This is a genomic window from Pseudoalteromonas shioyasakiensis (assembly GCF_001550135.1).
Classification (GTDB): Bacteria; Pseudomonadota; Gammaproteobacteria; order Enterobacterales; family Alteromonadaceae; genus Pseudoalteromonas; species Pseudoalteromonas shioyasakiensis.
This window is the reverse complement of sequence record NZ_LRUE01000005.1, coordinates 57,672-115,342: the sequence shown is the minus strand read 5'-3', so window position 1 is coordinate 115,342 and position 57,671 is coordinate 57,672. Positions and strand designations below refer to the sequence as shown.

At 41.0% G+C, this 57,671-nt stretch carries 51 protein-coding genes (2 of these 51 cut by a window edge); 27 read left to right on the top strand and 24 right to left on the bottom strand.

Translation table 11 applies throughout. The annotated features are described in order from the left end of the window. Positions 1–759, top strand: partial view of an amino-acid N-acetyltransferase gene (argA, locus tag PASHI_RS02385; protein WP_054561564.1) — the 3' portion only. It extends 582 nt beyond the left edge of the window; only the last 759 of its 1,341 coding nucleotides appear in the window; its start codon lies off the left edge, out of view; it ends in the stop codon at positions 757–759. 76 nt (positions 760–835) lie between these two features. Here the strand turns inward: argA and PASHI_RS02380 are convergent, their stop codons facing one another. Further along, complete coding sequence (locus PASHI_RS02380; protein WP_062564460.1) at positions 836–1,906, bottom strand: DUF3083 family protein; 1,071 nt, start codon at positions 1,904–1,906, stop codon at positions 836–838. Positions 1,907–2,134: 228 nt separating this feature from the next. Here PASHI_RS02380 and glnS point away from each other — a divergent pair, with 228 nt between their 5' ends. Further along, positions 2,135–3,802 carry a glutamine--tRNA ligase gene (gene glnS, locus PASHI_RS02375; RefSeq protein ID WP_062564586.1) on the top strand — a complete coding sequence of 556 codons (1,668 nt, stop codon included), beginning with the start codon at positions 2,135–2,137 and terminating at the stop codon, positions 3,800–3,802. A gap of 85 nt (positions 3,803–3,887) precedes the next feature. Here the strand turns inward: glnS and PASHI_RS02370 are convergent, their stop codons facing one another. Continuing rightward, a complete protein-coding gene (locus PASHI_RS02370) occupies positions 3,888–6,299 on the bottom strand; it encodes a TonB-dependent receptor (RefSeq protein WP_062564585.1) in 2,412 nt (803 codons plus the stop codon). Between the two features lie 166 nt (positions 6,300–6,465). On the opposite strand from PASHI_RS02370, the gene PASHI_RS02365 reads away from it, so the two are divergent. After that, entirely contained in the window at positions 6,466–6,993 is a 528-nt protein-coding gene (locus PASHI_RS02365) for a YaeQ family protein (RefSeq protein WP_062564459.1), read from the top strand. Here the strand turns inward: PASHI_RS02365 and yfaE are convergent. The 5 genes from yfaE to ubiG all read right to left on the bottom strand — a co-directional run bounded on the left by yfaE (position 6,990) and on the right by ubiG (position 12,525). Then, a complete protein-coding gene (gene yfaE, locus PASHI_RS02360) occupies positions 6,990–7,262 on the bottom strand; it encodes a class I ribonucleotide reductase maintenance protein YfaE (protein ID WP_062564458.1) in 273 nt (90 codons plus the stop codon). The genes PASHI_RS02365 and yfaE overlap by 4 nt on opposite strands. Beyond that, on the bottom strand, positions 7,262–8,392 hold the full coding sequence (gene nrdB / locus PASHI_RS02355; protein ID WP_055021951.1) for a class Ia ribonucleoside-diphosphate reductase subunit beta: 1,131 nt from the start codon (positions 8,390–8,392) through the stop codon (positions 7,262–7,264). The genes yfaE and nrdB overlap by 1 nt, the downstream gene beginning before the upstream one ends. Before the next feature lie 70 nt (positions 8,393–8,462). Beyond that, on the bottom strand, positions 8,463–10,748 hold the full coding sequence (nrdA, locus tag PASHI_RS02350) for a class 1a ribonucleoside-diphosphate reductase subunit alpha (RefSeq protein ID WP_054561557.1): 2,286 nt from the start codon (positions 10,746–10,748) through the stop codon (positions 8,463–8,465). Positions 10,749–11,140: 392 nt separating this feature from the next. Next, a complete protein-coding gene (locus PASHI_RS02345) occupies positions 11,141–11,815 on the bottom strand; it encodes an HAD family hydrolase (protein WP_062564457.1) in 675 nt (224 codons plus the stop codon). Beyond that, entirely contained in the window at positions 11,815–12,525 is a 711-nt protein-coding gene (gene ubiG, locus PASHI_RS02340) for a bifunctional 2-polyprenyl-6-hydroxyphenol methylase/3-demethylubiquinol 3-O-methyltransferase UbiG (RefSeq protein WP_058585083.1), read from the bottom strand. Before ubiG ends, PASHI_RS02345 begins: the two co-directional genes overlap by 1 nt. Positions 12,526–12,701: 176 nt before the next feature. Between ubiG and gyrA the strand changes: the two genes are divergently transcribed. The 13 genes from gyrA (at position 12,702) to PASHI_RS02275 (ending at position 25,706) form a co-directional block, all read left to right on the top strand. Next, the gene (gene gyrA / locus PASHI_RS02335; protein WP_062564456.1) at positions 12,702–15,398 is read left to right on the top strand and encodes a DNA topoisomerase (ATP-hydrolyzing) subunit A; all 2,697 of its coding nucleotides are present in this window, start codon (positions 12,702–12,704) and stop codon (positions 15,396–15,398) included. Between the two features lie 69 nt (positions 15,399–15,467). Further along, positions 15,468–16,556 (top strand): 3-phosphoserine/phosphohydroxythreonine transaminase, encoded by a 1,089-nt coding sequence (serC, locus tag PASHI_RS02330; protein ID WP_058585081.1) that lies wholly within the window; start codon positions 15,468–15,470, stop codon positions 16,554–16,556. A 2-nt stretch (positions 16,557–16,558) separates the two neighbouring features. Continuing rightward, positions 16,559–17,839: a 3-phosphoshikimate 1-carboxyvinyltransferase gene (gene aroA, locus PASHI_RS02325; RefSeq protein ID WP_062564455.1), complete on the top strand. Its 1,281-nt coding sequence runs from the start codon at positions 16,559–16,561 to the stop codon at positions 17,837–17,839. Between the two features lie 104 nt (positions 17,840–17,943). Beyond that, entirely contained in the window at positions 17,944–18,651 is a 708-nt protein-coding gene (cmk, locus tag PASHI_RS02320; RefSeq protein WP_058585079.1) for a (d)CMP kinase, read from the top strand. 98 nt (positions 18,652–18,749) lie between these two features. Further along, a complete protein-coding gene (rpsA, locus tag PASHI_RS02315) occupies positions 18,750–20,417 on the top strand; it encodes a 30S ribosomal protein S1 (protein WP_054551350.1) in 1,668 nt (555 codons plus the stop codon). Positions 20,418–20,482: 65 nt separating this feature from the next. Continuing rightward, positions 20,483–20,770, top strand: a complete 288-nt coding sequence (gene ihfB / locus PASHI_RS02310) for an integration host factor subunit beta (protein WP_036968575.1) — start codon at positions 20,483–20,485, stop codon at positions 20,768–20,770. 20 nt (positions 20,771–20,790) lie between these two features. After that, on the top strand, positions 20,791–21,072 hold the full coding sequence (locus PASHI_RS02305; RefSeq protein WP_054551349.1) for a lipopolysaccharide assembly protein LapA domain-containing protein: 282 nt from the start codon (positions 20,791–20,793) through the stop codon (positions 21,070–21,072). A gap of 2 nt (positions 21,073–21,074) precedes the next feature. Beyond that, entirely contained in the window at positions 21,075–22,211 is a 1,137-nt protein-coding gene (gene lapB / locus PASHI_RS02300; RefSeq protein WP_058585078.1) for a lipopolysaccharide assembly protein LapB, read from the top strand. Between the two features lie 32 nt (positions 22,212–22,243). After that, a complete protein-coding gene (pyrF, locus tag PASHI_RS02295; protein WP_062564454.1) occupies positions 22,244–22,948 on the top strand; it encodes an orotidine-5'-phosphate decarboxylase in 705 nt (234 codons plus the stop codon). A gap of 374 nt (positions 22,949–23,322) precedes the next feature. After that, positions 23,323–23,571: a hypothetical protein gene (locus PASHI_RS02290; protein ID WP_062564453.1), complete on the top strand. Its 249-nt coding sequence runs from the start codon at positions 23,323–23,325 to the stop codon at positions 23,569–23,571. Positions 23,572–23,811: 240 nt separating this feature from the next. Further along, positions 23,812–24,807, top strand: coding sequence for a tetratricopeptide repeat protein (locus PASHI_RS02285; RefSeq protein WP_062564452.1), 996 nt, complete (start codon positions 23,812–23,814; stop codon positions 24,805–24,807). A 63-nt stretch (positions 24,808–24,870) separates the two neighbouring features. Continuing rightward, complete coding sequence (locus PASHI_RS02280) at positions 24,871–25,215, top strand: hypothetical protein (RefSeq protein WP_062564451.1); 345 nt, start codon at positions 24,871–24,873, stop codon at positions 25,213–25,215. 41 nt (positions 25,216–25,256) lie between these two features. Then, complete coding sequence (locus PASHI_RS02275; RefSeq protein ID WP_062564450.1) at positions 25,257–25,706, top strand: hypothetical protein; 450 nt, start codon at positions 25,257–25,259, stop codon at positions 25,704–25,706. A gap of 247 nt (positions 25,707–25,953) precedes the next feature. On the opposite strand, the gene PASHI_RS02270 is transcribed toward PASHI_RS02275, so the two are convergent. Next, entirely contained in the window at positions 25,954–26,784 is an 831-nt protein-coding gene (locus PASHI_RS02270) for a CvfB family protein (RefSeq protein ID WP_062564449.1), read from the bottom strand. 2 nt (positions 26,785–26,786) lie between these two features. Continuing rightward, positions 26,787–28,112 (bottom strand): DEAD/DEAH box helicase, encoded by a 1,326-nt coding sequence (locus tag PASHI_RS02265; RefSeq protein ID WP_062564584.1) that lies wholly within the window; start codon positions 28,110–28,112, stop codon positions 26,787–26,789. Positions 28,113–28,310: 198 nt separating this feature from the next. On the opposite strand from PASHI_RS02265, the gene trhO reads away from it, so the two are divergent. The 6 genes from trhO (at position 28,311) to PASHI_RS02235 (ending at position 36,827) form a co-directional block, all read left to right on the top strand. Beyond that, a complete protein-coding gene (gene trhO / locus PASHI_RS02260) occupies positions 28,311–29,318 on the top strand; it encodes an oxygen-dependent tRNA uridine(34) hydroxylase TrhO (RefSeq protein WP_062564448.1) in 1,008 nt (335 codons plus the stop codon). Between the two features lie 162 nt (positions 29,319–29,480). Next, a complete protein-coding gene (locus tag PASHI_RS02255) occupies positions 29,481–29,909 on the top strand; it encodes a hypothetical protein (protein WP_062564447.1) in 429 nt (142 codons plus the stop codon). Positions 29,910–30,040: 131 nt separating this feature from the next. Next, positions 30,041–31,057 (top strand): efflux RND transporter periplasmic adaptor subunit, encoded by a 1,017-nt coding sequence (locus PASHI_RS02250; RefSeq protein WP_082710855.1) that lies wholly within the window; start codon positions 30,041–30,043, stop codon positions 31,055–31,057. A gap of 2 nt (positions 31,058–31,059) precedes the next feature. Then, positions 31,060–34,137, top strand: coding sequence for an efflux RND transporter permease subunit (locus tag PASHI_RS02245; RefSeq protein ID WP_082710854.1), 3,078 nt, complete (start codon positions 31,060–31,062; stop codon positions 34,135–34,137). Positions 34,138–34,221: 84 nt separating this feature from the next. Next, positions 34,222–36,120, top strand: a complete 1,899-nt coding sequence (locus PASHI_RS02240; RefSeq protein WP_062564445.1) for a DUF294 nucleotidyltransferase-like domain-containing protein — start codon at positions 34,222–34,224, stop codon at positions 36,118–36,120. After that, positions 36,120–36,827 carry a 3'-5' exonuclease gene (locus PASHI_RS02235; RefSeq protein WP_062564444.1) on the top strand — a complete coding sequence of 236 codons (708 nt, stop codon included), beginning with the start codon at positions 36,120–36,122 and terminating at the stop codon, positions 36,825–36,827. Before PASHI_RS02240 ends, PASHI_RS02235 begins: the two co-directional genes overlap by 1 nt. A 99-nt stretch (positions 36,828–36,926) precedes the next feature. On the opposite strand, the gene PASHI_RS02230 is transcribed toward PASHI_RS02235, so the two are convergent. From PASHI_RS02230 to PASHI_RS02210, 5 genes are all read right to left on the bottom strand, one after another. Further along, positions 36,927–38,501, bottom strand: coding sequence for a BCCT family transporter (locus PASHI_RS02230; RefSeq protein WP_062564443.1), 1,575 nt, complete (start codon positions 38,499–38,501; stop codon positions 36,927–36,929). Between the two features lie 332 nt (positions 38,502–38,833). After that, positions 38,834–40,501, bottom strand: a complete 1,668-nt coding sequence (gene asnB / locus PASHI_RS02225; protein ID WP_062564442.1) for an asparagine synthase B — start codon at positions 40,499–40,501, stop codon at positions 38,834–38,836. A gap of 369 nt (positions 40,502–40,870) precedes the next feature. Next, positions 40,871–41,806, bottom strand: a complete 936-nt coding sequence (locus tag PASHI_RS02220) for a 5-oxoprolinase subunit C family protein (protein WP_062564441.1) — start codon at positions 41,804–41,806, stop codon at positions 40,871–40,873. Next, positions 41,803–42,471 carry a 5-oxoprolinase subunit PxpB gene (gene pxpB, locus PASHI_RS02215; RefSeq protein WP_062564440.1) on the bottom strand — a complete coding sequence of 223 codons (669 nt, stop codon included), beginning with the start codon at positions 42,469–42,471 and terminating at the stop codon, positions 41,803–41,805. The genes PASHI_RS02220 and pxpB overlap by 4 nt, the downstream gene beginning before the upstream one ends. A gap of 152 nt (positions 42,472–42,623) precedes the next feature. Beyond that, positions 42,624–44,147, bottom strand: a complete 1,524-nt coding sequence (locus tag PASHI_RS02210) for a leucyl aminopeptidase (RefSeq protein ID WP_062564439.1) — start codon at positions 44,145–44,147, stop codon at positions 42,624–42,626. A 157-nt stretch (positions 44,148–44,304) separates the two neighbouring features. Between PASHI_RS02210 and msrA the strand changes: the two genes are divergently transcribed. Beyond that, positions 44,305–45,582: a peptide-methionine (S)-S-oxide reductase MsrA gene (gene msrA, locus PASHI_RS02205; protein WP_062564438.1), complete on the top strand. Its 1,278-nt coding sequence runs from the start codon at positions 44,305–44,307 to the stop codon at positions 45,580–45,582. Between the two features lie 61 nt (positions 45,583–45,643). Here the strand turns inward: msrA and PASHI_RS02200 are convergent, their stop codons facing one another. Next, entirely contained in the window at positions 45,644–46,108 is a 465-nt protein-coding gene (locus PASHI_RS02200; RefSeq protein ID WP_062564437.1) for a tetratricopeptide repeat protein, read from the bottom strand. A 195-nt stretch (positions 46,109–46,303) separates the two neighbouring features. After that, positions 46,304–46,723, bottom strand: coding sequence for a tetratricopeptide repeat protein (locus PASHI_RS02195; protein ID WP_055197213.1), 420 nt, complete (start codon positions 46,721–46,723; stop codon positions 46,304–46,306). Between the two features lie 223 nt (positions 46,724–46,946). Between PASHI_RS02195 and PASHI_RS02190 the strand changes: the two genes are divergently transcribed. Together PASHI_RS02190 and PASHI_RS02185 are read left to right on the top strand one after the other, a co-directional pair. Further along, positions 46,947–47,240, top strand: coding sequence for a hypothetical protein (locus PASHI_RS02190; protein WP_156426445.1), 294 nt, complete (start codon positions 46,947–46,949; stop codon positions 47,238–47,240). 34 nt (positions 47,241–47,274) lie between these two features. Further along, complete coding sequence (locus PASHI_RS02185) at positions 47,275–48,192, top strand: hypothetical protein (RefSeq protein WP_062564435.1); 918 nt, start codon at positions 47,275–47,277, stop codon at positions 48,190–48,192. A 69-nt stretch (positions 48,193–48,261) separates the two neighbouring features. On the opposite strand, the gene PASHI_RS02180 is transcribed toward PASHI_RS02185, so the two are convergent. Continuing rightward, positions 48,262–48,684, bottom strand: coding sequence for a hypothetical protein (locus tag PASHI_RS02180; RefSeq protein ID WP_055197207.1), 423 nt, complete (start codon positions 48,682–48,684; stop codon positions 48,262–48,264). A gap of 386 nt (positions 48,685–49,070) precedes the next feature. Here PASHI_RS02180 and PASHI_RS02175 point away from each other — a divergent pair, with 386 nt between their 5' ends. Further along, positions 49,071–49,523 (top strand): hypothetical protein, encoded by a 453-nt coding sequence (locus PASHI_RS02175; RefSeq protein ID WP_062564434.1) that lies wholly within the window; start codon positions 49,071–49,073, stop codon positions 49,521–49,523. A 99-nt stretch (positions 49,524–49,622) separates the two neighbouring features. After that, on the top strand, positions 49,623–49,970 hold the full coding sequence (locus PASHI_RS02170; RefSeq protein WP_054553794.1) for a hypothetical protein: 348 nt from the start codon (positions 49,623–49,625) through the stop codon (positions 49,968–49,970). A gap of 45 nt (positions 49,971–50,015) precedes the next feature. Here the strand turns inward: PASHI_RS02170 and PASHI_RS02165 are convergent, their stop codons facing one another. The 7 genes from PASHI_RS02165 to PASHI_RS02135 form a co-directional block, all read right to left on the bottom strand. Then, the gene (locus PASHI_RS02165) at positions 50,016–50,894 is read right to left on the bottom strand and encodes a LysR family transcriptional regulator (RefSeq protein WP_062564433.1); all 879 of its coding nucleotides are present in this window, start codon (positions 50,892–50,894) and stop codon (positions 50,016–50,018) included. Between the two features lie 387 nt (positions 50,895–51,281). Next, positions 51,282–51,938 (bottom strand): 3-oxoacid CoA-transferase subunit B, encoded by a 657-nt coding sequence (locus tag PASHI_RS02160; RefSeq protein WP_062564432.1) that lies wholly within the window; start codon positions 51,936–51,938, stop codon positions 51,282–51,284. An 11-nt stretch (positions 51,939–51,949) separates the two neighbouring features. Beyond that, complete coding sequence (locus PASHI_RS02155) at positions 51,950–52,648, bottom strand: CoA transferase subunit A (protein WP_054553797.1); 699 nt, start codon at positions 52,646–52,648, stop codon at positions 51,950–51,952. Between the two features lie 11 nt (positions 52,649–52,659). Continuing rightward, complete coding sequence (locus PASHI_RS02150; RefSeq protein WP_062564431.1) at positions 52,660–53,565, bottom strand: hydroxymethylglutaryl-CoA lyase; 906 nt, start codon at positions 53,563–53,565, stop codon at positions 52,660–52,662. Beyond that, on the bottom strand, positions 53,565–55,529 hold the full coding sequence (locus PASHI_RS02145; RefSeq protein ID WP_062564430.1) for an acetyl/propionyl/methylcrotonyl-CoA carboxylase subunit alpha: 1,965 nt from the start codon (positions 55,527–55,529) through the stop codon (positions 53,565–53,567). Before PASHI_RS02145 ends, PASHI_RS02150 begins: the two co-directional genes overlap by 1 nt. 8 nt (positions 55,530–55,537) lie before the next feature. Then, on the bottom strand, positions 55,538–56,308 hold the full coding sequence (locus PASHI_RS02140; protein ID WP_062564429.1) for an enoyl-CoA hydratase/isomerase family protein: 771 nt from the start codon (positions 56,306–56,308) through the stop codon (positions 55,538–55,540). Between the two features lie 10 nt (positions 56,309–56,318). Next, on the bottom strand, positions 56,319–57,671 hold the 3' portion of the coding sequence (locus tag PASHI_RS02135; RefSeq protein WP_054561520.1) for a carboxyl transferase domain-containing protein. Its footprint extends 255 nt past the window's final position; only the last 1,353 of its 1,608 coding nucleotides appear in the window; the start codon falls outside the window, past its right edge — the gene reads right to left on this strand; it ends in the stop codon at positions 56,319–56,321.

The following is a 57,671-nucleotide window of genomic DNA, read 5'->3' as shown; positions in this document are numbered from 1 at the left end:
CTCAAACTACGCGCCGATAAAATGCTTGGCTTTTGTAAAGAAGCCGGTATTTTGGATGAAAATGGTGAGGCGATTGCAGAGCTAATGCCAAATGAAGCTGAGCAGCTACTAGTAAACTATCGCAAGCAACCAGATTCATGTGTAAGCGCAACTGTTTTCTTACAAGCTGCAATTGATGCTTGTCGAGGTGGTGTACATCGTTGCCATCTTGTTAGTTACAAAGAAGATGGTGCACTATTACAAGAGCTGTTCTCTTTAGATGGTATTGGTACACAAATCGCACCGCAAAGCTCTGAGCAATTACGAAGTGCAAGTATTGCTGATATTACCGGTATCATTAACCTTATTAGACCCCTTGAACAGCAAGGCTATTTAGTGCGCCGTTCACGTGAACAGCTAGAAATCGAAATTGAACAATTTACGGTTATTGAGCGTGATGGACTTATCATAGCCTGTGCGGCTTTGTATCCGTTTGCTGATGAACAAGTAGGGGAGTTTGCAAGTTTGGCTGTGCACCCTCAGTACCGAGATGCCGATCGTGGCAGTTATCTACTGAGGTTTATTATTAATAAGGCTAAACGTGCAGGTTATTCACATTTATTTGCCCTCACCACACGCAGCATTCACTGGTTTTTAGAGCAAAGTTTTGAAATAGTGACCGTTGATGAGCTACCTGCGAAGAAAAAAGCGCTTTATAACCATGAACGCCGCTCTAAAGTATTGCGTCTAGATTTAACTAAGCTAGGAAATAAGAGGTGACGCATGCGTCACCTCTTATATACCCAAACCACCTAAAGGTTTGAGTTTCAGCATCTTGAGGAGCTTGGGTATACTCTTAATATTGATAGTTAATGTGTTGATAAAAACGCACGCGTAAATCTTGGCGAGTTGGATTAAATGCCAGCTCGTCAGTAACTTCATTTATCGCACTTTGCACTTGATTCATAAACTTACCATAACCAATGTCATGCTTGTCTTTATCGGCTGCGGCAATCACAAAATGTAGTGAATCTACAAGTTGATTTGCATCCCAATACTGTTGTAATTGCACCTGCTCAGAGCTGCAATCAAAGGTTAGTTTTTGCAGTTCGCTGTTACTTTGTGCGTTATCAATATTGCTATTACGAACAATAGGGCGGGTACCGTTAGCGATGAAAGCGCCGAGTGTTAATCCGCGTTTATCACATGCTCGTTTGAATGCATCAAAGATATATTGATAAAACTGCGTGTAATTCTCTTCATTCAACATATGCTGAAATTGCGTTTTAATGGCGCGAGTTACTGGAATCGAAAACCCAGCGTATGTCATCTCACTGTGTTCATTTGGTAAATGACATTGGCGAGACTGGTAACGTGGATATAAGCTACGTAATTTATAGCCATAGCTCTCTTTGTGACCTTTTGCTTTAGCAAATAAATCATAAGTTAGATGTTGGTGGTCACGAATTTTAAGAGGTGGTTGGCCGCTTAGTAGTTTTTCTTGTAGTGAGTTGATCACTCTTTGCACATTATGATGAAAACTAGCCGCATGAGCGCGAATATCTTCACCGGTCGCTAAGAATAATAAACGAATTTTTTTGCATTTTTGCTCACCATCAGCAAATACATTATGTGCTTCATGGTATTGTGGGTTATAGAAAAACAAAATTTGCTTAGCGGTTTCTAAGCTATATGCCTCATCATGGTAACGAACCACTGGCAGTTTATCGTTGGCGATTAGGTGTACATTATGTAATTCATACTCATCACATAGTGCAAATAACTCCCTTGCAAGACGCTTATAAGCACAGCTCACATTGGTGAACTGGGCAAAAAACTCATCAGTAGGTTTAAATTCAACTAACACATACTGGTTTGCACGTGCTGAGCTTGGAATATAGACTCGATGTTGATTGAGCGAAGCCATCTTTTTTCCTTATTGGTAGTGAAACTGACGGCACTATATCGCTAGTCAATGATCATTTTATTGCGTTAGAACAATTTTTTTACCGATTTTGTCGAGTCTGTGAACTATGTATTCAACAATCGACGTAATATCTTCAATAAACATGATGCAACCACTGTATGTTAGGGTTTGTTTTTGTAATAATGCATTAGTTTTGTCACCATGCAATATTCAGAGGATTATGCTCCTATGGCGGAAATTGAGAATCGCCCAAGTAACTTTATTAGAACGCGTATCGACGAAGATCTAGCAAGCGGTAAGCATGCGACTACGCACACGCGTTTTCCACCAGAACCAAACGGTTTTTTACACATTGGTCATGCAAAGTCTATTTGTTTGAATTTTGGTATCGCCCAAGATTATCAAGGTCTTTGTAACTTACGTTTTGATGATACGAATCCAGAAAAAGAAGACATCAACTACGTAAACTCGATTAAAGAAGATGTGCAGTGGTTAGGTTTCCAGTGGGATGGTGAAATTAAATATTCATCTAACTATTTCGATGCGTTATATGGCTATGCTGTTGAGCTTATCGAAAAAGGCCTAGCATATGTGTGTTTCTTATCGCCAGATCAAGCCCGTGAATACCGTGGTACTTTAAAAGAGCCGGGTAAAAACAGCCCATACCGTGATACGCCAGTTGAAGAAAACCTAGCGTTATTCGAAAAAATGCGTAATGGTGAATTCAAAGAAGGTGAGTGTGTACTGCGTGCTAAAATTGATATGGCAAGCTCATTCATGGTACTGCGTGATCCAATTATTTACCGTGTACGTTTTGCTCATCACCACCAAACAGGTGACAAGTGGTGCATTTACCCAATGTACGACTTCACGCACTGTATTTCAGATGCGCTAGAAGGTATTACACATTCATTATGTACGCTTGAGTTCCAAGATAACCGTCGCTTATACGATTGGGTATTAGATAACATCAGCCTTGAGTGTCATCCTCAACAAATCGAGTTCTCACGATTAAATCTTGAGTACACCATTATGTCTAAGCGTAAATTAAACGACTTAGTGGTAAATGGTCATGTTGAAGGCTGGGACGACCCACGTATGCCAACGATTGCTGGTTTACGTCGTCGTGGTTATACACCTGCATCAGTACGTGAGTTCTGTTCTCGTATCGGTATCACTAAACAAGAGAACATGGTTGAAATGGGCATGCTAGAAGCCTGTATCCGTGAAGACCTAAATGAACATGCACCTCGTGCAATGGCTGTTCTTGATCCTGTGAAGATTGTTATCGAAAACTATGACGCAGATAAAGTAGAGACGTTATCTGTTGCTAATCACCCGAATAAAGAAGAGATGGGTCGCCGTGACGTACCTTTCACTCGTGAGCTTTATATCGAGCGTGAAGACTTCCGTGAGGAAGCAAACAACAAGTTTAAGCGTTTAGTTCTTGATAAAGAAGTACGTTTACGTGGTGCTTATGTAATTAAAGCTGAGCGCGTTGAAAAAGACGAAAACGGCGAAATTACGACTATCTTCTGCTCTTACGATCCTGAAACTCTGGGTAAAAACCCAAGTGATGGCCGTAAAGTTAAAGGTGTAATTCACTGGGTATCAGCAAGTGAATCTATCACAGCTGAAGTTCGTTTATACGACCGTTTATTTAACGTGCCAAACCCAGCGGCAGCAGAAGACTTTAACGCAACACTAAACCCTGAATCACTTGTGGTTCTTGAAAATGCGAAAGTTGAGCCGTCAATTGCAAATGCACAAGCAGAGCAGGGCTTCCAGTTTGAGCGTACAGGTTACTTCTGTCGTGATAGCAAAGCAGAAACATTAGTATTCAATCAAACTGTGGGTCTTCGTGATTCATGGGCGAAGATTGAACAAAAGGGCTGATAGCTAATCTATTTAGTTTCTATGCTTAATAAAAAACCCTTTCACTTTAAAAGTGAAAGGGTTTTTTTATAACTATTAAAAGCGATTAGAAATAACCGCGAATACCCAAGCTGAAATTACGACCAGGTAGTGGTGCTTTTTCTTTAATGAATGAGCTGTGTACGAAACCAAGTTCATCAGTTAAGTTGTCAACATTAATGTAAAGCTGTGTATCAACAGGACCTAAGTCAAGTTGGTAGTTAGCTGATGCATCAAATAGGGTATAGCCGTCAGTTTTTGTCTCGTAAGCAGTAATGTCAGACTGCTCAAAATAATGAGTACCTGTTAGGCTAAACTTCCAATCAGACACTGTGTACTGTAATTCAGAACCCAGTTTATTAGCAGGGATACGAGGTAAGTAACCTTCATCATCTTTTAGCTTAGCCGTTGTTGAATCACCAAACACTTTAACTAGCGCACTTGGCGTCATTTGATAGTGTACATCAAATTCAATACCGTATAATTTCGCATCTTTACTTGTGAATTGGTAAACCGCCATTGCATCTTCATCTGCATCAGCTGCTGATTCTAAGCCATGCTCTTCATCAAAAACTAAACCGGTATTTTGCTGGTAGTAATAGTTTTCAATGTCGTTATAGAAGAAGTTAACTGTGTAACCAAAGTCACCAATAAAACGACGGAAACTTAAATCAAAGTTCGTTGCAGTTTCTTGCTCGATATCTTCTGGCTCAAAATGAATTTCGCCATCTTCAATATGATAACCAAGGCCTAGCTCGTAAGTACCTGTTGAGATATGAATACCGTTTGAAAGTAATTCAGCACTTAGCGGCGCACGTTCTGAACGAGATACACTTAAAGCAACACTTTGGCCTTCTTGATATTGCCAAATTGCACCTGCAGATAAGCTTAGGTTTGTGAAATCTTCACTGTAGTTAATGATTTCAGCTTCTTCTTCGTCATGGTGCTCTTCTTCCTCTTCATGATCGTGATGATGCTCAGCCATGCTTACAGCAGAATCGATTTGATAATCTTCAAGGCGTGCACCTAGCTCAATGGTCACATCACCAAACTGGCGCTCTTCAAGAACGAATAACGCGTTTGTTTTAGTGACACTTGCTGGCGTAAAGGCTTCTTCACCATCTGCATCATAGTCAGACTCAGTGTAGTGATAACCAGCCATACCGTGCCAAAGGCCTAACTTGTGCTCAACGGTTGCCCGAGCTTCGGTTGTTTTGTTTGTAAACACGGTGCCCACTGCACCATCTTCAATTTCAGCGTGTTTGTAGTCTGTGTAGCCAACGCGTAGTGAGATATTTTCAATCCAGTTATCATGAAGTGCATAGCTCATGTAACCTTGCCAGCGGTCTTGCTCTAGCTGTGCAAATACTGATTCTTCGTGCTCTTCTTCACCTTCATGTTCATCATGATCTTCCTCTTCTTCTTCATGATGATGATGCTCATGACCAGGAATACCGTAATCTGTTTCGATGCGGCCGAATGACACACCTAGCGTTAGATGATCGCCCACGTAACTAGTACCAAAGTTAACTGTTTGGCTATCGATAAAGGTGTTTTCTACGCTGTTAGCTGTTTCGTGTTCTTCATGCTCTTCACCTTCATGTTCCTCGTGCTCTTCATGTTCTTCAGGGAGCTCAAAGTTTGGCGTGTCATAATCGTGACCTTTGCGCTTTGTACCATCAAAATGGAAGTTGAAACCATCATTACCGGTTTCAAGTTTTGCAGCATAGGTGTTGGTATTTGATACTGTATCGTGTGTGTATTGTGCAGCACCGGTTAAAGACTCGATGTTATCGGTAGGAATACGGTTATCAACAACGTTCACCACACCACCGATAGCGCCAGAGCCATAAAGTAGGGTAGCAGGGCCGCGAAGTACTTCGATTTGCTCTGCTGCTAGGCTATCATTTGATGTTGCGTGGTCAGGGCCAATACGTGATGCATCACTGCTATCAAGGCCATTTTGGGTGATCTTTACACGCGGACCATCTAAACCACGAATAATTGGACTTGATGAAACTGGGCCAAAGTAGCTTGCATTAACGCCTGGTAAACCTTTTAGTGTTTCGCCTAATGTCGGTTTTGCTTTATCTTTTAACTCATCACCGGCTAAAACATTCACTGGCGAAATCATTTCAAGACTATTTTTATGAAGTGCTGATGCATAAACAACAACAGTTTCAACTGATGTTGGTGTAAGCGTAACCACAACATTTTGGTCTTCGCCATTAATAGCAACACGCTTATCGATGAAATTGTTTTTACTGATGTGAAGCTGACCTTTATTGTCTACATCAATTTTAAACTGACCTTGTTTGTCAGTGACAACGCTTTTTGATTTGCCGTGTACATGTATTTCAGCATTGCTGATTGGTTGTTGGTTTTTATCTAATACTTGACCTGTGATCACAGCAGCCATTGTTGATTGAGAAAACAGCGCAGCGGCAACAGCACTAGAAAGAATTGAAACTTGTTTCATCATTACTACTTCTAAGTTTGTTGTTGAGTGTGGTGATATAATATAACACCGCAACTTTTTAACTGCAATAACGTTATACTATAACTTTACCTATACCTTAACCCTAAGTCGCGATTTTAACACCATACACTATACTTAGACTGTTACACTGAGATGGCCAAATCTTATGTCTGATAAAAATAGGGTATTTAAAGCAAATTTCACCATTGCTGATTTAAGAGAGCACCGCAATCACAAAGAGGTGTTTACCACTGCTTGTGATCGTCGTGAAAGCTATCAACACTTTGTACTTAAACTTTTAAGTTATTGCTTATTTTCACACAACGAAACAGCCATATTGAATGCAAGGTTCAGTCATGGTGAACCAGATGTGTCAATAAAAGCGCTTGATGATCATTATCAAACATGGCTTGTTGTTGACCAACCAGATATTTTACAGCTCAACAAAATCGCTAAGCGGGTCGATGAACTATGGGTCGTGACAACCTTAAATAACGACTGGCTTAAAGAAAATGAGCACCAGTTGGAACTTATCAATAATGGTCATTTAATTGCGTTTGATAACAGCTTTATTGAGGAATTAGCGAGTCATCTAACTAAAAACTTACAGTGGGATGTTACGATTGATCAGCAAATGGTGAGTGTGTCAGATAAAGAAAATTTCTACCAAACCAGTGAGCTTATTTGGCATTAAAGCTCAATTTTTACCTTCCCATTGGGTTTACTACAACACAGCAATACTTCGCCTGTTCGAACGAACGCAAGCGGCTCTTGATTGTAGCTCACATCACCTTCGACTAATTTTGCACGGCAGGCGCCACAATAACCTTCACGGCATTGGTAGGGGACATCTATTTTGTTTTGTTCTAGGCATTCAAGGAGAGATGAACAGCCAGAATCAAATTCAAGATTCTGGCTGTCTGTTCCTGCAAGGATAACCTCTGCAGTTTTGTTTGAGCTCATTACAGGTCGAAGTCACCAAAGTCAGATGCATCAACTTGAGAGTCAATTTGACCAACAAGGTAAGAGCTGATTTCAGCTTCTTGTGGAGCAACTTGAACGTTGTCTGATACTAACCAAGAGTTGATCCACGGAATAGGGTTACTCTTACTTTCAAACTGTGCAGGTAGGCCTACTGCAGTCATACGTGCATTAGTGATGTATTCAACGTATTGGCATAAGATATCTTTGTTAAGACCAATCATAGAACCATCTTTGAACAAGTATTCTGCCCAATCTTTCTCTTGTTCAGCTGCTTCAACAAACATCTGAATTGCTTCTTCACGACATTGTGCTGCAACGATTGCCATTTCTGGGTCGTCTTTACCTTCTTGCATAATGTTCAAGATGTGCTGTGTACCAGATAAGTGTAACGCTTCATCACGGGCGATTAGCTTGATGATTTTTGCATTACCTTCCATTAATTCACGCTCAGCGAAAGCAAATGAACAAGCAAAGCTTACATAGAAACGAATCGCTTCTAAGATGTTAACCGACATCATTGCAAGGTAAAGTTGCTTTTTAAGGTCAAATAAGCTGACTTTAACTTCTTCACCGTTGATCACATGTTTACCTTCACCGTATAGGTTGTAAACAGAAATCATGCTGATTAAATCATCGTAATACTTAGTTACCGCATCAGCACGCTCACTGATTTTCTCGTTGCTTACGATATCGTCAAAGATAAGTTCAGGAGATTGCGTAACGTTACGAATAATGTGTGTGTATGAACGGCTGTGAATGGTTTCACTAAACGCCCATGTTTCAATCCAAGTCTCTAGCTCAGGAATAGACACAATAGGTAGTAACGCAACGTTAGGTGAACGACCTTGCACACTATCAAGTAGCGTTTGATATTTTAAGTTGCTTAAAAAGATGTGCTTTTCGTGCTCTGGTAACGCTTGGAAGTCAAGACGGTCTTTACTTACATCAACTTCTTCAGGACGCCAAAAGAACGAAAGTTGCTTTTCGATTAGCTTTTCGAAGATAGGGTACTTTTGTTGGTCGTAACGTGACACGTTTACCGTTTGGCCGAAAAACATCGGTTCTTGTAATTGGTTATTATGATTTCGGCTAAAAGTTGTATATGACATAGTGATTTCTCAAAAAACAGTCAGGACAAAGCGGGCTAATGAGCCCGCTTTTGTTATGTTATTAATTTAATTAGATTTTACAAGCGCCGCCTGCACAACCGTCATCTTCTACCTCTGGTGTTAACTCATCTTGAGAGTCTGATGCACCATCACGTGTGTTGTGATAGTACAGGGTTTTAACACCAAGTTTATACGCAGTCAGTAGGTCTTTTAATAGCACCTTCATAGGTACTTTACCGCCTTCGTACTTAGATGGATCATAGTTAGTGTTTGCAGAGATCGTTTGGTCAACGAATTTTTGCATAATACCAACCAGTTGTAGGTAACCATCGTTTGAAGGAATATCCCACAGTAGCTCGTAGTTATCTTTCAGATTTTCATAATCTGGCACTACTTGCTTTAAAATACCATCTTTACTTGCTTTAACGCTGATATGACCACGTGGTGGCTCAATACCATTTGTTGCGTTAGAGATTTGCGATGATGTCTCTGAAGGCATAAGGGCAGATAGCGTTGAGTTACGCATACCGTGCTCTTTAATGCTTTCGCGTAATGAATCCCAATCTAAGTGAAGCGGCTCTTCACAGAACTGATCTAGGTCACGTTTGTAAGTATCTGTTGGCATAATGCCTTGAGAATACGTTGTCTCGTTAAATTTAGGACACGCACCACGTTCTTTCGCTAACTCATTTGATGCTTTCATTAGGTAATATTGAATTGCTTCAAATGTTTTGTGAGTTAGGGCATTTGCGCTGCCATCTGAGTAACGCTTACCATTTTTCGCTAAGTAGTATGCGTAGTTAATAACACCAATACCTAGCGTACGACGACCCATAGTCGCGTTTTTAGCCGCAGGAACAGGGTAGTCTTGGAAATCAAGTAAGTTATCAAGGGCACGTACTGCAAGTTCAGCAAGCTCTTCTAATTCATCAAGTGATTCAATTGCACCTAAGTTAAACGCCGACAGCGTACAAAGTGCAATTTCACCTTCTTCATCCATTACATTGCTAAGTGGCTTAGTTGGTAATGCAATTTCTAAACATAAGTTAGATTGACGAATAGGTGCCACAGTCGAGATGAACGGGCTGTGCGTATTACAGTGGTCAACGTTTTGTAAGTAGATACGACCTGTGCTCGCACGCTCTTGTGCAAACATTGAGAATAACTCAATCGCCTTAATACGTTTTTTACGAATTGACTCGTCTTGTTCGTATTTGATATATAGCTCATCAAACTTTGCTTGATCTTCAAAGAACGCATCGTATAGACCTGGTACATCTGAAGGGCTAAATAATGTGATGTAATCGTCTTTGATTAAACGGCTATACATTAATTTGTTGAACTGCACACCGTAGTCAAGGTGACGTACACGGTTATCATCAACACCACGGTTGTTCTTAAGAACAAGTAGGTTTTCAACTTCTAAGTGCCAAAGTGGGTAGAACAACGTTGCTGCGCCGCCACGAACACCACCTTGTGAACAGCTCTTAACTGCTGTTTGGAAGTGCTTATAAAACGGAATACAACCTGTGTGGTACGCTTCGCCGTTACGAATAGGGCTACCAAGCGCACGGATGCGACCGGCATTAATACCAATACCCGCACGTTGTGAAACGTATTTAACAATCGCAGACGATGTTGCATTAATAGAATCTAGGCTATCACCACATTCAATAAGTACACATGAGCTGAACTGACGTGTAGGGGTACGTACACCAGCCATGATAGGTGTAGGTAATGAAATTTTGAATGTAGATACTGCATCATAAAAACGCTTGATGTAATCAAGGCGTGTCTCTTTTGGATAATCAGAGAATAAGCTTGCAGCAACTAAGATATATAAAAACTGTGCACTTTCGTAGATTTCACCAGTAACACGGTTTTGAACTAAATACTTACCTTCAAGTTGCTTTACAGCAGCGTAGCTGAAGTTTAAGTCACGGTTGTGATCGATGTAAGCATCTAACTCGTCAATTTCTTGCTCGGTATAATCAACAAGTAGATGTTGATCATAACGCTTGTCTTCAACTAATTTCGTGATGTGATCGTATAAGCGTGGTGGCTCAAATTGACCGTACGCTTTTTTACGTAAATGGAATACAGCTAAGCGAGCAGCTAGGTATTGGTAATCAGGCGTATCTTTAGAGATCTGATCAGCTGCAGCTTTGATGATTGTTTCATGAATGTCATCGGTACGAATGCCGTCGTAAAATTGAATATGTGATTTTAATTCAACTTGTGAGACAGACACATTCTCTAGACCTTCTGCGGCCCAAGCGATCACGCGATGGATCTTATCTAGATCAAGTGACTCTTTACGGCCGTCACGTTTGCTTACAGATAGCTGTTGGTTCATAGTTTTGCCTGTATTCCTTGGGAAATTATAGTTGTAAAGACAAAGGTATTCTTTATGTAATTATTATTATTAAACGCCAGGGTGATCTAATTGAATAACATTTAGCCACAATATCTGGTGTTGTTTAAATTGCAGATCACAAGATAGTGTGGTCTGCGCTGTTTTGCAAGGGATAGAATTGCCCCATTTTGTGGATAACTATTGGATAAACGCATTGTGTTAGTGACCATTAACCTTTGAACATTCATAGACGACGAAATTTGTAGAAATCAACAAAAGATCCAGAAAATTTACCGTTTTTAAAAATAAATTTTGACTGATTTTTTTATCATCAATGAATGCTCAAAAGTAAATCAAATCACAATATATGGTGTTTCAGTTATCAAATAACACTATATATGGTTAAAACCATCAATCGGCGTTTGCCAATTGAAATCCGCTTGCCAGCCAAGTGCGGCATCTACACTGGGTATATAACCCCATAACGCTGTTGCGCTGTACATATTGGCCGCTTTTGCAGCTTGAATATCACGTTCAGCATCACCGATATACAAACAACGGCTCGGATCAACGTCTAAGATCTCAGCGGTGTGTAATAGTGGATCCGGTGATGGTTTTGACACTGCTAATGTATCGCCACTCACAACCGCCTTTGCATCACGCAAAGAGGGAATAGCTTGCACTAAGGGCTCAGTTAAAAAGCCGGGCTTATTAGTCATAATGCCCCACTTAATATTGTTTTGCTCAAGTGCAATTAAAAGCTGTTCTATGCCATTGAAACATTTACTGTTCACAGCAATATCTTCGGCGTAGTAGTCAAGAAGCTGCTGACGCAAGGCGAGTTGTTCAAGTTCAGGCCATTTATCACCAAAGCCCACTTCTAATAATGCATTTGCACCGTTAGAAGCTGCAGGGCGATAAACATGCTCAGCAACAGGCGCCACATTGGCATCTGCTAACACTCGGTTTAATGCACCACCTAAGTCATCCGCGGTATCGAGTAGTGTGCCATCTAAATCAAAGATAAACGCATCAAAATCGATAGAGGGTGCTTGCACACCACTCATCAGGCTAGTTTCTCAAAGTGCAGGATGTAATTAACACTTACATCATCATTTAAGCTGTACTGCTTAGAAAACGGGTTATAGTGAAGGCCGGTACTGGCGCGTACTTTTAATCCCGCTTCTTCTGCCCATGCAATAAGCTGTGCAGGTTTGATAAACTTTTTATGATCATGTGTACCTTCAGGTACCATTTTCAAAAGCTTTTCAGCACCGACAATAGCAAACAAATAAGCTTTTGGTGTTTTATTTAATGTTGAAAAGAATACATCGGCGCCCGGTTTAGCAAGCTCAGCGACAGCACGAATAATAGAAGCAGGGTCAGGAACATGCTCAAGCATTTCCATACAAGTCACTACATCAAAGCGAGCAGGGTGCTCAGCAGCAAATTGCTCTGCAGGTACTTTTATATAATCAACAGGTACGCCTGTTTCTAAACTATGTAACTTAGCAACGGTAAGTGGCTCTTGACCCATATCGATGCCGGTTACTTTAGCGCCCATACGCGCCATACTTTCACTTAAGATGCCGCCACCACAGCCAACATCTAAGGTTTCCTTATCAAATAGGCCGCCTACTTTATCAGCGACAAAATCCAAACGTAGAGGATTTATTTCATGAAGGGGTTTGAACTCTCCGTCGCGGTCCCACCAACGTTCTGCGATGGCTTCAAACTTTGCAATTTCTGCATTATCTACATTTTGATGCTCGGTCATAAAAAACTTCCTCGTTAATCTGAGGCCATTATATAGGGGGAAATTAATAAATCGCAAAGATTTAGCGCCTGTAAATCTAAATAAATTGTGATAGCATGGTCTGGAAATAATAACTAAAGCTCTTAAGACGGCGGTTTGCCTCTTAATGAGTCAATACTGAAGGAATGTGAAATCAAATGACTGATCTCGCCAATGAAATTCTGCCAGTCAATATTGAAGATGAATTAAAAAACTCCTACCTTGATTACGCAATGAGTGTAATCGTAGGACGTGCATTGCCAGACGTACGTGACGGCTTAAAGCCAGTTCACCGCCGCGTTCTGTTTGCAATGAACGAACTCAATAATGATTGGAATAAACCTTACAAGAAATCAGCACGTGTTGTTGGTGATGTAATCGGTAAGTACCACCCACATGGCGACAGCGCGGTATATGACACTATCGTTCGTATGGCGCAGCCTTTCTCATTACGCTACATGCTTGTTGATGGCCAAGGTAACTTTGGTTCTGTTGACGGTGACTCTGCGGCAGCAATGCGTTATACGGAAGTCCGTATGGCGAAAATGTCACATGAATTATTAGCTGATTTAGAAAAAGAAACGGTTGATTACGTACCTAACTACGACGGTACTGAGCAAATTCCTGACGTATTACCTACTAAAGTACCTAACTTATTAGTAAATGGTTCTTCAGGTATCGCGGTTGGTATGGCGACAAACATTCCACCTCATAACTTAACAGAAGTTATCAATGGTTGTTTAGCGCTTATTCAAAACCCTGATATGTCAATTGCTGACCTTATTGAATATATCCCAGGTCCAGATTTCCCGACTGCGGCGATTATCAATGGTAAAAAAGGCATTGAGCAAGCGTACTTAACCGGCCGTGGTAAAGTATATATCCGTGCTCGCGCTGAAATCGAAGTTGACGAAAAAACCGGTCGTGAAACAATCATCGTTCACGAAATCCCTTATCAAGTTAACAAAGCTCGCCTTATTGAAAAGATTGCAGAGCTTGTTAAAGATAAGAAGATTGAAGGTATTAGCGCACTACGTGACGAATCAGATAAAGACGGTATGCGTATCGTTATCGAAATCAAACGTGGTGATGTTGGTGAAGTAATCTTAAACAACCTATATGCACAAACTCAGTTACAAACTGTGTTTGGTATGAACATGGTTGCACTTGATAACAACCAACCTAAGTGTTTCAACTTAAAAGAAATGCTTGAAGCGTTTATCGTACACCGCCGTGAAGTTGTTACACGTCGTACCGTATTTGATTTACGTAAAGCCCGTGACCGTGCTCATACGCTTGAAGGCTTAGCGATTGCCCTTGCGAATATCGACCCAATTATCGAACTTATTCGTAAGTCACCAACACCAGCAGAAGCAAAAGCTGCACTAACAGCACGTCCTTGGGAACTAGGCACTGTTAAAGCAATGCTTGAAAAAGCAGGTGAAGATAACGTAGCACGTCCTGATTGGTTAGCGGCTGATTTAGGTATCCGTGACGGTCAGTACTATTTATCTGAGCAACAAGCACAAGCAATCCTAGACCTACGTTTACACAAACTAACAGGTCTTGAGCATGAGAAGATCTTAGACGAGTACCAAAACTTACTTGATCTAATTGCTGAGCTTTTACATATTCTTTCAAGCCCAGAGCGTCTAATGGAAGTTATCCGCGACGAGCTAGTAGAAATTAAAGAGCAATATGGTGACGAACGTCGTACTGAAATCAGTGCAGCTGCTCACGATATTAGCCTTGAAGACCTAATCAATGAAGAAGACGTTGTTGTAACGCTTTCTCATGAAGGTTACGTTAAGTATCAACCATTATCTGACTACGAAGCACAGCGTCGTGGTGGTAAAGGTAAATCAGCAACGAAGATGAAAGATGAAGACTTCATCGAACGTCTATTAGTTGCTAACACGCACGATACAATCTTATGTTTCTCAACAGCAGGTCGCTTATACTGGTTGAAAGTATATCAGTTACCATTAGCAAGCCGTGCAGCGCGTGGTAAGCCAATTGTTAACTTATTACCTCTTGAAGCTGATGAACGTATTACTGCTATCTTACCAGTACGTGAGTACGAAGAAGATAAATACATCTTCATGGCAACAGCGTTTGGTACGGTTAAGAAAACACCACTCACAGCATACAGCCGTCAACGTGCGAGCGGTATCATCGCAGTTAACCTAAATGAAGGCGATAGCCTAATTGGTGTTGATATCACTGATGGCACGAATGAAATCATGCTATTCACTGATGCTGGTAAAGTTGTTCGCTTTAAAGAAGCAGAAGAGACAGAAGTTGTTGATGAAAATGGTAACCCAGTTCTAGACGAAAACGGTAACCCAGAAATCCGCTTCAAAGGTGTACGTCCAATGGGTCGTACAGCAACAGGTGTTCGTGGTATTAAGATGGCTGACGACCAACGCGTTGTGTCGTTAATCGTACCTAAGTCAGATGGTGCAATCCTAACTGTGACAGAAAACGGTTACGGTAAGCGTACAGCACTTGAAGATTACCCATCGAAAAGCCGTGCAACACAAGGTGTTGTATCAATCAAAGTAAGCGAGCGTAATGGCGCTGTGGTTGGTGCAGTACAAGTTGACGATAACGACGAAATCATGATTATCTCGAATCGCGGTACCTTAGTACGTACCCGTGTAAACGAGGTTTCTACGGTTGGTCGTAACACTCAAGGCGTTATTTTGATACGAACTATTGACGAAGAGCAAGTAGTTGGTTTACAACGTATCGAAGAAATCGAAGTTGATGAGCTTGAAGCCATCGAAGGCGAGGCCGTTGAAGTAGTCGATACCAATACTGAAGAAACGGGTGATAACCCACCTTCAGAATAACATTGATTTAAAAAGCGGCTTCGGCCGCTTTTTTTATCCGCACTATAATTACTGGAATGAGGCAAAGTAATGACTAAGTATAATTTTTGTGCAGGACCGGCAATGCTACCGCCGGCAGTTATGCAAAAAGCACAAAAAGAATTTATAGATTGGCAAGGTTTAGGTGTCTCTGTGATGGAAATTAGCCATCGCAGCAGCGACTTTTTAGCGCTTACCACTAAATGTGAAGCAAGCCTGCGTCGTTTAATGAATATTAGCGATGAGTTTGAAGTGTTATTTATGCACGGCGGTGGCCGTGGTCAATTCAGTGCTGTACCACTGAACCTTCACCTTGATGATAAGCCAGCTGTGTACTGTGAAAACGGTGTATGGTCTAAAGGGGCTACTTCAGAAGCGGCAAAATTCACAGCAGTTGAAAGCATCAATGTACGTGATGATGAGCAGCAAAATGGCCAGTTCTCTATAAAACCAGCAAGCAGTTGGGAATTACCTGCTGATGCGTCTTACATTCACTATTGTCCGAATGAAACCGTAGATGGCATAGAAATTTTTGACGTACCATCACACCCATCAGCACCGATTGTGGCTGATATGTCATCGACTATTTTATCGCGCGAGTTTGACGTAAATCAGTTTGATCTTATTTACGCTGGCGCACAAAAGAATATTGGCCCATCTGGTTTATCGATTGTTATTGTTCGCAAAACGCTTCTTGAGCGTGAAGGTCTTGCAAAGCCAGGTATTCTTGATTACGCCTTAGAAGCAAAACAAGGCAGCATGTATAACACACCACCGACATTCGCGTGGTACTTAGCTGCTGAAGTATTTGAATGGCTTGAAGCAAACGGCGGCGTTAAAGCGATGGAAGAACAAAACATCGCAAAAGCAGAACTTCTTTACAACTACATTGATAGCTCAGATTTTTACAGCAACAAAGTTGCTAAGCATTGCCGTTCGCGTATGAACGTACCGTTTTGGCTAAACGACGAATCTCTGAATGATAAATTCATTAGTGAGTCAAAAGAAGCTGGCTTATTAGCCCTTGAAGGTCACCGTATTGTCGGTGGTATGCGCGCAAGCATTTATAATGCGATGCCACTTGAAGGTGTTCAAGCCTTGGTTAATTTTATGGAAAAATTCGCCAAGGAGAACAGCTAATTATGGAACAGCTTCGTCTTGAACCGATTACAAAGGTAAATGGTAGTGTGACACTACCTGGCTCAAAAAGCTTATCAAACCGTATCTTGTTACTAGCTGCTCTTGCTGAGGGCACAACGGTTGTTGAAAACCTACTAGATAGTGATGATATTCGTCACATGCTAGGTGCATTAAATCTTTTAGGCGTAAATGTATCGCTTAATGAAGATAAAACAGTGGCCACCGTAGAGGGTGTTGCAGGTAAATTTAAAACCCCAAGCGAGCCTTTATTTTTAGGTAATGCCGGTACAGCTTATCGTCCACTGACAGCGGTTTTAGCTGCTGTAGATGGCGAGTACCAGCTGGTGGGCGAGCCTCGTATGGAAGAGCGTCCAATCGGCCATTTGGTTGATGCACTGCAAGCTCTGGGTGGTGATGTTGAATACCTTAAGCATAAAGATTACCCACCACTGGCCATAAAAGGCGGCAAAATCAACGGTGGTAAAGTTGAAATTGATGGCAGCATTTCTAGCCAGTTCTTAACAGCGTTACTAATGGCAGCGCCATTATTTAATGGCGATACAGAAATCACCATTAAAGGCACGCTGGTATCAAAGCCATACATTGATATTACCCTAGATGTAATGAAGCGTTTTGGCGTTACAGTAAGCCATGACAATTACGAAACATTTTACGTTGAAGGCTGTCAGCAGTATCAAGCACTTGAGCGCATTATGGTTGAAGGTGATGCATCAAGCGCCTCTTATTTTGTTGCGGCGGCTGCAATAGCAGGTGGCGAAATTGAAATTAACGGGGTAGGTGCGGCATCTGTTCAAGGTGATATTGGTTTTGCCAAAGTTATGGAGCAAGTAGGCGCCAAAATCGATTGGTATGATGAAAAGCTGGTGGTTCGTAAAGGCGAACTAAACGCGGTCGATATTGATGCCAATGCAATCCCTGATGCGGCAATGACACTAGCCACTGTTGCGCTTTTTGCTAAAGGTAAAACAGCTATTCGTAATATCTATAACTGGCGTGTAAAAGAAACAGATCGCTTATATGCCATGGCGACTGAGCTTCGTAAAGTTGGTGCAGAAGTGGTTGAAGGTGAAGATTTCATCGAAATTACACCACCAGAAACATTTAACGATGTAGCGATTGATACCTATAACGATCACCGTATTGCCATGTGTTTTGCAATGGTTGCCGTTGGCGGAAAGCCGATAACCATTAACGATCCTAAGTGTACATACAAAACTTTTCCAACGTTTTTCAAAGTACTAGAGTCTGTTTCAAGTCAATAAAACAGAAGAAAATATAAAAAGTTACATTCTAAATGCGGATCTATTTCTAGAACTGGCGTATAATATCGCGGTTTTATTTTGGTGTGCATTGCAGGAGGTTATAAATGCAGGCGTTATCAATGCCCGTAATCACCATCGATGGCCCAAGTGGTTCAGGTAAAGGAACTGTTTGTCGCTTGTTAGCCGAGAAATTAGGTTGGGATGTATTAGACAGTGGAGCGATTTACCGTGTGCTGTCACTTGCAGCGCTTCATCATCAAATTGAACTAGATAATGAAGATGCACTAGTTCCGCTAGCTGCAAACTTAGATGTACAGTTTTTGGTCGATAGCCAAACGCATACTTCTAAAATTGTCTTGGAAGGCGAAGACGTCACAACCACAATTCGTAACGAAGAAGTGGGTGCTGCGGCATCAAAAATTGCTGCATTACCACGGGTGAGAGAAGCATTATTACGTCGTCAACGTGCGTTTCGTACTGAGAGCGGCTTAATTGCCGATGGTCGTGACATGGGCACAGTTGTGTTCCCAGATGCACCATTGAAGATTTATTTAACCGCATCAGCTGAAGAGCGCGCTCGTCGTCGCTTTGCTGAGTTGAACGAACGCGGTCTTGATGTTACACTAAGTGGTCTACTTGAGGACATAAAAGCTCGCGATCACCGTGATATGACGCGTGAAGTTGCGCCGCTTGTTCCTGCAGAAGACGCCATTGAGCTTGATACTAGCGAGCTTAATGCAATGCAAGTGTTTGATAAAGTAGTAACTTTACTCGACGAAGCAGTACTTGCAGGAAAGCTTCCAAAAGCTTAAAAGTAATTTATTAAGGTACCGGCAGGAAGCTAGTGCTATTTTAACAACCCCATGCAGCATGGTTGCTAATTGGTTATTTAATTATTTAGAGACGTATAATGTCAGAAAATTTTGCGCAGTTATTTGAAGAAAGCCTTAAGGGTTTTGAAGCAGAGCAAGGCTCTATCGTTAAAGGTACTGTTATCTCAATCGAGAACAACATCGTACTTGTTGATGCTGGTCTTAAATCTGAAAGTGCAATCCCTGCTGAGCAATTCAAAAATGCTGCTGGTGAACTAGAAGTTGCTGTTGGCGACGAAGTAGATGTTGCTTTAGACGCAATCGAAGACGGTTTCGGTGAAACTATCCTTTCTCGTGAGAAAGCGAAGCGTCACGAAGCGTGGATCCGCTTAGAAAAAGCATGTGAAGAGCAAGAGACTGTTACTGGTGTTATCAACGGTAAAGTTAAAGGCGGTTTCACTGTTGAAGTTGATTCAATCCGTGCCTTCCTACCTGGTTCACTTGTTGATGTTCGTCCAGTACGTGACACAACTCACCTTGAAGGTAAAGAGCTTGAGTTCAAAGTAATCAAGCTTGACCAAAAACGTAACAACGTTGTTGTTTCTCGCCGTGCAGTTATCGAATCAGAGAACTCACAAGAGCGTGAAGAACTTCTTGCTAACCTTGTTGAAGGTCAAGAAGTTAAAGGTATCGTTAAGAACCTTACTGACTACGGTGCGTTCGTTGACCTTGGTGGTGTTGACGGTCTACTACACATCACAGACATGGCGTGGAAGCGTGTTAAGCACCCTTCAGAAATCGTTAATGTTGGCGACGAAATCGCAGTTAAAGTTCTTAAATTCGACAAAGAAAAGACTCGTGTATCTCTAGGCCTTAAACAGCTTGGCGAAGATCCATGGGCAGCTATCGCTGGTCGTTACCCAGAAGGTTCTAAGCTTTCTGGTCGTGTAACTAACCTTACTGACTACGGTTGTTTCGTTGAAATCGAAGAAGGCGTAGAAGGTCTAGTACACGTTTCTGAAATGGATTGGACTAACAAGAACATCCACCCTTCAAAAGTTGTTTCACTAGGTGACACTGTTGAAGTTATGGTTCTTGAAATCGACGAAGAGCGTCGTCGTATTTCTCTTGGTCTTAAGCAATGTATTGCTAACCCATGGCAAGAATTTGCTCGTCTACAAAACAAAGGCGACCAAGTTACTGGTAAGATCAAATCAATCACTGACTTCGGTATCTTCATCGGTCTTGAAGGCGGTATTGACGGTCTTGTTCACCTTTCAGACATTTCTTGGAACACGCCAGGCGAAGAAGCTGTACGTGAATTCAAGAAAGGCGACGAAATCACTGCTATCGTATTACAAGTTGACCCAGAGCGTGAGCGTATCTCTCTAGGCGTTAAACAAATCGAAGCTGACCCATTCAATAACTACCTGGACGCAAACAAAAAAGGTGCTATTGTTAAAGGTAAAGTGACTGAAGTTGATGCGAAAGGCGCAACTGTTGAGCTAATCGAAGGCGTTGAAGGTTACATCCGTGTAGCTGATATCGCTCAAGAGCGTGTTGAAGATGCTACTACTGTAGTTTCTGCAGGCGACGAAATCGAAGCGAAATACGTTGGTGTTGATCGTAAGAACCGCACTTTAAGCTTATCTGTTAAAGCTCTTTTCGAAGCAGAAGAGAAAGAAGTACTAGAGAAGCTTAAGAAAGAAGAGCCAGCGTTCGAAAACGCTATGGCTGCAGCATTCAAAAATGCTCAAAAAGACTAATATCTAGTCTTTTAAAATTGGAAGGGCAGTTTTGCCCTTCCTTTACCACTCTTTAAGGAAACGCTATGACTAAGTCAGAATTGATAGAACAACTTGCCGAGCAACACGCACACATCCCTGTGAAAGATGTTGAAAATGCCGTTAAAGAAATTCTTGAACAAATGGCCGGCTCATTATCTAGCTCAGATCGCATCGAGATCCGTGGCTTTGGAAGTTTCTCATTGCATTATCGTTCTCCTCGCACAGGTCGTAATCCAAAGACTGGCGAAACAGTTGAGTTAGACGGTAAGCACGTACCACATTTTAAACCAGGTAAAGAATTACGTGACCGCGTAAATGCGAGTATTGCCTAGTTTTATACAGGAGTAGTTACTTGTTTAGGGTATTAAAAATTGTATTAATTGCGCTGTGTTTATTTATTGCGTTTGTACTTGGTTCACAGAATCCACAATTGGTGCAAATCAATTATTTAATCGCCAGTAATACTTTGCCCCTAGCTGTTGTAATAAGTATCTGCTTTATTTTAGGTGTCGCAATTGGTTGTTTTATAAGCTTTACACTGTTTTCTCAGTTAAAGTGGCAAAATTATCGCTTAAAGAAAAAATTAGCGCCTGAAAAAAACAATAAAAAGCTTGTTGCTAATAAAGACACCTAATCATGATTGAGCTTCTGTTTTTACTTTTACCCGTTGCAGCCGGTTACGGTTGGATAATGGGTAAAAACAGCGCTAAAAACCAAGCTCATCAGCTTAATCGCCAAATTACCTCTGAATATTCTAAAGGCCTTAAATTTCTCCTAGACAGAGAAGAAGACCAAGGCTTAGAGCACCTTATTAATCTACTCGAAGTTGCCGCTGATTCTGTTGAACACTATTCAACGCTTGCAACTATGTTCCGCCGCCGAGGCGAACTTGACCGCGCCATTAAAATTCATGAACTGCTATTAAAACATCCAAGTCTTGATGAGCAACAAGCTGCAACCAGCCGCTTAGAACTTGCTGAAGATTACATTATGGCAGGCTTGTTAGATGGTGCAGAAGAGCATTTAGTATGGCTTGTTAAGGCAGGCTATAAAGAAGCCTTAGAGCCAATTATTAATCTTTATTCACAAACCCGTGAATGGGAAAAGGGCATTAACATGTACGAGGCCCACAGTGAGTTATTCACTAAACCTCAGCATGTAAAAGCGATTGCCAATTTTTATTGTGAAGCAGCCTTACAAGACAATGATACGCAAATTATGCGTAAAGCCATTAGCTTAAACCATAAAGCCATTCGCCCGTTGTATGAGCTTGGCCATAGTGCTTTCACCAAAGAAGATTATGTAAAAGCAATTTACTACTGGCGCGAGCTTATTAGCCAATTCACGTTTTTTGCGCCGGTGTTTATTGAAGAATTAGCGCTCAGTTATCAAAAGCTAAACTTAACGCATCAGTTTTACGAATTGCTCAATGAACTGCTCGATAAAGGTGGCGTATTAATAAAAATAAAACACTGCCAAGCTTTACTTGAGCAAGGCCATATCGAGCAAGCAATCAAATTTTTAACGGATAGTTTAAAGCGTCATCCGACTATTCGTGGCTTTAGCTTCTTATTACAGCTACTAGCTAAACAAAACAACGATATTAAAGATGTACTCGATCAAATTGATAAGCTAGTAACGTCTTATATCGCAACCAAACCTGATTTTCAGTGCCAACACTGTGGCTTTACCAGTCATACCATTTATTGGGTATGTCCATCTTGTAAGCACTGGGAAACAATTGTTCCAAGCCGTGGCATAGACGGTTTTTAATTCATATTAGTCCATTAGTTTTTAGGAAAGTTATGTCTGTCGAAGATTCAAAAAAAGTATTAATTGCCCTTGATTATGATGATCAACAAACAGCTCTTGCGTTTGTAAAGCAATTATCGCCTGATACGTGTCGCCTTAAAGTAGGCAAAGAAATGTTCACGTATTTCGGTCCTAGCTTTGTTAAGGAACTAATCGACTTAGGTTTTGATGTATTCTTAGACCTAAAATTTCACGATATTCCAAACACAGTAGCTAAAGCTGTAACCGCAGCTGCAAAAATGGGTGTATGGATGGTTAACGTGCATGCCTCAGGTGGCGTTGAAATGATGACTAAAGCAAAACAAGCTTTAGAGCAGTTTGGTGATGATGCTCCATTACTGATTGCAGTAACTGTACTAACTAGTATGGATGCCGCTGAGCTTACTCGTTTAGGTGTAGATAAAACGCCAGAAGAGCAAGTCATTTATCTAGCAAAACTTGCCAAAGAGTCAGGCCTTGACGGGGTAGTGTGCTCAGCACAAGAAGCGAAAAAGCTAAAAGCAGAACTTGGCGCAGACTTTAAACTGGTTACTCCGGGTATTCGCCCTGCAGGCAGCGATGCAGGCGACCAAAAACGTATCATGACACCAAAACAAGCCGTTGAAGATGGTAGCGACTATTTAGTTGTAGGCCGCCCAATCACCCAATCGGCAGACCCAGTTGCAACACTAAAAGAAATTAATGACTCACTAAAATAACCTCGTTATTTTAAAGTAGTCTTTAAAGAGCATTGTAAGCGTGATTTATTGCGCTATATACAATGCTCTTTTTGTTTTTGGGGCAACCTCACAATACTTAATCTGGTGAATTCCCTAGAACTCTAGCGATCAAAAAGTGTTTATAAAGATTGGCTAAATATCATGTTGAAACAACTGTTAAACTGCTCTTTTCATATATATCAATGAAAGTGAACGTTGCGATCAGATTACTCATTTTAATTTGACTTTGATGTCTTAAAAAACTTCGTGGTAGTAATAACTTAGGGAATTTGTTAAAAATATAGAAACCAGATAATTGGCGTTAACTTTGCAAAGTATGCGCGATGAACGCACCATTTAAATGTTAGGTTTCTATGGATAAAGTATACCTACTAGAGCATTTGCACATAATTTCTGAAAACAATGAATGTGTAAAGACAATCGGGATTTATGCTTCTGAGCAAGAGGCCATTGCTGCTGTTGGAAGGCTAAAAGAGCAACCTGGGTTTAGAGATTTTCCAAATATTAACCCCGCTGCTTGTGACGAAAGTGGTTTCTATATATCGTGTTACCCACTTGGTAAAGATTATTGGGCTGAAGGTTTCGTAATAATCGACACTTAACACATATCAACATGCTTGGATAAAGTATGCATAACGATTCTTTTTTGCTTCTTTAAGTAGCTACTTATCAACCCAAGAAGAGAGTATTACCGAATTATAAACAATGAAAGCTGAAATATAAGAGTTCGTTAATAAAGAAGCATCAACTGATGAAGAACATGATTGGATTTTAGCGTTTGTTGGTAGGCATTGAATACTTACAAACTACATTAAACTTTATTTATTAAATTTGGATTTTGAATGATTTTTTTGATTTTGTGTGCTTTATCAATTTTATCTATGTTGATGTATTTCCATAGAAAACATAAGAATAATAAACGTAGACAATGTGCTTACGGATGTATAAAAGCTTACAACGTTTTAGATAAACCTGACCAATACAGTGACCTTAAAGAGTTATTTGAAACATTAGATAGCCATGAGGAGCGTTATTTTTATTCTGTAAGTATGTCTCGAATAATGTTTCCTCAAGCTTTAGATAAGTGGACAAATTCGCATCCAGACTCCGGGGATGCTCTACTTTGTTATGGTGCTCGTTTACTACAATGGTCTTGGTCTGCAAGGGGCTATGGTCGTGGAGCTGAAATATCAGAAGCTCAATGGAAAGAGTTTTTCAGGCGATTGGATAAAACTAGGCAAGTATTATTAGAATGTGCAGATAAAACACCAGAGGATCCTACACCATGGGCATACTTGATTATGGTAGCTACATGGTACTCAGATAGCGATGAACTTAAATTTAAATATTATGAGGAAGCAATAGCTAGAGATTCTTATAACTGGGCTGCACACATGCACATGATCATTGCTTTATCTGAAAAGTGGGGCGGTGATAACGAAGAAATGCTTGAGTTTGCAAGAAAAGCTTCTAGGAATGCCCCGACAGGTAGTGATCTTAAGCTTATTTTAGTTAAAGCTTACATCGAATATTGGAAGTATTTAGATTTGTTTGAGAATAAAATTGATGAAGCAAATGACTTCCTTATGGACAAAAATATTCAGAAAGACATAGTTGATTTATATAACGACTCGTTAAATCATGAGAGTTTTAAAGAAACGAAAGTAACTATTTTTGTGAGATATAATTTAAGTGGTTGGTTTTGGCTTACCAGAGATAGAAGCCGCTTAAAAAAAGAGTTATCAATACTAGGCAATAAGATTGAAGACATTCATTGGCGGTGGGTTTGTACAGAAGGGCAACTTGAAGACGCTAGGTTGTTTGCTAATGAAAGCTAGAGAATTACCCGTAATCAAAAACTCTTTACTGTACATTATTTACAGTTGTAGCAAGGTGTAAAATTGACATACGAGTTTCCTGATGAAGTAGAGTTTTTTGAAAAAGGATTTGGTTATTCTTGCGAATATGATCATGATGAAGGGCTATTCTCATTCATTAAGACCTATGAGAACAACGAAAAATTAATATTTACTCATTCACCATTTATGAATAACTCAGTGAGTGTAAAGTTATTTTACGGAACGGAGTTAGTATTTCATATTTATAAAGAAGAAATTACAAGAATTGCCTTTCAAGCGTGGGGCGGTGAGTTGGTTTTAAGAGTCTATTTAGCGAACGACGATAATAACTTCTTGGTTTATTTTGAACCAAAACCAAGGCTTAGATATGTTGAGCCGAATATCTAATTGCATATAAAAACCTGTTTTCGCTTAAAAGGATTGAATTAATGGAAATCATACTAGGGCATGGAATCGACACAATTCAATTTGGTCTTACAGAGACGCAAGCTGTTTCTGCGTTAGGTGTACCTGATAAAATATTTATCACCGATTCAGAAAATAAGCGATTGCAGTTTAACCAGCTTTTAATAGAGCTGACTTTTGAAATTGACAATGATAATCGTCTTGGCTGGATCGAAGTTTACAATAAAAGTGCAGCTTTGTTTGGTTATCAACTTATAGGTAAGCCAATGGCCGAAGTTATATCAATTATTAAGACTGAACTAGGCTCTGAACCTTCTGTTGATGATTATGGCTCGTTTATATCTGTAACGTTTGAAAAAGAATGGCTAGAACTTCAATTTCATTTTAATAAACTCACAAACATTAATTTTGGTGTATTGTATAGCGATAACGATCAGCCTATATGGCCAACAACATCACTAGAATGCATTTAACATCGAGTATAAAATCTCGTATGTTCAGATTAATTTAGGTTTTTTTGATAAATTTAATTAACTCAAAATGTGAATTATATAGTTATTGAAACTAAAAAAGAGTAAAGCTTTCGCTTTACTCTTTCAAACACTTCCAATATCTTGCTAACTAGCAACTAGCAACTAGCAACTAGCAACTAGCAACTAGCAACTAGCAACTAGCAACTAGCAACTAGCAACTAGCAACTAGCAACTAGCAACTAGCAACTTATTTCAATCTAATCGACGTTGCTTCAATCTCGATTAAACCTTGCTTAAACAAACCGCCAATGGCTTTTTTGTAGTTTGCTTTACTGGTTGAGAAAGTCTTTTTAATTGCTTCAGGGTCTGACTTATCACCTAGGTGAAGTACGCCGCCTTCGGCTTTTAATTTAGCTAAGATTTTTTCGCCTAAGTCGTTTACTTTACCCATACCTGGCTTTTCAAGTAATACATCGATTTTACCGTCTTCACGTACTTTTTGAATAAAGCCTTTTAAACGCTGGCCAACAAATAGTTTTTTAAATACCGTGTTGTAATAAACAACGCCAATGTGGGCTTCGTTTACGAGTACTTTGTAGCCTAAGTCTGTTTTACCGGCAACGATTAAGTCAACTTCTTCCATTACAGAGTAAGTTGGTTCTTCTTTCGATAAAAACTTATTAAAGTTGCTCGATGCACAAATACGTTGGCTGGCGTTATCTAGGTATAAGCGTACAAGGTAAGAAAAGCCGTCTTTCATTTTTGGCTTTTGTTCGTTGTATGGCGCAAGTACGTCTTTTTCGAGACCCCAATCTAAAAACGCACCAGTGCTATTAATTGCTTTAACACGTAGTAGGGCATATTCGCCCACTTCAGCTAAAGGTTTTTTAGTAGTGCCGGTTGGGTGACCTGCGTGATCTAAGTAAATGAATACTTGCACGCTGTCGCCAGCTTCTAGATCGTAATCAATTTCTTTGCTTGGTAAGAATACTTCGCCTAAATCACGGCCATCTAAATAAGCACCTTCGTTAGACATTTCGTTAACGAAAAGGGTTTGTGTGGTTCCTAAAATACTCATTGTTATTCCTGTTCTGGCTTTTTCTTACGGCGCATTGGAGCAAAACCATCTACATCAATTGGTGCTTGAATAGGGGCTTTTGGTTTTTTAGGGGCTGCTTTGCGTTTTGGTTTTGCAGGTTTTGCAGCCACTTTTTTCTCTGCTTTTTTCCAAACTGTGTTTGGTTTTTTCTCACGCAGACCTTTAAATTTACCAACAAGGCCGTCAACGGTGAAAAAGCTTAATTCATCATTTAAAAATGCTTTAATTGCTTTGTAGCTAGGCCAATCTTTAGGGCCTACTAACGAAATAGCCGTACCTTTAAAGCCTGCGCGACCAGTACGACCAATACGGTGCACATACTCTTCAGCATGTTTTGGTAGGTCAAAGTTAATTACGTGGGTCACGCTTAATAAATCAAGACCACGTGATGCAACATCGGTGGTGATTAAGATTTTAAAGTTTTCACGGCTGAAGGCATCCATGATTTCAAGGCGTTTGGCCTGTGTTAAGTCACCCGCAAGCGCTTGCGCTTTTAATCCTTTATCGTTTAACAATTGGCTTAAACGCTGAGTGTCGGCACGTGTTGCGGTGAAAATAATGCATTGTCCGACATTGTCTTGTTTTACAAAGTGCTCAAGTAGGGCTTCTTTGTGATCTAAATGATCAGCTAAATAAAGCTGCTGGGTAATGTCACTATGTTGCTCGTTAGAAGCACTTAACAGAATTTGTTTTGGCGAACGTAAAAGGTTACGTGACAGGGCATCAACTTGTGCATGGTCAAGAGTTGCAGAAAACAATAACGTTTGGCGTAAACGGTGATCAGCAAGCTCGTTGATCATTTTAACTTGATCGGTAAAGCCTAAATCTAAGATACGGTCAGCTTCATCAAAAATTAACAGCTCTAAGCCTGAAAGCTGTAATGAGCGTTGACTCAAATGGTCAGCTAAACGACCCGGTGTGCCCACTACAAAATGAGGGTCTTTACGCAGTGCTTTAATTTGGTCATTAAAGTTTTCACCACCCAGTACTTTTACAGCACTAATGTTTGTACCGGCGATTAATAGCCTTAATTGGCTGTACACTTGGGTTGCTAATTCACGGGTAGGCGCAACGATTAAAACGCGAGGGTCGCGTTTACTGAGTGCTTTTTGTTTCATTACACGCTGTACAGCAGGTAATAAAAACGCCAGCGTTTTGCCCGATCCTGTTTTTGACTGTGCAAAAATATCATGGCCTGCGATAGCTGTTGGTACCGCGTGAGCTTGAATGTCAGTGGGCTGGGTGATGCCTTGATGCGCAAGTTGTTTTTCGAGGCGTGTATCAATCCCAAGTTCAGTAAAATGCAATGCGTAATCTCCGATGAGCAAAATTTGTAAATCCTGTTCATTATAACGCACTTGCCTCACTTGGAGACAGTAAAAACACAGCTATTTCGCATCAGTTTTTGCAATTATCACTAATTCGCGTAAAATACGCGCCCTCAATGCGCCGGATTTGCGATTCGGTTAACGCCCACATGGGCATTTAAAGCAAAAGGTAAAACCATGACTGCTGTTCATAAAGACAATGTAACTAGCGAGCACTTTGTTGTTTGCGCACTTTACAAATTTGTAGCCCTTCCTGATTTTGAAGCGATCCGCCAACCACTACTTAAAGTAATGGAAGACAATGAAGTACGCGGTACTTTGTTACTTGCGGCTGAAGGTATCAACGGTACTGTTTCTGCTAAACGTGAAGGTATCGATAACCTACTTGCATGGTTAGATTCACAACCAAACCTAGACAACATTGTGACTAAAGAGTCATACGATGACGAATGCCCGTTCTACCGTACTAAGGTAAAACTGAAAAAAGAAATCGTAACTATGGGTGTTGAAGGTATCGACCCACGTGAAGTAGTGGGTACTTATGTAAAACCAGCTGAATGGAATGCATTAATTTCAGACCCTGAAGTGATTCTTATCGATACGCGTAACGATTACGAAATCGAGATCGGTACTTTCCAAAATGCGGTTGATCCAAAAACTAAAACATTCCGTGAATTCCCTGCATGGGCGAAAGAAAACCTAGACCCAGAAAAGCACAAAAAAGTTGCTATGTTCTGTACCGGTGGTATTCGCTGTGAAAAATCAACTGCGTACATGAAAGAGCAAGGCTTTGACGAAGTATTCCACCTTGAAGGCGGTATTCTTAAGTACTTAGAAGAAGTACCAAAAGAAGAAACCATGTGGGAAGGTGAGTGTTTTGTATTTGATAACCGTGTTGCGGTAAATCATGACTTACAAAAAGGTTCTTACGACCAATGTCACGCATGTCGTATGCCTATCACTGAAGAAGAAAAGCAAAAGCCTGAATACATGGAAGGTGTATCGTGTCATCACTGTCATGACAGCCTAACAGAAGAGCAACGCGCACGTTTTGCTGAGCGTCAAAAGCAAATCGAGTTAGCACAAGCGCGTGGTGAAGGTCACATCGGTAACGAAGCGCAAGAAGTTCTTCGTAAGCGTAAAGAAGCTAAAAAAGCGCAAAAAGAAGCGCAGCGCCAACAGTAATTGTTAGCTTTATAAATTGATAGAAACCCCAGCATAGTCTGGGGTTTTTTTATGTCTGTCCGTTTTTGCTACATACAGTTTTTTACACATCTTAAACAGTCTCTAACTGATGTTAGGAATAGTATCTAACTTAAGCTTTTATACTGATGGGATGAGAATAGAATGAATAAATTACTGCTAGGTTTACTATTTTTAGGTGGCTGCGCGACACAAGGGGTAGATAGAGCCGACCAAAATGTGATGATTAAACGCTTTTATGCAAAAGTGACATCGGTTCAGCCGGTTAAGTTATCATCCAACGTTAAAACGGGTATAGCAGCAGGCTCTACAATTGGTTTTGTTGATCAGTTAGATGGCAACCACGAAGAGATGATTGCAGGGGCAGTTGCAGGGGCACTTGTTGGCGGCCTAGTAACTGCTATATCAGAAGGTAGTAATGAAGCTTTTGAGTATTCATTAAGATCAGAGCAAGAAGGTAGTTTTACACTAATTCAAAAGGAACAAATAACTGATCAATCTGATTGTGTAGAGGTAACCATAGCAAGCGAAGCACACTTAAAAGAGGTCGATTCATCACATTGTCGTTTCTAATTAGAAAACACAGGCGATGTATGCGTTTAATTCAGCTTGGCTAATTGTTTATTAAACGAAGTCAGCTTTTTATTGATCACAAAGCTGTTACACTTCGTAACAATTAAAACGATTCTTATTTAGGTGAAATTTTGACAATTGGCAAATTACATACATGGACTTTAATTGCCTGTATTAGTTGTGTTTCCGTCGCAGAGGCGGCTAATGTAGTTGTAGAATCAGTGTCTGTTGAAAAGTCTAAACATCAGATAAAAGCAGTGGGTAATGCTGAAGCGATTCACTCAGTCACTCTTTACCCAGCCGTTGGGGACAGAGTCACCGCTGTTTACTTTAAACCAGGCGATAACGTTGCCAAAGGTGACTTACTATTAGAGCTTGATTCACGTAGACAAAAAGCAGCGTTGATCGAAGCCGAAATTACTTTAAAAGATGCTGAGCGCACCATGAAAAGGCTTGAAGAAAGCCACGCTCGTGGTGCGGTGCCGCAAAGTGATTTAGATGATGCGAAAACACTTTATGAGCTTGCAAAAGTCCAGTTAATGCAAGCGAAAACAGAGCGTGAAGACCGCGAAGTTCGTGCTCCTTTTAGTGGTGTTATGGGTTTAACTGACGTCGAAGTAGGCGACAGGATCACAACCCAAACAGCCATTGCGACTATCGATGATATTTCTGAGCTTTATATCAATTTTAATGCCCCAGAGGCCGCTATCTCAGTGCTTAAACAAAAATCTTCGGTCGAAGTGGTGCCTTGGTTAGGCGATAAAGCTTACATTGCTCAGGTGGCAGAGCTTGATTCGCGTATCAATGCGCAAACCCGCACTCTTAGAACAAAAGCCAAACTTGATAATAATGCCCAGCAATTTATGCCGGGTATGAGCTTTCGTGTACACATAAATATTCTAGGTGAAGAGCTTGCCGTAGTACCTGAAGCTGCGATGATGTGGGGGGCAGCAGGTCCTTACGTATGGAAGAGTGTCGATAAAAAAGCAACTCGTGTTGATGTAAAAATTGAGCAGCGTTTAGCAGGGCGTTTACTAGTCTCTGGTGGCTTAAACGAAGGTGACTTATTGGTGACAGAAGGAGATCAGCGCCTAAGACCTAATCAAGAGCTTAATTTCATCAATGAAGTGCAGCTAGCCAAGGAGTAATGATGAAACAGCAACCTATGATGGAAGACTTACAATCAATGGCAATACGTCGCCCTGTTTTAATTGTGGTACTTAACTTACTCATTATTATTGCAGGTATCGCTGCAATAGCAGGGGTTGAAGTACGTGAGCTTCCTGATGTTGATAGACCGCGTATTACAGTATCAGCGTCTTTCCCTGGTGGTTCACCGGAGACTGTAGATACCGAAGTAACTAGCAAGCTCGAAGGGGCAGTTGCGAGGGTAAGTGGTGTAAAGTCGATTCGTGCGCAAAGTGAAGAAAACAATGCTCGTATTGTGGTTGAGTTTCGCCCTGGTGTTAATTTAGATGATGCTGCAAACGAAACACGAGAATCGGTGGCCCGTGTGCAGCGAGAATTACCCGAAGAAGTTGAACGGGTATCAATTATTAAAGCCGATAACGATGCCGAAGCGGTAGTATCGTTAACGGTATCAAGTGATAGCTTATCCCTTGAGGCGTTGACAGAGCGTGTTGATGTTGACTTAGCCCCGCAGTTTTTAACCATTCCTGGTGTTGCCGATGTTCGTTTAAATGGCGACCGCGAACGGGTTCTTAGAGTGCGCATTGACCCACTTAAGCTAAGCAGCTTTAACCTTACCGTACCAGATATTGCCGACGTACTTCGTCAGGCTCCCTTTGATGTGCCTGCGGGTAGTTTAAAATCAAGCGATCAACAGGTGATCGTTCGTGCTGATGCAACGTCAATCTCTGCAGAACAAGTAGCCGATATCATCGTTCGTGACGATACCCGTATTGGCGATGTTGCGGCTGTTTACTTTGGCCCAGCTGATCCGCGTTCGTTCGTGAGGCTCAATGGTACACCTGTGATTGGCATGGAAATTATTCGTCAGGCGCAATCTAATACCATTGAAATTTCGGATGAAGTGCTAACTTTAATCGAGCGCATGCGAGTACGTTTTCCTGAAATGGAATTTACTTTAACCTCTGACGATGCTCAGTTTATCAGAAGCTCAGTTGATGAAGTTATTAACTCACTGTTACTAACCGTGCTACTAGTGGTGATCACACTGTGGGTGTTTATTGGCTCATGGCGCGCAACGCTGGTTCCTGCATTTGCGATACCTGTGGCATTAATTGGCTCTTTAGCACTTATTTGGGCGCTTGGTTTCTCAATTAATATTCTTACATTACTTGCACTCGTGTTAACTACTGGCCTAATTGTAGATGATGCCATTGTGGTAAGTGAAAACATCCAACGTCAACGGGGCTTAGGTCTTGGTCGTCGTGCAGCTGCAGTGGTTGGTACACGTGAAGTATTCTTTGCTGTTGTGGCAACAACCGCCGTATTAGCTGCGGTGTTTGTGCCTATTGCGTTTTTACCATCAACAGCTGGGCGACTATTTAGAGAGTTTGGTGGTGTATTGGCTGGCGCTGTGATCATATCAAGCTTTGTAGCGCTGTCTTTGGTCCCTGCGCTGACATCAAAACTGAAATTAAAGCAGGGCGGTTTTCATCCATTTGCAAAAGTTGGTCATGTGTTAGCCGCTGTTTATAAGCGCACAATACATGGTGTACTTGAGCATGCATGGATTACCTTCTTTGCATGTTTGTTGGTTGCTGCAGGCTCTGGGGCACTGTATTTCAATTTAGATAACGAGTTATTACCAACAGAAGATCGCGGTAAAATTCGTATTTTTGCCCGTGGTCCTGATGGTGTAGGCCTGAACTTTATGGACAGGCAAGCGGTGCAAATGGAAGACATCTTACTGCCGTATGTTGAAAGTGGTGATATTGAGTCTATTTACACTGTGGTTGGGCAATGGGATCCAAACATTGTATTTATTACTGTGCCGCTAAAACATTGGGACGAACGTCATTTTAGTCAGCAAGAAATTATTAATAAAATACGTGAACCTTTAGGTAATATTCCTGGTGCGGCTGGTTACCCAGGTGGTTCAAATAGTTTGAACTTGCGTGGCCAAGGCGGTGGTATTGAGCTTGCCTTATTGGGCCAAGACTACCTCGAGATTTTTAAAGCCGCGCAAGACTTCTCTGCTGAAATAGAAAAAGCAGTGCCAGAAGTAGCACCTGTTCGTATTTCATATCAGCCGTCACAGCCACAATTACGCGTTAATATTGATAGACGTCGTGCTGAAGAGCTCGGTGTATCGCTCAGTGATATCTCTGTAACACTTCGCGCTGCAATCAATGGTGATGATATTGCCGATTTAAACATTGGTGACCAATCAATTCCGATTATGCTGCAAGCACAAAACCAAACCATCACAAACCCGAGCGATTTAGCTAACTTGTATGTTGGTGGCCGCAATGGTCAGTTAGTGCCACTGAGTAGTGTGGCAACCATTACAGAAGAAGGTGTTGCCGCTGAGCTTGAGCGCCACGCGCAGCGCCGTGCTATTGAACTGAGTATGGAAATGCCAGAGGGCGTAACTATTGCTGAGCTGGTTACAAAAATCCGTGATATTTCAGAACAATCTCTGCCTGCTGGCATCAGCTTGGCGTTTAAAGGTGAGGCATTAACCTTTGAAGAAACTGCCAATGAAGTATTAGTGACCTATGTTCTGGCCTTTTTAATTGTTCTTCTGGTATTGGCTGCACAATTTGAAAGTGTGAATAGTGCAATCGTTGTTATGATCACTGTACCGTTTGGTATTACATCAGCAATTTTAGCGCTGTATTTAACAGGTACATCATTAAACATTTACTCGCAAATTGGTTTAGTGATGCTGATTGGTCTAATTGCTAAAAACGCCATCTTGCTGGTGGAGTTTGCTGACCAATTACGTGACCAAGGCCGCTCGGTTAGAGTTGCGGTAGAAGAGGCCGCATTGGTTCGTCTTCGCCCAATCGCGATGACGCTAGTTTCAACCTTATTGGGTGCATTACCACTTATTTTATCTACCGGTGCAGGGGCTGAGGCTCGTAACGCGATTGGTTGGGTAGTATTTGGCGGTTTAGCACTGGCGGTGTTATTTACCCTATATCTAACGCCTGTTATTTATCTTGGTTTAGCTCGCTTTACTAAACCAAGAGGTGATGAGTCGAAACTTCTGGCTGAAGAGTTAGAAAAGGCTTAATCCTACTTAATTGGCTATTTTTTCTTTGAAAAAATAGCCAATTACCCTCACAATTAAATCAAATGGTTTAATCTAGGTACGCGTATGCAAGCCGAACACGTCGATATTGCCCAATTTCTTGCTGATCATGCCCCTTTTGATGATCTTCCTGAAGAGGCGGTAAATAAACTCGCTGCACAAATCGAAATCGCTTATTTTCGCGCAGGCACTGAAATATTAAATTATGGCGAAGATATCGCTGATTTATATGTTATACGCAGTGGTGCTGTTGAAATGTATCGCCGTGATGGTGATTTATATAACCGTTTAACTATCGGTGGGATCTTTGGTTCAATGGGCCTTCTTATGAACCGTAAAGTGCGGTTTCCGGCAAAGGCGCTTGAAGATACCTTAGTTTATTGCATCAATGTTAAGTTGTTTAACGAGTTTTGTGATGAGTACGAAGTGTTCGCAGATTTCTTTGAAGCCGATGGAAATGTGCGCCTTCACCAAGCAATTGTTGAACAAGCAGACAGCAATGATTTAACAACCGCTAAGGTTAAGTCGCTTCTTCACCGTGATGTTGTCACTGTGGCAAAAGATGCCTCTGTGCAAATGGTTGCGCAATTGATGACGCAAGAGTCGGTATCGTCTGTACTGGTTACTGATGCAGATAAACCTATTAGTGATGATCCTGATGATGACGACGGCCAAGTAGTTGGCATCATTACCGACCGTGACTTACGTACCAGTGTTATTGCTGAAGGGTTAAGTTACGAAGCGCCAGCCGCGCAAATAATGCAAAAAGACTTAGTATTGCTTGATAGCAATGCCTATGTGTTTGAAGCCGTGCTTGCAATGCTCAGAGATAATATTCACCACCTGCCTGTAGTCGTTAAGAAAAAGCCGATTGGCGTTATTTCTTTATCGGATATTTTACGCTACGAATCGCAAAGTAGCTTATTGTTAGTACGCGGCATATTAGCTCAGCAATCGGTTGAAGATTTAGCTCACTATGCAAGGCAGCTGCCTAATGTGTTTGTACGCATGGTTAACGAAGACGCTAACTCTCACATGATTGGTACTGCAATGGCTGTTATAGGCCGAACCTTCAAACAACGTTTACTTGATTTAGCTGAAGAAAAGTTTGGCCCGCCGCCAGTTCCTTATTGCTTTATCGCTTTAGGTTCAATGGCTCGTGATGAGCAATTAATTGTGACCGACCAAGATAACGCCATCATCCTCGATAATAGTTTTAACGAGGAATTACATGACGAGTACTTCCAGAATTTGGCTGATTTTGTTTGTGATGGTTTAGCTGAATGTGGCTATAAGTACTGTGAAGGTGAAATTATGGCGTCATTTAAAAAGTGGCGTTTAACACGCGAGCAGTGGAAAGAACAATTTGCAGGTTGGATGGCCGAACCTAAGCCGCAGGCTTTATTACATAGCTCGATCTTTTTTGATTTAGACGGTGTTTACGGTAAAAACAAATGGGCCGATGAGCTCAAACGCTTTATCGCAACAGAAGGGCGTAAGAATAAACGTTTCTTAGCTAACCTTGCAGCAAATGCGCGTAACAGAACGCCGCCTTTAGGTTTCTTTAAAGACTTTGTTTTAGAGCATAATGGTCAACACAAGCGATCTATGAACTTAAAACGCCGCGGTACTGCACCTTTATCTGATGTAATACGCGTGCATGCATTAGCGATAGGCAGTCGTAAACAAAATTCATTCGAGCGTTTAGAAGATATTATCGAAGCTAAACTACTCCCTGAAGGTAAAGCACAAGATTTACGAGACGCCTTAGAGTACATTGCCATGATCAGAATAAGACACCAAGCGTGGCAAATAGAAAAGCTTGATGAAGCGCCAGATAACGACTTAGAGCCTCATTTACTTTCTCCTTTTGAGCAGCGAAACCTTAAAGAAGCGTTTGCCATTTTAGATAAAGCGCAGAGCTTCCTTAAATTCAGATACTCTGCCAACACAGGGATGAAGTAATGGCAAAACAAGGCGCAAAACTTGATTGGCCGACTCGGTATCAACAGTTATTAGCACAGAGCAAACAGCCACTGATTAAAGCGTTTTATGAATCAGCTATTTGTGATTTAAGCACACCAATTAGTGATGTTCCTTTCGTAGCGCTTGACTTTGAGACAACCGGTCTAAATTATCAAAATGACGATATAGTCAGTGTTGGTTTAATCCCATTTAATACCAAGCGTATTTTTTGTAAAGATAGCCAACATTGGATTGTTCAACCAAGGCGTAAGCTTGCTGAAGAGTCGATTGTTATTCATGGTATAACTCATTCAGAAGTGAGCGATGCACCTGATTTTTCAACGATTATGGAGCCTTTGTTAGCAGCATTAAAAGGCAAAATTATTGTGGTTCATTTTGCGCCTATTGAACGGCACTTTTTATATCAAGCTTTGCAAGCACGCTTAGGTGAAGGGCTTGAATTTGCCGTTATAGACACGCTAGATCTGGAAACGCGTGCACTTAAAGCAAAGCAGGGGTTACTCGGGCGATTGTTTAATTCTAAGATTGATTCTGTGCGCTTAGCAGACTCTCGCATTCGTTATTCGTTACCAGCATATCAAAACCACAATGCGCTTAATGACGCTACAGCCACCGCAGAGCTTCTACAAGCGCAAATAGCTTATCATTACCGCCCAGATACGCCGCTCAGCGAATTACTCATATAGCGTGCTTAGCACCGACTTTATGTCGGGTATTTGAATTTGAGCAAAGCTTATAAATAAAAAACGCCGCTAATGCGGCGTTTTTATTAATTAAAGGCAAGTTTAGTGTCTTGGTTCTGTTCGTAAGCCAAGGATTAAACTTACACACATTAATAGCAATACAAAAGTAAACGGTAAGCCCGTAGATACGGCGCCGGCTTGTAAGGCCTCGATTGCTTGTGTGCCACCAATCCAAACAAGTGCAGCTGCAATAGCGCCCTCGATTGTTGCCCAAAAGATACGTTGTGGCACTGGCGCGTCAACTTTACCACCGGCAGTGATTGAGTCGATTACTAATGACCCTGAGTCAGATGACGTAATAAAGAACACGAGTACTAGCACAATTGCAATGAATGAAAGCACTTGTGACATTGGCAGGGCTTCAAACATTTGGAACATAGCTAGTGGTACATCAGTTAAGCCTTTTTCACCTAGTACACCCACTTTATCAATAACTTGTTCAATAGCGATACCACCATAAATTGACATCCAGAAGATAGTCACAACAGTAGGAACTAGTAATACAGCAATTAAAAACTCACGAATTGTACGGCCTTCAGATACGCGCGCAATGAACATACCTACAAACGGTGACCATGAAATCCACCAAGCCCAATAGAATACAGTCCAGCCATGCATCCATGTTTCATCTTCACGACCATGTGGGTTACTTAGTGGAATAATGTTTTCAACATAACCCATTACTGTATTAGGAAGGTTACCAAATGCTGCAGAAAAGCCAACAAGTGCAACAAATACAAGTAATACAAAAGCAATAAGCATGTTTACGTTACTAAGTAGTTTTACACCGCCGTCGATACCGCGGACAACAGAAATAACAGCAAGTAACGTCACACCTACAATAACGCCAATTTGTAAGCCTATTCCGCTATCAGTACCAAATACATGGTTAATACCTGCAGCTGCTTGTTGCGCGCCTAAACCAAGAGACGTTGCAAGGCCAAATAGAGTGGCAAGTACAGCTAGAATATCAATAAGGTGGCCTGGCCAGCCCCACGCTTTGTCACCTAAAATAGGGTAAAAAATTGAACGAATAGATAACGGCAAACCTTTGTTATAGCAAAAGAATGCGAGTGAAAGCGAAACAACGGCGTAAATTGCCCAAGGATGTAAACCCCAATGGAACATAGTTGCACCCATTGCCAGTTTGGCAGCTTCTGGCGTGTTTGCTTCAACACCAAGTGGTGTTTCATACCAACCTGTAAAATAGGCAACAGGTTCTGCTACGCCCCAGAACATTAAGCCTATACCCATACCTGCAGCAAATAACATTGCAAGCCAAGAAATACGCGAATGAGTTGGACGCGCTTCTTTACCACCAAGGCGCATATTTCCGTATGGTGAAACAATTAACGCTAAGCAAAACAATACGAATAAGTTTGCTGACCACATAAAAAAGCCATCAAAGTTATTAATAATGTCGTTCTTAATACCATTCAGGGTTGTTTTCGCTGTTTCAGCATCTGAAATAAGTGTTGCCACTAAGAATAGGGCAATTAAACCAGCACTAATGCCAAATACAGGGTTATGCACATCAAAACCCCATTTTTGTACATTGTCCTGACCGACGGTGTAGTCGGTATTGTCGATACTGTACTTATCATGATGTTCGCTCATGAATACCTCTTGTTGTAGTTATATCTAGCAGAAAGCTAAACGGCCGGATGGCACAAGTTCAACTAATACTCTTTTTACGTGTAAAACTTAAAATTAGTTTGTAGACGAACTAAATTTGTACCAAAGTCTAGACTTTAGTGTAGGAGTTCGAAAAAAAATGTAAATGGTTTTGTCCCTAAACAGCCGAATAAATGTAGTTTTTTACGTTTTTTGTTGGAATTGTGAACAAACTGGGTCGGGAATGGAATAATTTGATGACAGTATTATTTCAAAGCAAATTATTTCAATTGAGAGGAAAGTGCTGCAAACACAGGGCTTGCAGCACAAAGTTACTACTTTTTGTAAGCGTCGTTATGAACGCCAGCAGCACGACCTGAAGGATCAGCATTGTTTTGGAATGATGCATCCCAAGCGAGTGCTTCAGGAGTAGAACAAGCAACTGATTTGCCATGCGGAACACATTTCGCAGCGGCATCACCAGGGAAGTGCTCTTCGAAAATACTACGATAGAAATACGCTTCTTTAGAATCAGGCGTATTGATCGGGTATTTGTATTTAGCATTAGCAAGGTCTTGATCGCTAACTTGTTCGTTCACATACTCTTTTAAAGTATCAATCCAGTTATAGCCTACGCCATCAGAGAACTGCTCTTTTTGACGCCAAAGTACGTCGTCTGGCAGGTAGCCGTCGAACGCTTCACGAATAATGTGCTTTTCGATTTTACCGTCTTTACACATCTTCGCTTCTGGGTTGATACGCATTGCTACGTCTACAAATTCTTTATCTAGGAATGGCACGCGCGCTTCAACGCCCCATGCTGCCATTGATTTATTAGCACGCAAGCAATCGAACATATGTAGTTTAGACACTTTACGGTTAAGCTCCTCATGGAACTCTTGCGCATTTGGTGCTTTGTGGAAATAAAGGTAACCACCAAATAGCTCATCAGCACCTTCGCCTGATAACACCATTTTAATACCCATGGCTTTAATCTGGCGTGCCATTAAGTACATCGGCGTTGAGGCACGAATAGTTGTTACATCGTACGTTTCGATGTGATAAATCACTTCACGTAGGGCATCAATACCTTCTTGAATAGTAAAGTGAATAGGGTGGTGAACCGTACCAATCATATCAGCTACTTTTTGTGCAGCTGCTAAATCGGGTGAGCCTTCAAGACCCACAGAAAATGAATGCAGTTTTGGCCACCAAGCATCAGACTCGTCATTATCTTCGATACGTTTTGCAGCAAAACGCTGTGTAATAGCAGAGATAACAGATGAGTCTAAACCGCCAGATAATAGAACGCCATATGGTACATCACACATTAATTGACGTTTAACAGCTGCTTCTAGGCCTTCTTTAACATCGCTTGCTTTTGCTTCGTTGTCTTTTACTGCATCATAGTTTTGCCAATCACGGCTGTAATACTTACGAAGTTGACCATCTTTGCTCCACAAGAAATGACCCGGAGGGAACTCTTCAATATGTTTACAAATTGGCGAAAGTGCTTTTAATTCTGAGGCAACATAAAAGTTACCATGCTCATCATGACCCGTATAAAGCGGAATAATCCCGATATGGTCACGACCAATTAAGTAGGCATCTTGTTCTTCGTCGTATAAACAAAACGCGAAAATACCATTTAAATCATCTAAAAACTCAGGGCCTTTTTGTTTATATAAAGCCAAAATAACTTCACAGTCAGACTGAGTTTGAAAAGTGAAATCAGTTTCTAAGCTAGCAGCGAGCTCTTTGTGGTTATAAATTTCACCGTTAACAGCAAGAATATTTGTACGCTCAGGGTTGTACAAAGGCTGTGCACCACTCGATACGCCAACAATCGCTAAACGTTCGTGCACTAAAATAGCTTTATCTGATGAATACACGCCAGACCAATCTGGCCCGCGGTGCCTTAATAGTTTTGACATCTCAATTGCTTGGCTACGCAATTGAGCGGGATCAGATTTAATATCTAATACCCCAAAAATTGAACACATAGTGACTCCTCATTCCAAATATGTGCGCAGTTAACAGAATTTATATAACTGCGAATGTTTGTTTTAACAGAAATAATTACCTAAGTCACACAGGTTTTTTAATTAATTGAGAATAAAATATGCACCTGCGGTAACCTCTTTGCACCAGTATGGGGTAAGTGGTTAAAGGGTGAGCGGTTTAAATGCTTGATTTGTACAAATTGGATGATAATGAGTCTGGAATAAAGGCTTTTGTTACTAAATTTTCTGCACAGCTTTGGTGCAAAGGAATACGTAGGGTTTTTACCTTTTTAAATGTATAGACAAGCCATAAAGGCAACGCGAGCAAAGACTTTCTTTGCTCGTTTTTTAAACACCAATAAATTAACGCTATTTATTAATATAGTTTAGCGCTATCGCAAGTTGATTTAAGTGCGCAGTTAGCTTTTCTTGTGCCTCGTGGGCTTCGTTGAGTGTAACAAACTTAAAGTGAAGGAAGTCGCCGGGTTTAAATTGTGCAAAATGACGAAGATCCGCTTCGATCACGGTGCCGAGCAATGGATAACCCCCCGTTGTTTGCGCATCGTTTAATAGCACTATGGGTTCACCATTTGGCGGAAGCTGAATACAGCCAGGAGCAACAGCCATAGAGGGTAATGAAACATCATGGCTGATATCACACTCATCACTTAATAGTCTTGTGCCCATGCGGTTACTATTAGGCGATACATGCCAAGAATGATTTATAAAGTTAACGATGGTTTCTTTTGGTAACAGTGCTGCATGTGGTGCAGCATGAATACGAATTTGTGTACTTTTAGGTGGTAGCATCGCGCCTAAGCCAACTTTGGTATTGTACCTTGGCGTTATATCAAAACTATCGCCAGCCTGCAGTGCTTTACCGGTTAAGCCACCAAAACCCGCTAATATATCAGTAGAATAAGAATCTAAAATGGGCTCAGGTAAATGCCACTCGCCGCCAATAGCAAGGTAACTTCTAAAACCATGACGCGCCGCATTAAACTTTAATACATCGCCTTTTTTTATGTAAAAGCTCCAGCCAGGATCAACAGGGTTGCCATTTACTGTGGCTTTCATATCTGTGCCGTGCAGAGCAATGTAGTAATCGTTATCGAACTGAATCTCGGCCAGACCTAACGTGATCTCAATAACGGGGTTGTTATCGTCGTTGCCAACTAAACGGTTTGTAATAACTTGAGCGTAAGGGTCAATGCAACCGGATTGGCCAATGCCTAAATGGCGAGAGCCTGTGCGGCCTTGATCTTGTATAGACATTTGCATGCCAGGTTTGATGATAGTGATCATTTTAACACCTCCTGAATTACAAACTCTAAAGTATCACCGGGTTCAATAGCACAAGGCGAGGCTGCATTGATATCAAACAGACGAAAATCTGTATGACCAATAATTTGCCAGCCACCAGGTGAGCTTTCAGGGTAAATACCGGTTTGATCGCCGCCGATAGCAACAGAACCTTTTGGAACAGAGAGCCTTGGTTCAGCATGACGAGGTGTGTAAAGTTGTGGATTTAAACCATCTAAATAAGCAAAACCGGGCTTAAAGCCTAAAAAAAGCACGTGGTATTTGGCACTGCTGTGCATTTGAGCAACATCATCAACAGACAGATTATGATGTTTAGCAACATGCGCTATATCAGGCCCATATTCACCACCATAACGAGTCGCAAGTTTATGATGACGTGAGTTAAAGTCAGTGGCTTTAAGTTCGTGCCATTGTTCTAGTAATCGTGGCAGCCAACCAGCAAGTTGAGCGGGCTCTTTTAGATAAAGCGTTAAATTATTATTGGCAGGGACTACATCAACAAAGTCATCACTGCTTTGGCAATATTGTGCTAATGCCCATATTTTCTTTTGCGTAGTCAGTGTGTCGCTTGCTATTTCATAGGCATCAAAAAAGATGCTATGCGTAGTGAGCGCCATAATTTTAGGTGTACTATTGGTCGTCGTCATTGCGTATCAATCTTATTATTATCCCTTAATGCTTATTAGCATATAGGCTGTTTGTTGATGATGTAAATGTGTCTTTAGTGTTAATTAGAAAAACTCAAGACAATCAAGTGGCTATAGTAGCTTATAACCACTTGATAAAGTGCAATGCCTAATTACTGTGCGTTATTTAATAACCAATTAGATAGTAAACGTACGCCATAGCCTGTACCGCCTTCAGCTAATTCATCTTTTGCTTTAGAGTTTAGAGCGTTACCAGCAATATCAATGTGAACCCAACGTGTGTCACCGGCAAAGTTTTGTAAGAAACTCGCTGCTGTAGTAGCACCTGGGCCATGTGAACCGATGTTTTTAAGATCAGCAATGTCTGACTTTAACGCATCTTCATAACCTAGAGGTAAACGCCATAGGTTTTCGTTTACTTGCTTACCAGCAACAGTTAGTTGCTCTACAAGGGTATCGTCGTCAGAGAACACAGCTGCATAGTCATTACCTACAGCACGAATTTTAGAGCCGGTTAGGGTCGCAACATCAACCATAATACTTGGCTTGTACTTGTCGCGGGCATACCACATTGCATCACTTAATACTAAACGGCCTTCAGCATCTGTATTTACAATCTCAACGCTTAAACCTTCAGCGGTTCTTACAACATCACCTGGCGCTACGGCAAATTGCGATACCATATTAGCTGCCATGCCCATTACAGCAACTACGTTTGTGTCGGCTTTAGCCAGTGCCATTGCTTTAACAGTACCTAGTACTGCAGCAGCACCAGCCATGTCTGATTTCATGCGGGCGATTGAAGCACCTGTTTTAAGGCTGTAACCACCAGAATCAAAGGTAATACCTTTACCTACTAATGCGATAGGGGTGTTTTTATTCCCTTGATAATGTGCAACCACTAAACGTGCACCTTCTTCGCTACCACGGCCAACAGCCTCAAGTGCACCCATGCCCAGCTTTTTAAGTTGCTTAGGCTCTAAAACAGTAATTTTAACACCTAACTTTTTAAGCTCTTTTGCCGCTTTAGCAAAATCAACCGGCGTCATTTCTGTTGCAACTTCAGACGTTAAGTCACGTGCTAAAAATACACCTTGTTCAATGCTTTGTAGTAGTTTATGGGTTTTGACCGCTTGGTCTAAATTCTCAACATCTAATGTGTAGTTAACAACATGGCTGTCTTGTTCTTTTTTGTATTGCTCAAAACGGTGGTCACGTAAATTTGCGCCATGTGCAAATTCTGCTGCATATTTAGCATTGATTGCGCTGTCTTTTAGCTCTGAAAAATCAAGGCTAACATTTGCTTGTTTAGCCGACTGCAATTTAGCGTGAACGTTACCACCTAGTTTTGCCATTTTTGCTGCATCTAGTTTTGGCTGCTCTCCTAAGCCAACAAGTAAGATGCGTTGATGGTCACTACCGTTTGGTGCGATAACTTCTAACGTTTTGCCATAGCCTGCTTTAAAGTCACTAAATTCAATGACTTTATTTAGGTGAGTTTGGGTTTCTGGCTTTAAATAATTAAAGTTAGCAACTTGGCTATCTGTATCTAAAAATAAAACTAGGGTGTTGTCGTTCGGTTTGATTGATTTTGCAAAAGTGAACTCTGCGGCATTCACTTGCGTAGCAAGTGTTAATCCTAATGCAATAGCAGATAAGCTGTGTGCAATTTTCATTTTTTAATATCCCAATGTTAAAAAGCTGTGTTTTACCGTAAATAAGGTTAAGAGTTAAATTGTTAGCGGTGAATCGCTGTTTGCATGCGTTTAAGTTGAAATTATTAATACCTATGCTCGGTCTGTCTTAAATACAGGCTTTTAAGAGGAAATTAGTATGACAATTAAGTCGATGTTACTGACACTATTCACTTGCAGTGCCATTTTTACCACCAGCCCAATTAAAGCTGACACAATGCCAGATAACGCGACAGGGCATATTGAAACCATTGTGCTTGGTTCGGGTTGCTTTTGGGGAGCAGAAAAACGATACGAAGCACTTGATGGTGTATTGGATGCGGTATCTGGCTATGCTGATGGGCATGGGTTTAAAGCGACCTACAAGAACATAACACGTAGCTCACGACGCTTTGATAAAAACAATTATGCAGAAGTTGTTAAAGTGACATACAACAGTAACGAGTTAACAACTCAATCGCTTTTAAAGCATTATTTTGAAAATCATGATCCAACTCAGCTAAATCGCCAAGGGAATGATGTTGGTACTCAATACCGCTCAACAATTTTGGTAAGTAATAATGAGCAACAAGAAGTTGCGAATAAACTTAAAGATGAATACCAAAGCAAATTAACAGCAGCAGGCTACGGCAAGATTGTAACTGTGATAAAACCGCTTGATGCATTTTATGCCGCTGAGGATTATCACCAAGATTATTTAAAGAAAAACCCCAATGGCTATTGCCCTGATCATTCAACGGGAGTTGTATTCACACCAGTAGAAAAACAGCAGGTTGATAACACAGCCTTATTGGCAGGTAAGCAAATTGTAGTGATAGATGCAAAAGGTTATTGCCCATACTGTGAAAAGTTTAAAAAAGAGGTCGCTAATGAGTACATGGGTTCGATACCAATGACCTTTCGACATGCTGATCAACTAGATGGCTTAACGATTAAAACGCCGACTTGGGCAACACCCACGTTATTATTTATAGAAAATGGCGAAGAGGTTTATGGTCGCCAAGGCTATGTTAGTAAAGGTGAGTTTTACAAAGCGTTAGGGGCATTTAAACTAGGTGACAGTGAAGCTTTTAGAGTGGCATTTCATGCCAGAACTGACAGCCCATTTTGTAAGCAATACGATATCTTTAAAAATACACCAGACGGTATTTTTATTGATAAGCTAAGTGGAGCGCCGCTTTTTGACACCCGTGATAGGTTTAACTCAGGCACTGGCTGGCTTTCTTTTACTCATCCTGTGAAAGACAGTGTAACTATGCATGAAGACAACAGTTATGGCATGCAGCGTATTGAGATTAAATCAAAAAGCTCGGGTATTCATTTAGGTCATTTGTTCCCTGGTGAAGGGCCAAGAGGTAAAGACAGGTACTGCATTAATGCTACTGTGCTTGATTTTGTGCCAAGAGATAAATCTTAAAAGGTAACTGATGTAAGAAAACCAGCCGACATGGCTGGTTTTCTTTTAGCCTGATGACTTATTACCACAATTTTAATTCCTGTTTCGCAAGATTTAAGTTAAACGACACCAGCTCGTTATTATTGAGCTGCACAGCCTCATAAAAATCAGCAATGGCCGCTGTATCATTTTTCGCCATAAGTCGAGCAATGCCTCTATTACTTAATGCATAAGATGTCAGTTCATTACGTTTATAGTGGGGGGCATTGACCTTTTTTAGCATCGCGATTGCTTGCGAGCAATCTTGTTCAGCTTTATCAAGCTGTTTTAGTTTCACACCCGCAACACAGCGGTTAAACGGCACGATATAGTTATTAGCTTCGTTCATTGTCTCTAAAGAATTAGCAAAGTTGCCTTGCATAATTGCTTTTGAGCTTGCGTTATCGTCAACAACCATGAGTTTAAAGTCGTTGTTGTTGGCGAATACAAAATTTGAACAAACAAATAATATTAACCACAGGCAGGGTTTTAGATTTAATTTAAACATTGTTTTCTCCTTGTTAGCGTAAGCGTTGTGCTTACTCTATAAAGTTAGAAAACAGGGTATAAAACTGACAAACGATATAATCGCACCTATGAGGTGAAGAAAAGTATTCTATAACGCAGATATTTTAGACGAAAAAAAGCCCGGTCAGAACACACAAGAACCGGGCTTTCGACAACAATTTGGTTGGGGTAACTTTTACAGCGCTAGGTTTTGTTTTGCGCGGCTTAAGTTGTGGTTAACAAGTTCGTTTTTAGAAATTTGCACTGCTTCATAAAAGTCAGAAAGAGCAGCAGTATCGTTTTCAGACATGATGCGTGCAACACCACGGTTACTAAGTGCAAACGATGTTAGTTCACGGCGTTTGTAACCAGGTACTTTACTTGTGCTTAGAAGAGAAATTGCTTGTGTACACAGGCTTTCCGCTTCTGAAAAATTCTTTTCTTTAACGCTTAATGCACAGCGGTTGAAGGCAGTTTCGTATTGGCTAGTTGCATTGTCGTTAGATTGAGCTTGCTCAATAACCATCAGTTTATAATCAGCTTGGTCGGCTACTGCCATCGCTGAGCAAGTTAATAAAGAGCTAAGTGCAATAGTTTTTACAAGTGTTTTTAACATGATAGTTTTCCTCTGAATAAGTTGGTGTTTCTTGCCAACGAGTGAACTTTAAAATATTCCTATAAGCTAAACAAACGATTAAATTAAAACTGATAGATGAAGAAATTTAATCTATAGAGTAATTACTCAGGGTTCAGGTTTTTACTGTGGTGTAGAGGAGGTGAAGTTGTTTTATTCCTGTATTGGAAAGTTAAATTAGCTTAGCTGAGTGCTTGATAAATTAATGCCGTCACTTATGCAGTTACTCGTAAAATCCCTGTTTACTGATGCTAATGGCAATAAATTCTTGGGTTACATTAATATCGGCTTAGCCGGGATTGAGTATACACAACCATGTATGTTTGTTGATGATGAACCTGTTGGCTTTTGGTTTGGCATATCAACACCCAATATAATTGATTTACCAAAACTAAACTTTCCAATTCAAGCTGCTTCAGAGCCTATCCATGGTCTGCCTTCTCAAATCGAGATTATTAACGGTTATATTTCCTCGAGTATTGAGATATCGTCACAATAGACTACTCACCTAACAAATACTTTTAACTATAATTATGCTAAAATTATCTAAATTTCTTTTACTCTCCAGTCTCATATCTGGAGTGCTTTCATTTAAGACGCTTGCTAACAAGCAGTCAGCTGATTTCGAAGTCATTAATCTCGCTGATGATTTTTATACTTTATATCAGTCAAGCAAGACGTTGACTGCAGAAAATAGAGCAGAGCAGTTTTCTCAACATTTCACCTCTCAATTTGCGCCTTTTTATAGTGATAAAAGCTTTGTTAAAGCTATTGAGGGTTTCAGTGGTGTAGAAGAAGTATATTTATCAAAAAATAGGCGTTTATCTAAAGATTTAAACAGCAGTATTGAATCATTTATTGCTACTTTCCCTGATTTCAAATCTGAAACCCCCATTTACATACTTCACTCATTAGGAAGGTTCAATGGGGCAACGCGAGAGTTAAATGGTAAATCTTACTTAATGTTTGGTGTAGACCTTATGGCCAAATATCATACCTGGAAAAACGATACGCCATTCTTTCATCACGAGTTATTTCATGTTTATCATGAAAAATTATTCCACTGTAAGGATGAGCTATGGTGCTCTATTTGGACTGAGGGATTAGCTACTTACGTTTCATATAAATTAACTCCGTCAGCCAGTGATGATGAATTGATGCTAAACATACCTAGCAATCTGGTGAAAAAGATTCGCTCAAGACAGCTCGATTCTCTCGTTGACCTCAAGAAAAAGTTTTATTCAAAAAAACCTGAAATATATTCTTCATTTTTCAACTTCGCAAAGGACGAGACAAAGCTGCCATACCGAAGAGGTTATTACCTAGGTTTTATTTTAGCTAAAGAAATTGGCAAAAATTACAGCTTAGAGCAATTGGCTAAAATGGATAAACAGACAGTAGAGAGCTTATTACTAAAAGAGCTTAATTTATTAATAAAAGCGGAAGACTAAAAAGCGAAACCCCTAAACGGCAAAACCCAGCCGAGGCTGGGTTTTGAGACAACACAATTCTTTGAGAACTTATAACGCTAAGTTCTTTTTCGCACGAGTTAAGTTGTGCTCAACTAACTCGTTACCTGAAATTTGTACTGCTTCGTAAAAGTCAGACAATGCCGCAGTGTCGTTTTCAGACATGATGCGTGCAACACCGCGGTTGCTTAACGTAAATGACGTTAGTTCGCGACGTTTGTAGCTAGGTACTTTACTCGTACTCAGTAAGCTGATTGCTTTTGAGCATAATGTTTCAGCTTCAGAGAATTTTTTCTCTTTAACACTCAAAGCACAGTCATTAAATGCTTGTTCGTATTGACGGTTTTCTGCAACATCAGCAGTGATAGATTGGTCAATTACCATCAATTTGTAGTCACTCTGATCAGCCACTGCCATAGCTGAACAAGTTAATAAAGAGCTAAGTGCAACGCGTTTCATAAGTGTACTAAACATAATCTTTTCCTCTATTTGAATCGGTATCAATCGCCGACAAATGAACTTTAATTGAACAGCGCAAATTCAACAAACGATAAAAAATGACCTAATAGATGAAGAAATTTAACCTATAGACTTTAGTCTAATGTAATGAGTTAGTCTTAAAGCCGTCAGCCGTCAGCCGTCAGCCGTCAGCCGTCAGCCGTCAGCCGTCAGCCGTCAGCCGTCTGATCTGACCCCGATAAAGTAGACACGGGGTTTAAATAGCTAAAGTTTACGATAAAGAAAAATATAGGGGCAGAGTATGCAAAACAAACAAATTGTTGTTAATTAGAAATAAAATCGGTACTTTATGATGGTATGTATAGTTGATGATTTAATTTATTTAGAATAAGCGTATAACCATGAAACTGATACTTGCGTTGTTACTTTTAGGGCCTGTTATTGCCAATGCAGCTGAAGATAAAGTTGCTGTTTATCTTAATTTTGAGCAGGCTTATTTGAGCAACGATGTATCTTTGTTTACGCCATTATTAAGTAAAAACTATACCATTAGACAAACATTGCATATTCCAGGCATAGGGTCAGATACTGTACCTGTTACTAAAGCTCAGTTACTTGAAGGCATGAAGCAAAATCCTAAGCCTAGTTCATTACCGCGCTCAAAAGCTGAATCAGTTAAAATAGAAACAATTTCAAAACAGCAATTCTGTGCAAGTTCACAAACTTTAGATCAAGTCGTAGTAGCAGGTAAAAACTACGAAGAGAAGGAACTGCGCAAAGCCTGCTTTAAACATGAAAATAACAGCTATGAAGCTATATCACATACCATTGATGTGTATTATCGAGAGCTTTGATAGAGATAGTTATAGATTCAGAAATTTCCGTGTATCAAATAAACGTACTAACTGATATTAATTACGGATAAACCCTATAAATGAGATAAGGAAATAAATATGAAGAAACAGTTAGGTTTAGTAGCTGGAGTATTTTTAGCATCAACAAGTTGCTTCGCAGCTGATAGCTTTCAAGTTGAAACATCTGTTTATAAAGCGAATGAGCTACTAGCATCGCCAGTAATGCTGGTGGAAGAAAAACAACCTGCGACCATCTCTATAGGTGAGGGGTTTAGTTATGAAGTTAAAGTTACACCACAACAAAATAATACGGCAGCTGTAGAAACATCAATCACACTCGCTGGCAGCTATTTCACACCTTCTTTTGTTGTGGAATATGGTAAACAGGCTTCTTTTGAAATTGGTGAAAACAAAGTGAGTATTTTAGTAACCAAGTCGAAAAGTTAAATTAGCAATAAAAGACCCTCAACAAAATTGAGGGTCCTTTATTTATTATTTTAGATGTTTAAAAGTATCAATCATCCATTTTATAAATAGCTCTAATTGTGCATTAGTTTCGCTAGGATCGTGTTGCACTAAGTAATATTTATCTTTTGTTTTTAATGGCATATCGGTGAAATTAAATAACCACTGCTCATCAAACCAAGTCTGACTGATAGGTAAGGGGATTAGGGCAATACCCATACCCTGTTGCGCGGCACGTGCCACACCAAACATACTATCAACCTGAATAATTTGTTTTGGTGCAAAGTCATCAATACCAGCATGCTCTGCCCATTGGTGCCAAGCCCAAGGACGCGCTTTATGAAGTATAAGAGGTACTTCATTTAATGCCTGAAACGGGTTTTCTTGCCATGCTTGCCAGTTTTCTTTATTGCAAGCTGGTGTATAAGATAGTGAAAATAGCTCATGTACAACGCCTTCGTGCGGTTTAGATGAAGACAATACAATCGACAAATCGCTTTGCTTAGTCAGCTCTTTACGCGTTTTTAAGGTATTAAGCTGTAAGTTTGTATTTGGGTGCTCACTGGTCCATTCGCTCAGTTTTGGCATTAAAAGCTCACTGGCAAAAAACTCAGGTAGCGTAATACTGATCGTTACGTTTTCTTGTAACTGACTAAACTCATTAATGGTTTTTTCTAGCGCTTTGATCAGCGGTGATACAGAGTCATAAAAATTCTTCCCCGCAGCAGTTAGGCGGATAGAGCGGGTTTGACGTTCAAATAGTTCAATACCCAATTGTTCTTCTAATTGTTTGATCTGATGGCTTACGGCAGACGGTGTAAGGTAAAGTTGGTTTGCAGCATCTTTAAAGCTAAGGGTGCGTGCAGCAAAACAAAATGAGCGTAGGCCACGAATAGGTGTTTGCATAGTTAATTTCAGTAAGTCTCAATAGCGCTTGTTAGTTAATTAACTGCTAAGCAATTATTATCCCAAAATGTAAAAAATAGAGAGTAAAGAATGAATATAGCTAACTCTTGCCATATTGTATAAAAAACAATCGTGAATCGCTCGTTTAATCTATGTTTAGGCAAATGTTTAGTAAAAAAGTGATCTTAGCAGTTTTAGCTATTTCGTCATAGTCTCAGTATTAGATACTGCCAATTCACTAAAGCAGGGCATTTTATACTATTTATGTGACAAAATGGTGCGGCAAAGGGCTGACTTTAGATAAAAAAAATCCCTCTTGCGAGGGATTTTGGGTAACTCAGCGCCATTGGCACTGGGAATGAGGTCGGTACATGGGATGTGAGTGGTTTAAAAAACCATCTCTGGAACATCACCTTCAACAAGCAATTTGCCTGCCGTTTTGCTAATAATTTCATCTACCGACACGCCTGGAGCGCGTTCGATTAGATGAAATGCGCCGTCTTTAACTTCTAGTACGGCTAAATCAGTTACGATTTTCTTTACACAGTTAACCCCAGTTAGCGGTAAAGTGCAACTTTCTAATAACTTAGAGTCGCCATGCTTGCTTGCATGAGTCATCGTAACAATAATATTCTTCGCGCCAGCAACGAGGTCCATCGCGCCACCCATGCCTTTAATTAGCTTTTTTGGGATCATCCACGATGCGATGTTACCGTTCTGGTCAACTTCAAATGCACCTAATACTGTTAAGTCTACATGACCACCCCGTATCATGGCAAAACTATCTGCACTATTAAATATTGCTGCACCTGTGGCTGCTGTCACGGTTTCTTTACCCGCGTTGATCATATCTGCATCAACTTGGTCTTTGGTTGGGTACGCACCCATACCTAATAAGCCATTTTCAGACTGCAGCATAACTTCAATACCTTCAGGTACATAGTTAGCAACCAGAGTAGGGATACCAATACCTAGGTTTACGTAATAGCCATCTTGTAGTTCTTGTGCAACACGCATTGCAACTTGTTCACGTGATAATGCCATTTTATTGCTCCTTAATCGCGAGTTGTTACACGTTCAATGCGTTTTTCAAAGTCGCCTTTGATCACGCGATTAACATAAATACCTGGAGTATGAATTTGGCTTGGCTCAAGTTCACCTGGCTCAACAATTTCTTCTACTTCAGCAACGGTAATTTTACCTGCTGTTGCGGCCATCGGGTTGAAGTTCATTGCTGTGTGGCGAAATACAAGGTTACCGTAGCGGTCAGCTTTCCATGCTTTAACAATGGCAAACTCACCCGTAATTGATTCTTCTAAGATATACGGGCGACCATCAAATTCTTTGACTTCTTTACCTTCGGCAACAGGAGTGCCGTAACCTGTAGCTGTATAAAACGCAGGAATACCCGCACCACCGGCGCGCATCTTCTCAGCGAGCGTCCCTTGTGGTGTTAAAACAACATCAATTTCGCCATCGAGTAGTTGTTTTTCGAAAAGCGCATTTTCACCTACATAAGAAGCGATGATTTTTTTAATTTGCTTATCATGAAGTAAAACACCTAAGCCAAAATCATCAACACCGCAGTTGTTCGAAACAACGGTTAGATTTTTAGTTTGTTTACGCTTAATTTCACTGATAAGTCCCTCAGGAATACCACACAAGCCAAAGCCACCAGCGATAATAGTATCGCCATCTTTTAAACCTTCCATTGCAGCTTCATAACTTGAAACCACTTTATCGAAACCGGCCATGAGCCTACTCCTTAATTATTCTGAGTGTTCTTTAGAGCAAGTGATACCTTGCTGACAGGTTGTTTATTTAGGGCACTGCAAATAGCCCAACCAGCTTTCGCCAGTCTTTCTAAATCAATTCCATGCTCTATGCCAAGCCCTTGTAGTAAGTAAACTACATCTTCAGTGGCAACATTTCCTGACGCGCCTTTGGCATAAGGGCAGCCACCAAGGCCTGCAACAGCACTGTCAACCGTTGCTATACCGCGTGTTAGGGCGGTGTAAATATTTGTGAGCGCTTGTCCGTAGGTGTCGTGAAAATGTACAGCGAGTTTTGATTTATCAATATGTTGTAAAAGTAAATCTAATAACTCATCGACTTTTTTCGCCGTACCCACACCAATGGTGTCGCCAAGGCTTATTTCATAACAACCAAGCTCTAATAATCGCTCTGATACTTTTAATACATCATTGTAGTCGACATCACCTTGATATGGACAACCCATGACGCAGCTAACATAACCTCTAACACGAATGTTATTCGCCTTGGCAAAATCCATGACATCTTTAAAGCGGTCAATACTTTCATCAATCGAGCAGTTAATGTTCTTTTGACAAAACGCTTCACTTGCTGCTGTAAAGATAGCAAATTCTTGTATGCCGACTTGTTTTGCAGCCTCTGCACCCCGTAAATTTGGGGTGAGGGCACTTAAGTTAACATTAGGCAAATTTAACGCGCTAATTACATCGCTTGAGTCAGCCATTTGTGGCACCCATTTAGGTGACACAAAGGCGCCTGCTTCTATATCTTTAAGCCCAGCACCTGCTAGTGCGTTGATAAGAGCGACTTTATCTTGAGTGCTAACGGCGGCTTCATTTTGCAAGCCGTCTCTGGCGCCAACTTCTACAATGCGAACAAAATCAGGAAACTGTGCCATTACGCCTCCGGCTCTTCTACAATCGCGAGCATATCACCGTGGCTCACCAATTCACCTTCAGCAAAGCAATAGCTCGTTAATACACCATCATGCGGGGCATTAAGGGTGTATTCCATTTTCATCGCTTCGATGATGACAACAGCGTCACCTTTAGCGACAGTACTACCTACCTCAACTAAATGCTTAACAACAGTACCATTGAGTGGTGCAGCGAGTGGTAGTGCATCACTTTCGTGTTCACTAATATAGTGTTTATCAATCAGTTCTAGCACCGTTTGCTGTGCTTTGTACATCACTGTGATGTGAGAGTCTGCTTGATTAATATGAGCCACAACTTTTTCGCCATTAACGACTAAGTTCGCAAGGCCATTTTCAACGCTACCCGAAGTTGTATAGTCAACTCCATCTAGGTTGATTTTAAAGCCTTCTGAGGTCTTAACAGCATGAACGTTTAAATCAACAAACGGAATTGCTGTTTTAGCGTCACTGTTTAGCATAAAGCCTGTTAATTGTTGCCATGGGATGCTGCTTTCACCTTTTAGTTGATATGCATACGCATAGGCTGCCACAACGGTTGCAATAACAGACTGTTGCTCGTTTTTAGCAACAAGGCGCTCACCTTGGTCTTCAATAAAGTGCGTATCGGGTGCACCTGCTTGAAAAGTAGCGTGGTTAGCAAGATTATGTAAGAAATTAACGTTACAGCTAAAACCTGCTAGGTGGAATTGCTCTAGTGCTTTTGATAAACGCCCAAGCGCTGCCTCACGGTTATCGTCATGAACAATTAATTTAGCTATCATAGGGTCGTAGAACGGGCTAATTTCATCACCCGCTGCAACCCCTGTATCTATACGTACAAATTCAGATTCGTTCGGTGTGAATAGGGCGTCAATGTGGCCAGAACACGGAATAAAGTCATTACTTGGATCTTCTGCATAAATACGCGCTTCAAAGCTGTGACCTTGTAGCTGAATATCTGCTTGGCCAAGTGGTAATGCTTCACCTGCCGCCATATTGATTTGCCAATTAACCAAATCAACACCGGTTACCATTTCTGTTACTGGGTGCTCTACTTGTAAACGGGTGTTCATTTCCATGAAGAAGAATTCATCACCGCATAATAAAAACTCAACAGTACCTGCACCGCGATAGTTAATCGCTTGGGCACAACGTACTGCTGCTTCACCCATTTCTTTACGAAGTTCATCAGATAAACCCGGAGCAGGGGCTTCTTCAATTACTTTTTGGTGACGACGCTGCAAAGAGCAGTCACGGTCGCCTAAGTACACGCAGTTACCATGGCTATCTGCAAAAACTTGTACTTCAACATGGCGAGGTTTAGTGACGTAGCGCTCTAACAGTACTAAATCGTTACCAAAGCCGGCTTTTGCTTCACGTTTTGCGCCTTCAAGAGCACTGATAAAATCTTTTGCGTGTTCAACAACTCGCATACCTTTACCACCGCCACCAAAGGCCGCTTTAATCAGTACCGGGTAACCAATTTTTTCAGCCTCAGCTTGTAAAAACTCAGTATCTTGGTTGTCACCATAGTAACCAGGCACTAAAGGTACATTTGCTTGGTGCATAATTTCTTTAGCGCGGGTTTTTGAGCCCATAGCTTCAATACTTGATGCAGGCGGGCCTATAAAGGCGATATCATTTTTCTCACACGCGAGGGCAAAGTCACAGTTCTCAGATAAAAAACCATAGCCAGGGTGAATACAATCAACACCAGCTTGTTTTGCCACATCGATGATTTTGTCTGCCACTAAGTACGAATCTTTACTTGGCGCAGGACCAATACGATACGCCTCATCAGCAAGCTTTACGTGCTGGGCATATTTATCAGCATCTGAATACACTGCAACCGTTGTTAAGCCCATTTGCTTTGCTGTACGCATAACTCGGCAGGCAATTTCACCACGGTTGGCAACGAGAATTTTTTTCAATGATTTTGTTGTCATAATGGTTCCTATTTCTGCCAGTTAGGGGCACGTTTTTCAAAAAATGCAGTTAGGCCTTCTTGGCCTTCTTCAGATACACGAATGCGTGCAATGCGCTCTGCGGTTAACTCAATCAGCGCATTATCTATTACGTTGCCAGCGACATCATTGATTAGCTGCTTCGCTGCTTTAACAGCAATAGGGCCATTGTTGACAAGGTTTTGTAAATGTTTGTCGAGCGCTGTTTGTAAATCGCCGGTGATCTGGTGAATTAAACCCAGTTGCTTAGCTGTATGCGCGTCAAAAATCTCTGCCGTTAAAAAATAACGACGTGCAGCGCGCTCACCAATAGCTTTAATGACATAAGGGCTGATAACTGCAGGAATAAGACCAAGCTTTACTTCACTTAAGCAAAACTGTGCATCGTCTTGGCAAATTGCGATATCACAACACGCAATCAAGCCTAACGCACCGCCAAATGCAGCACCTTGTACGGCACAAATTGTTGGATGTGGGCTTGTAGCAAGGACTTTCATAAGCTTTGCTAGCTGCATAGAGTCCGCTAAGTTTTCTGCAAAGTCATTGCCAGCCATCGACTTCATCCAGTTTAAATCAGCGCCAGCAGAGAAGTGCTTACCTTCGGTTTTTAAAACCAGTGCGCGCACATCACAGCTATTTGCATGTTCAATTAAACGGATCAGCTCACTGATGACTTCTTCGTTAAATGCATTGTGTTTTTCAGGGCGACTTAGTACCAGTACAGCCACATTTGATTTTGTTATTTCGAGTGTTACTGACATAAGGCCTCCATTACATTCTAAATACGCCGAACTGCGAATCGCGCTCTGGTGCATTTTTAGCTGCACTTAAGGCAAGCCCTAATACATTGCGGGTATCAGCAGGATCGATAATGCCATCATCCCAAAGGCGGGCACTGGCGTAATATGGATGACCTTGTTTTTCGTATTGCTCTATAATTGGCTTTTTAAACTCACTGACTTGCTCATCAGTCATGCTTTCGCCTTTACGGGCTAAACCATCTTGTTTAACTTGTGCAAGAACGCCTGCTGCTTGTTCACCACCCATTACAGAGATACGAGCATTTGGCCACATCCACATCATGGTAGGCTCAAACGCGCGGCCACACATACCGTAGTTACCTGCACCATACGAGCCACCAATTAACACGGTAAATTTTGGCACATCAGCACATGACACAGCGGTTACCATTTTCGCACCATGTTTGGCGATGCCTTCAGCTTCGTATTTTTTACCAACCATAAAGCCAGTAATGTTTTGTAAAAACACTAAAGGAATTTTGCGTTGTGCACATAGTTGTATAAAGTGCGCGCCTTTTTGCGCTGATTCACTAAATAAAATGCCGTTGTTGGCAACAATACCGACAGGGTGACCAAATATTTTTGCAAAGCCGGTTACTAGTGTTTCGCCAAAGTAGCGTTTAAATTCATCAAACGATGAATCATCAACAACACGGGCAATTACTTCGCGTACATCAAATGGCTTTTTAAGGTCGGTACCCACAATGCCGTAAATTTCGTTAATGTCGTAACGCGGCGGTTTAACATCATCAAGTAATGGTGCAGTAGGGCGCTGATAGTTAATTCGTTCAATACATTGGCGCGCAATCGAAAGCGCATGAGCATCGTTTTCAGCATAGTGATCGGCAACACCTGATGTTTTACAGTGAACATCAGCACCACCGAGCTCTTCAGCACTCACTTCTTCACCCGTAGCCGCTTTAACCAGTGGCGGGCCTGCTAAGAAAATTGTGCCTTGCTCTTTTACGATAATACTTTCATCAGCCATGGCTGGTACATAAGCACCACCTGCAGTACATAAACCCATTACGACTGCAATTTGTGGAATGCCTTTACCAGACATACGAGCCTGATTATAGAAAATACGGCCAAAGTGTAATTTATCTGGAAATACATCATCTTGTTCAGGCAGGTTTGCACCGCCTGAATCAACTAAATAAATACACGGTAAATGACAACGCTCTGCGATATCTTGAGCACGTAGATGTTTTTTTACCGTTAGTGGAAAGTATGTACCGCCTTTTACAGTTGCATCATTGGCGATGATCATACATTCAACGCCTTTAACACGACCAATACCAGCAACAACACCGGCACATGGAAT

Coding starts and splice junctions, on each gene's coding strand:
- nrdB (WP_055021951.1), bottom strand. CDS start 8,392: ATGTCATATACAACTTTTAGCCGAAATCATAATAACCAATTACAAGAA.
- ihfB (WP_036968575.1), top strand. CDS start 20,483: ATGACTAAGTCAGAATTGATAGAACAACTTGCCGAGCAACACGCACAC.
- PASHI_RS02285 (WP_062564452.1), top strand. CDS start 23,812: ATGATTTTTTTGATTTTGTGTGCTTTATCAATTTTATCTATGTTGATG.
- PASHI_RS02275 (WP_062564450.1), top strand. CDS start 25,257: ATGGAAATCATACTAGGGCATGGAATCGACACAATTCAATTTGGTCTT.
- nrdA (WP_054561557.1), bottom strand. CDS start 10,748: ATGAACCAACAGCTATCTGTAAGCAAACGTGACGGCCGTAAAGAGTCA.
- yfaE (WP_062564458.1), bottom strand. CDS start 7,262: ATGAGCTCAAACAAAACTGCAGAGGTTATCCTTGCAGGAACAGACAGC.
- PASHI_RS02235 (WP_062564444.1), top strand. CDS start 36,120: ATGGCAAAACAAGGCGCAAAACTTGATTGGCCGACTCGGTATCAACAG.
- msrA (WP_062564438.1), top strand. CDS start 44,305: ATGACAATTAAGTCGATGTTACTGACACTATTCACTTGCAGTGCCATT.
- PASHI_RS02220 (WP_062564441.1), bottom strand. CDS start 41,806: ATGATCACTATCATCAAACCTGGCATGCAAATGTCTATACAAGATCAA.
- ubiG (WP_058585083.1), bottom strand. CDS start 12,525: ATGACCGAGCATCAAAATGTAGATAATGCAGAAATTGCAAAGTTTGAA.
- PASHI_RS02195 (WP_055197213.1), bottom strand. CDS start 46,723: ATGTTAAAAACACTTGTAAAAACTATTGCACTTAGCTCTTTATTAACT.
- pxpB (WP_062564440.1), bottom strand. CDS start 42,471: ATGACGACGACCAATAGTACACCTAAAATTATGGCGCTCACTACGCAT.
- PASHI_RS02155 (WP_054553797.1), bottom strand. CDS start 52,648: ATGGCCGGTTTCGATAAAGTGGTTTCAAGTTATGAAGCTGCAATGGAA.
- PASHI_RS02150 (WP_062564431.1), bottom strand. CDS start 53,565: ATGGCACAGTTTCCTGATTTTGTTCGCATTGTAGAAGTTGGCGCCAGA.
- PASHI_RS02370 (WP_062564585.1), bottom strand. CDS start 6,299: ATGAAACAAGTTTCAATTCTTTCTAGTGCTGTTGCCGCTGCGCTGTTT.
- PASHI_RS02270 (WP_062564449.1), bottom strand. CDS start 26,784: ATGAGTATTTTAGGAACCACACAAACCCTTTTCGTTAACGAAATGTCT.
- cmk (WP_058585079.1), top strand. CDS start 17,944: ATGCAGGCGTTATCAATGCCCGTAATCACCATCGATGGCCCAAGTGGT.
- PASHI_RS02170 (WP_054553794.1), top strand. CDS start 49,623: ATGAAGAAACAGTTAGGTTTAGTAGCTGGAGTATTTTTAGCATCAACA.
- rpsA (WP_054551350.1), top strand. CDS start 18,750: ATGTCAGAAAATTTTGCGCAGTTATTTGAAGAAAGCCTTAAGGGTTTT.
- glnS (WP_062564586.1), top strand. CDS start 2,135: ATGGCGGAAATTGAGAATCGCCCAAGTAACTTTATTAGAACGCGTATC.
- serC (WP_058585081.1), top strand. CDS start 15,468: ATGACTAAGTATAATTTTTGTGCAGGACCGGCAATGCTACCGCCGGCA.
- PASHI_RS02380 (WP_062564460.1), bottom strand. CDS start 1,906: ATGGCTTCGCTCAATCAACATCGAGTCTATATTCCAAGCTCAGCACGT.
- PASHI_RS02240 (WP_062564445.1), top strand. CDS start 34,222: ATGCAAGCCGAACACGTCGATATTGCCCAATTTCTTGCTGATCATGCC.
- trhO (WP_062564448.1), top strand. CDS start 28,311: ATGACTGCTGTTCATAAAGACAATGTAACTAGCGAGCACTTTGTTGTT.
- PASHI_RS02290 (WP_062564453.1), top strand. CDS start 23,323: ATGGATAAAGTATACCTACTAGAGCATTTGCACATAATTTCTGAAAAC.
- PASHI_RS02190 (WP_156426445.1), top strand. CDS start 46,947: ATGCCGTCACTTATGCAGTTACTCGTAAAATCCCTGTTTACTGATGCT.
- PASHI_RS02230 (WP_062564443.1), bottom strand. CDS start 38,501: ATGAGCGAACATCATGATAAGTACAGTATCGACAATACCGACTACACC.
- asnB (WP_062564442.1), bottom strand. CDS start 40,501: ATGTGTTCAATTTTTGGGGTATTAGATATTAAATCTGATCCCGCTCAA.
- PASHI_RS02165 (WP_062564433.1), bottom strand. CDS start 50,894: ATGCAAACACCTATTCGTGGCCTACGCTCATTTTGTTTTGCTGCACGC.
- PASHI_RS02245 (WP_082710854.1), top strand. CDS start 31,060: ATGAAACAGCAACCTATGATGGAAGACTTACAATCAATGGCAATACGT.
- aroA (WP_062564455.1), top strand. CDS start 16,559: ATGGAACAGCTTCGTCTTGAACCGATTACAAAGGTAAATGGTAGTGTG.
- gyrA (WP_062564456.1), top strand. CDS start 12,702: ATGACTGATCTCGCCAATGAAATTCTGCCAGTCAATATTGAAGATGAA.
- PASHI_RS02180 (WP_055197207.1), bottom strand. CDS start 48,684: ATGTTTAGTACACTTATGAAACGCGTTGCACTTAGCTCTTTATTAACT.
- lapB (WP_058585078.1), top strand. CDS start 21,075: ATGATTGAGCTTCTGTTTTTACTTTTACCCGTTGCAGCCGGTTACGGT.
- pyrF (WP_062564454.1), top strand. CDS start 22,244: ATGTCTGTCGAAGATTCAAAAAAAGTATTAATTGCCCTTGATTATGAT.
- PASHI_RS02175 (WP_062564434.1), top strand. CDS start 49,071: ATGAAACTGATACTTGCGTTGTTACTTTTAGGGCCTGTTATTGCCAAT.
- PASHI_RS02210 (WP_062564439.1), bottom strand. CDS start 44,147: ATGAAAATTGCACACAGCTTATCTGCTATTGCATTAGGATTAACACTT.
- PASHI_RS02365 (WP_062564459.1), top strand. CDS start 6,466: ATGTCTGATAAAAATAGGGTATTTAAAGCAAATTTCACCATTGCTGAT.
- PASHI_RS02255 (WP_062564447.1), top strand. CDS start 29,481: ATGAATAAATTACTGCTAGGTTTACTATTTTTAGGTGGCTGCGCGACA.
- PASHI_RS02145 (WP_062564430.1), bottom strand. CDS start 55,529: ATGACAACAAAATCATTGAAAAAAATTCTCGTTGCCAACCGTGGTGAA.
- PASHI_RS02345 (WP_062564457.1), bottom strand. CDS start 11,815: ATGAGTGGTGTGCAAGCACCCTCTATCGATTTTGATGCGTTTATCTTT.
- PASHI_RS02200 (WP_062564437.1), bottom strand. CDS start 46,108: ATGTTTAAATTAAATCTAAAACCCTGCCTGTGGTTAATATTATTTGTT.
- PASHI_RS02185 (WP_062564435.1), top strand. CDS start 47,275: ATGCTAAAATTATCTAAATTTCTTTTACTCTCCAGTCTCATATCTGGA.
- PASHI_RS02140 (WP_062564429.1), bottom strand. CDS start 56,308: ATGTCAGTAACACTCGAAATAACAAAATCAAATGTGGCTGTACTGGTA.
- PASHI_RS02160 (WP_062564432.1), bottom strand. CDS start 51,938: ATGGCATTATCACGTGAACAAGTTGCAATGCGTGTTGCACAAGAACTA.